Below are 43,919 nucleotides of genomic sequence, written 5' to 3' on the forward strand. Positions count from 1 at the left end.
GCGAACATCGCCGCGCAATTGTTCGACGGCGAGTATTTCGTCAACAAACCGGACCCAAATCACAGCGAGGCGATCAACAGCGGCTCCGGCTGCGAAATCGATCAGGTGCTCGGCCAGAGTTGGGCCTGGCAGGTGGGCCTGGGCCGCGTGCTGCCAGAGCAGGAGACCTTGTCCGCCCTCCGGTCCCTGTGGCGCTACAACTTCACACCCGATGTCGGACCGTACCGCGAGGCCAACAAGCCGGGCCGCTGGTACGCGATGCCCGGCGAAGCGGGGTTGCTGATGTGCACGTTCCCGCGCGCGGACTGGGACTACGACAAGGCCAAGGGCACGGGGCCGGGCTGGGCCGCGGGCTATTTTAACGAGTGCATGAACGGGTTCGAATACCAGGTAGCCGGGCACATGATCTGGGAGGGGCTGCTGCTCGAGGGGTTGGCCGTCGCGCGCGCCGTGCACGACCGCTACCACGCCTCTCGGCGCAATCCGTGGAATGAGATCGAGTGCGGCGATCATTACGCGCGGTCGATGGCCAGTTACGGCGTGTTTCTGGCCGCGTGCGGCTTCGAATACCATGGCCCCAAGGGACACATCGGCTTCGCGCCGCGCCTGACGCCTGAAAACTTCAAGGCCGCCTTCACCAGCGCCGAGGGCTGGGGCACTTTCTGGCAACGTATCGAAAACGGACGCCAGAAAGATGAGATCGCGTTGAAACGGGGCGCGCTCCGCCTGCGCACGCTCGCGCTGGCCCCGGCGGGACCGGTCTCGACCGTCACGGTGACCATCGCTGGACGCGAAGCCGCGTGCGAACATCGCGTGGAGGACGGCCGGCTGCTGATTACCTTGTCGGAGCCCGCGGAAATCCATGAGGAGGAAAGACTCAGCGTTTTCATCGCGTAGGAGGCAAATGTTGCGCTTTCATTGTCGTTGAGAACGGGAGTTGTCCTCTGTGGCGCACATCCTGCGATAAGCTTGGAGAATGAGGCGTATCGACGGGGCTCAATTGCCTTCCGCGAGTTACTGCATGGCATAGAAGACGCAGATCATCGGGAAACTGTCCGAGCCTTCAAGCAAGTCCGCTATGGGGCCGGTCACCGGACGGGCAGTCATGTCATCCTTCGTCAGCGCCAAGCCCCACATCGCCGCACAACCGTTCCGAATCACAGAGAGCTGGCGAGAAGCGCGCTTCGACCTCTTGTTCGCAGGGCCGGGCTCACGGTTGAGGACTCTAACGAACTCCGCTGAACATGCGGCCAGGAACGTCTTCCTCTCCCGATGTGATACAGATCCCGGTTTGTTGCTCCGGTTACTCCTGTCCCGGCGCCCGGAGTTCCGAGACGAGCTGCTCCGCGTTCAGCCCCGCGAGTGCAATCTCCGGATCATGGATCAGCGTCGCGAACCGGTAACTCACAGTCTGCGGGGGACCCGCGTGCAGCTGCACCGCAATGTTGCCGGCGCGTTCACCCGAGGGGTCCACGCAGGCAACGCCGAGCGTGCCGTTGATGGCGGTCCAGATAGCCGGGCCGACGGCGAGTATCTCGTAGCGGTTCCACTCGCCCGGCTTGACGGCCTTCTCCGCGCGGTCGAGCCAGAACAATTTGCCGCGGCCATGTTCATGGTAGAGCCGGCCCCAGACATCCTGTCCGATGTCGGCCTGGTAACCGAGGGCCTGTCCGTGTTCGTCGATTTTCTGCGAGCGGAACTGCACGCCGGAATTGGCCGTGTTCGGTTCCAGCCTGACGTCGAAGGCCAAGTAAAAGTCGCGGACTTCGCCGTTGAACCAGATGAATTCACTGCGCGGTATCTGCGCGTCGCTGTGACCTGTGAGCGCGCCGTCCTCGAAACGCCAGAAATCCTTGTGCCCCGTCCAGCCGGGCAACCCCTCCGTGGCCACGATGCTCGCGTCCTCGCGCGGCGCAGCGCCCAGTTTCCGCGCAATGGCGATGGCGGCCTGGACGCTCTCCGCGCGCACGGCTTCGTTCCCATACTGCTGCAGCGCGAGGTCGAACGCGTCCGCCAGCGGCACGTCGGACAGTCCGCTGAGCACGAGTTTGCGGTCGTCGTCGGATTCGGACTGTTCCATGAGCAGCGCGTAATGCCGCAGCCGCTCGCCGTTTCCGATCGGGCCTTCCCGCAGCAGGCGCACCGCGCCGCGGCGCGCCAGAAGTTTCACGCGCGCGTCCGTGGACGTCGCGGCCAGTTCCATGACCGTGGGGAACGCGTCGAAAACCGGCCATTCGCAAATCTCGCGCAGGGCCGCGTCCTGGAGCGCGCCTTCGCCCCGCGCGGTATTCATGACGACCTCGAACGCCTTCGGGCTGCCGGTCGCGCCCAGCAGCCGCAGCATGGCGAGTTTGGCCTCGCCCTGAGCCACGTCGAACGCCGAAACGAAGGCGTCTACCAGGGCAGCGGGCGCTGCCGGCGTCGCGAACACGAGCGTTTCGCCTTCCGCGGCGGTTTTAGTCGTGGCCACGCCGTCCAGCGTGTAGGTTACGCGCAGCCGCTTCACAACGCCCGGGGCCGTGTCGCCCGCGAGGCCGTTCGAGGCTACGACCGACGTCGCGCCGGACGCCACCAGTTGCGCGATCTTCTCAGTCACATTGGCCGAGGGGCCGTCGGGCAGGTCGCCGTAGGCTGCTTCCTGAATGACAATGTCGCCCGTGGGCGCGCGCTTCTGCCGTGTGCATAACGCCTGCAGGGCGCTTTCGGCCGCTTCGCGCTCCGGCTGTGCCGCGGCGGCAAGCACCTGTTCCAGCAGGGCGGCCACCTGGTCCATGCCGGCGTGGGTGCGCAACGCCTGCAATGCGGCCACGCGCACGCCTTCGTCCGCATCGGATTTGGCGGTGCTCATTAACAGGTCAACGGGTTCATGCAGACCACCGCGCCCGATCAGATCGATGGCCAGCTTGCGCGCCTCGACCTTATCGCTCCGCAGCAGCGCAGTGAGCCGCGCGTCGCCCGCCTCGCCGGGGAAATAGCTCAGTGTGTCCTGCGCGACCGTGGCCAAGGCCGCGTCTTCAGACCAGATCAGTTGTTCGGCCAAGTCCAGCGCGGGCGCATAGCCCACGCGCGCGAGCGCCCGCAGCGCCGCCACGCGCACCTCGACGGGCCCCTCTTTCGCCTCATTCATCAGCGCAGAACCCGCGGCGTCGCCGCCGCGACAGGCCAGCGCCTCGATCAAACGCGCCTTGCGCTCGACGGGCAGCGACGGAAGCACATCCGCAAGCCCCTTCGTGACCGCGTCGCCGCCCTCCATCTCCCGCGCGATGCGCAACGCGACGGCAAACAGGTCTTCGTTGTCACCGCGCAAGGCTTCCGTCAACAGCGCCAGCCCTTCCTCCATGCCGCGCGTGAGAATAGCCCCGCGCAGGGCCCCGGCGGGCACCTCCGGCGGCGGGTTGTCCAACGCGCGCAGCCGGTCATAGACCGCCGCGGCCTGCTCGCGCTGGCCTTGTGCGGTCATCTTCTCGGCGCATTCGAGCAAAGCCGCGCAATAGATGCGCAGCTTGCCCACGGGCATCCCGCCCTGGCCTATCGCAGCATCCAAGGCCTGCGCGGCCTCCAGCGTGCCGATATTGCCCAGCGCCTCGGCGGCGGCCTGCGACACAACGATGTCCGTCGCGGGCAGCAGCGCGATCAGCGCGGGTGCCGCCTGCTCGTCGCGGCGTTCTCCCAGCGAACTGATAATGCCCGCCTGAAGCGTGCCCCTCGTTTCCTGCAGCGCGGCGCGCAGCGCCGCGCCCGCCTCGGGATACGGCATCGTCTCCAGCGCGAGCCGCGCCATGTGAGAGAGTCTCTCGTCGCGCAGCAACGGAGCAAGCGCGGGGATGGCGTCCGCGCCGCCCTTTATGACGAGCGCGCGGCATGCTTCCGCCTTCTCCTCGAAGGGCGCATCGGACTTCAAGACGGCAATCGGGCCGGATTCCTGCGCCGGGACCGGCGCCGCCGCATACAGCAGAATGCCCGCGAGGGCCAGCAGGATTATGGTGTTCCGCATGGTATTCCCTTCCATGTCGTGGCCGTGCTTCAGATGGTCCACGGTTCGCGCTGTGCCCGTGCAAGCAGGCGGTTCGCTTCCTCATCGTTCACGAATCTCTCGGCAACCGGGTCGAATTCGAGGTCGCGCTCGAGCCACATGCAGATGTTCGCGGCGTGCACGGTGCTCATCGACCGGTGCATCACCGTCGGATTGGCGACGGTCTCCTCACGTGATTTCACGCAGTCGAGGAAGTTGCGCATGTGGTCAAGCGCGCGCCCCGTGCGTGCCGTGTATTCACCGACCACCTCGTCGTACTCGGCGAGCAATTCCGGCGAAGACACGTCCGGCGCGGCGTAACCGTCCGCCGCCGCGGCCCAGCCGCGCTCGCCGTCGAAACGTTCGCCGCACGAACCGTACCAGTACTGGTCGCCCCGGGAAAGAACCAGTCTCTGGCCCGTGGCGAAGGTGCAGACCATGCCGTCGCCCGAATCGTTGTTCACGTATGCGTATTTGACGGGGCAAGTATCGCCGAGGCCGAGGCCTGCCTGCGCCTGCGCAAAGGTATGCGCGCCCCACTCGCCGATGCAGCTCGTGTGGAAATCGTAGTCGCCGCGCCAGCCGCCCTTCACATACTCGATATTGAACGGACGCCACGGGCACGGCCCCAGCCAGATGTCCCAGTCGATCTCATCGACGGGCGGCTGCTCCTGCGCAGGCATCCAGGCGTGGGGCATCTTCGCCGCGTCCCACGGCGCGATGTGCGCGTAGGCCGTGTGCACCTTGCCCAGCCGGCCCGTGCGCGCCATTTCAATCGCGAACACGTGGTTCGCCTCGCTCAGCCGCTGCGTGTCCGTCTGGTAGACGCGCCCGAACCGCCGCGCCGCCTCGACCACCGCCTGCCCTTCCGCAATCGTCATCGTGGACGGCTTTTCCGTAAACACGTCTTTGCCCGCCCGCATCGCGCGGATGGACGCCTGCGCATGCCAGTGGTCGCCCGTGGCGATCAGCACCGCATCGATATCGGGCCGTTCGACGAGGAACTCGCGGATATCGCGGTACATGACGCAGTCTTTGTTGCCATACGTCTCGTCGACAAACGCTTTCACCGCCTCGCGCTGCTGCTTCCAGATGTCACAGATGGCAAGCACCTGCACGTCGTCGTTCCCGATCATCCAGCGCAGGTCGTGGAAGCCGCGGCCATGTATGCCAATGCCGGCCGCCGTGATCCTCTCGGAGGGCGGCGTGGCCCCGTTTCTGCCCAGCACCGCCGCCGTCACGATGTTCGGCGCCGCAACGGCCGCCCCGGCCGAGCACAAAAAAGTCCTGCGGGATATCTTGTTCTTCATCCGGACTTCCTCCGAGTGTTGCGATGCGCGCCAATGCGCGTTTCCTGGCGCCGCATCCCCGAAAGGCGCATTGTGCGTTCAAACCGGTGCCCGAGTCAAAGCACTTGCGAGGAAAGGGTCATGCAGAAACAGCTTCGCGCTCGTGATCCACAAACCGATGCGCAACCTGCCCCGCGTCCATGGCGGCCTTTGGCGGGGCGTTTCCCCGGGCAGACCTGCGGGAGATGGCGGTGGCCTGCCGCTATCATCCCGTCCAGAATCATCCCCTTCCCTGCGGCAATACGCGGACACGCGCCGGAACGGCGCTCCTGTTCCTCGTTCTCGACAGTTACGAAGCGCGCGTCCCCGGACCAACTCGCTGTCTGCTCGCCCCGCGCGGCAAGCATGTCAGCTCCAATGCCGCCGCGTTCTTGCGCACGCTCACGGCCCCCGTAGACTGCCCATTCCGCCTCAAAAGGCGTTCAGGCCGGCTGCATTACCTGAAGCGTCACGTTCGCGACGAGGTTCTTCACCTGCTCGCGGTACGCGGCCATGTGCGGGGCCTTCAGGTGTGTGCGCAACGACTCGATACTCGCCCATTTTTCGACGACGGTCACCACGTCTTCGCGGAGGGGCGCCTGAGACCCGATGCCCGAATTGAAATCGACAACGGGCTCGTACAATATGCAGCCGCTCTCCGCTACGACGTTCGGCACATTACCCTTGAATATCTCGATGAATTCGGCGCGCTTGCCGTGCTTGACCTCGATCACCGCAACAACAAAGACAGGCCTGCCGCCGTCGTCCGCCGCGGCCCCGCCGCCGGTCGTGTCCGCCGCGAACGCCGCGCCCGCGCCCGAAAACAACAATGCCGCAACAAAATCTCTCCGTGAGAAATTCATTCGAAAACCTCCGTTGACACAGTGGTTCCGTGCCGGTTGACCCAACGGACGCGATTGTAGCATCCGTTCCGCGCCGGCCCAAAGGCACACCCAGCATTTGAGGTGCGCACCGGCACGAAAGAGGGGTATGCTGGGGGAATGTGGGAGAACCAATAGCGGAGGGGTTTGACATGCGTCGCGTCGTTCACATGCGTCTTGCACTCATCTTCATCGTGGGACTGCCATGGGCGCTGCTTTTCGCCGGTTGCGGCGGTTCGGACGGCAAGGAGGAGGCGCCCGCGGCGGCAGAGCCCGTCGCAGGAGCCGCGGCGCGGCCCCAAGCCGCCGCACTCGCTCCGCCGGCCGGGCCACCGGACCTATCGGAGCCGGATTTGACGGTGCTGGCATGGTTCGACCGCTTGCCCGCGGGAGACGTCGACCGGCTGCTCGAGCTGGTGGACCCCACCAGCGCGTTGGCCAGCGGCACGGAAGACATGCGTGAGGAACTTGCGCAGACGCCGGAAAGCGAGTCTGTGCAGGACTTGAAGCTGACGCAGGCCGCTATCCCGCTTGTGTATGCGAAACTGGTATGCACACCGAAGATCAAGGATGTCTCCATTACGGACCGTGACGCCGTCGTCAGCGTCGTGATTGCGAAGGACGCCGACGGAGACGACATCGTGCACGAGTTTGCGCTAAAGAAGCGGATCGACGAAACAACGCGTGAATTCGGCTGGTACATCGTCGAAGCGCGGCATTCAAGCTCGATTCAGGTCTACTTTGAGAGATTCTTGAGCGACGCGGACGGCCTCATAGAGACAGCCATGGCGGAGGATGCCGCTTTCCGCGAGGCGGTGTTTGACCTGGGCGAGCGCATGGGACCCGGCAGCCGCCGCGAAATGATTGCGGAGGAGCGAGCCAAGTTGCGCACGAGCGAGCAACGCATCGGGCGTTTGGCGGATGCGCTGAAGGCATACGCAGCGGACCACGAAGGGGAAGCCGGTCCGAAAGACCTGGTGGCGGGCCTGTTCCCGGCCTATATCGACTCACAGGAGGCCTTCAAGGCGCCGGGAGACACTGATGCCGCCTGCGGCTATTACTATGCGCCCCCCGAGCGCCCGGTCGGCGCAACTGACGCCGACCCCAGGCGTCTGGTTCTTTGCGAGAAGCGGCCCAACAGCCGGGTTGGAGTCTTCGCCCTTTTCGAGGACGGCCAGATTCGCATCATGGAGGAGGAGGATTTGGAGGACCTGATAGATACCTACGTCCCGTCCGTGGCCGCCGCGGAAGACAGCCAGAACAATCTGAAGCAGTTTGGCCTGGTGCTCAAGATGTTCGCCAACGAGAGCCGGGGCGAGAAGTTCCCGCCTCTGGCGCCGCGCGCCGGCGTGCTGATGTTTGACGGCGCCGTGGTCTACCCGGAATATCTGACGGACCTCACGATTCTCGTCAACCCGGCGCACCCGGACCGCGAGGCGCAGGCACAACGCCTCAGCGGGGGCATTCCCGGCCAGGAGCAAGTGTACGATTTCGTAAACGATGTGGGTTACGTGTATCTCGGATACCTGCTGGAAAATGAACAACAGGGGCTCGTCTTCTGCAGGGCTTATCCGTCGCTTGTGGCCGAAGGCAAACTGGACGATGACCTGCTTGTCGGCATGGGCGAAGGCAACGTCGGCGGCAGCAGCATCTACCGCTTGCGCGAAGGCATAGAGCGGTTTCTGATTACCGACATCAATAACCCCGCGGCGACGGCGCAGGCCCAGTCGGCCATTCCGGTGATGTGGGAATGGCCATTGCCCCATTCGGACGGCAGCATCAGCGTGTTGTACATGGACGGCCACGTCGACCGCGTCCCAAAAGGCCTGTTCCCGAACACGGATGCGTTTCTCGACGCACTACGCGGGGTGCAGGCTCTGCGCGCCCCCTGAACGGGGCCGCGGGCAACCGTTGCCTGGAGGTCAGGCGACGGGTTTCACGGCAAAAATGCCCGCGCCGCCGGCAAGGCATGCGATGCGGGCCGCAGGAGGGACTATCATGCGGATCAGTTGCGCGTTTCTTCTCCCGGTTTGCCTGACCCTGACCGCAGCCACATTCGCGCAGCAGGTTGGTGTGCCGAATCCGTCTTTCGAGAGTGCCGCCACAGATGGCACGAGCGCTCCAGATGCCTGGACCCTCTCGGGAGGGGAAGGCGCGTGGGATGCCGGCGCGGCCGACGGAGCGCGCTGCGTCAGCGTGACGGGAAACGGCGCGCCCGGCAGCAGCAACTACTGGCGCACGGCAGCCCTGCCGTTCGCGCCGTTCACGGTCTGCCGCCTGCGCTTCGAGGCGCGGCGCGTTCATGGAGGAGGCGGCTGCGCGATCACCGGGCCGGCATTCTGCAACCGGGATCTCGGCGAGCTGACGGACTCGTGGCAGGAATGCACATCGGTGTTCGTGACGCCCAGCGAACCGGGAACGGACCAGCGGTGGCTGCGGTTCGGCCAGTGGGAAATGAACGGGACGGTCGCCTATGACACGGTGGAATTGGCGCCCGCGCAGGCCGTTTATCGCAGCATGAATGGCATCGCGCTCGGCGAAGGGGAAAGCATTGCCGGGGACGAGTACGTTTTTCGCGCACCGTACGAGAGCCTTTGCACGAACCACGCGCGACCGCTCGCCGTGAACCGCTGCACGTTTAACACCTGGCGCTGGGCATTCGGGACGGACAGCGAGGTCGTCTACCGCCACGAAATCGGGGGCATCGCGCAGACCCGGGCGCGTGTCGAACTGAACATCGGCCATTATGTTTCGGGCGCGCTCGCCGTCGAGGCTTCGCGCGACGGCGCCGTGTGGCAAACCATCGGCACGCTCGCGGCCCCGGGCACAGGCGCGTTCGACATTCCCGCGGACCTGCTGCCCGCGCCGGAATTGCGGGTCCGCCTCTCGGCGCGCGCGGACGCCGCCGCACCCGCTGACCTCCAGGTCAACGCGTACACCTACACGGCCAGGCTCGAGCGCGCGCCGGGCGACCTGCGCGGCGCCACGCAATATGTCGCGATTGCGAAGAGCGACCCGCGCCTCGAAGTCGAGATTCTCTCCCTCGGCGACGCGATCCCCGGCGGAGACAATGTGTTTCGCGCGCGCGTGCGCAATCTCACCGATCACGTGATCGCAGCGCGGCCACGGCTTGTGGTCACAGGCGGCGGCGTGGAAACGCGCGAACGCACCGCGATCGATCTGGCGCCGGGCAACAACGAAATCGCGCCCGCGTACACGCTCCGCGCGACCGGCCGCAACGATGCGGTCTTCTCGCTCGGGGGCGGCATCGCATTTCGCGCGGAGACCACCTTCCACGTGGCGGACCTCTATTGCGCGGATTTCGGCGCGGTGCTGCCGGATTCGAGCGACGCCGTGGGTCTGTGGTGGGCGGCGTCCGGCTGGAAAATCAGCGACACCCGGCCTGTCCCCGGGAGCAAAGACAAGGCGTTGCGCATCCAGGCCGCGCGCAACGAAACGGAAGCAGCGCAACTGGTGGTCCGCCCGAGCATGGGCTTGCAGGGACTGACCGCAACGGCCGGCCCGCTGGATGGGCCCGGCGGCGCGCGCATTGGCACCGAAAACATCGACGTGTTGCGCGTGCGCTATGTGCCGGTGACGCGGCCCACGGACCGCACGGGCGCGGTGGCCCCGTGGCCCGACCCGTTGCCGCCGTTCTCAGGGCCAATTACCGTGGCCGCGAACAAGAATCAGCCGCTCTGGGTGCGCGTGCACGTGCCGGAAGACGCCGCAGCGGGCGTGTATCGCGGCGCGATCATGCTGCGCGCCGAAGGATTTCAGGCGCTTGCTCCAGTCGAGGTCGAGGTGTTTGATTTCACAATGCCCGACCGCATGACCTGCGTGACCGCGTTCGGTTTCGGCCTCGGGCGCGCTTTCGAGTACCAGGACATCAGCGACCCGTCGCATCAGCGCCAAGTCTGCGACCAATATCTTGCCGCGTTGAGCGCGCACCACATCACGCCCTACAACCCCGCGCCAATGGATTCGCTCCTGTACACATGGCCCGAAATACCGAAGGACCGTGCCTTGACACCGGAAGAAATCGCGGCGCTGAAGCCAACGTTCCAGTGGGACGCCTGGGACCGCGCCATGACGAAGGCCTTCGACGAATACCACTTCAACAGCTTCTCCGTAGGCGTGCCCGGCATGGGCGGCGGCACGTTTCATTCGCGCCACGAACCGGAATTGCAGGGATTCAAGGAGGATTCGCCGGAGTATCAGGCGCTCTTCAACTCCTGGTGCGGTCAGGTGGAGGCGCACCTGCGCGGGAAGGGCTGGCTCGACATGTCCTATGTCTACTGGTTCGACGAGCCCGACCCGAAGGACTACGCATTTGTCATGAACGGCTTCCGCAAATTGAAGGAGGCCGCACCGGGCATCGGACGCATGCTGACCGAGCAGGTAGAGCCGGAGTTGACCGGCGGGCCGAACATCTGGTGCCCGGTCACGCCGGAATACGACCATGATGCGGCGGAAGCGCGCCGCGCGGAGGGCGACCATTTCTGGTGGTACGTCTGCACGGGGCCGAAAGCGCCCTACGTCACGCTGTTTATCGACCACCCCGGCACGGAGATGCGCGTGTGGCTGTGGCAGACGTGGCAGCGCAAGATCGAGGGCATTCTCGTCTGGGAGACGACCTACTGGCACAGCCCCGAGGCATACCCGGACCGTCTGCAGAACCCCTACGAAGACCCCATGGGCTGGACCACCGGGTACAGCACGCCGTCGGGCACGCGCCTGGCCTGGGGCAACGGCGACGGGCGGTTCCTGTATCCGCCCGAAGCCGCCGCGGACGGCAATCCCGGCAGGCCGGTGCTCGACCCGCCCGTCGACACGGTCCGCATCGAGATGTTGCGCGACGGCATCGAGGATTATGAATACCTTGCGATGCTGCGACGGCTACTCGCGGCCGAAGGCGGCGACCTCTCCGCGCGGCAACGGGCGGATTACGAGGCGTTGCTCACGGTGCCGGCCGAGATCACAGCCAGCATGACCGAGTTCACGAAAGACCCCGCGCCCATTGCGCGCCACCGCGAAGCCGTCGCCCGCGCCATCGAACACCTTTCCCGGTGAGACAAGCCCGCAAACCGGCGACGCCGGCGTAACGCAAGGAACCCGGCGGCAAGCAGGCGACGGTCATGCCGCGGACGGTCCGCCGTTCATGTCTCCGGCGCATCCGGCGAAGCCGCGGCCTCCGGAACCGGTTGTGCCGGGGAATTGAGACTGGGCCCGGCTTCGGGCGGAGACGGCGCCGCGCCTTCCGCAGGTTCGGGAAGCGCCGGAACGGGCGGCGTCAACCCGGTGTCGGCCAGGCGGCCGTCGCGCCAGAGAAAGAGGAACAGGCTGATGCCGCGCCCATAGTTCTTCACGCCTTCCTTGATGCCTTGCGCCTGGAGGTACTTGTCGTAGGCGCGCCAACTGGCCTTCTGCAGCCATTCGATACGGTAGCGGGCGGCTGCCTCGCGGGCCTTCTTGAGGTCTTCCCGCGCGATTTCCGGCAGCCGCTCCATGGCGGATTTCATCGCATCGCCCGGCAACTGGCGCACAAGGTCCATGTACATGTCGAGCGCCACGGCGTAGCGCGCATACGGGTCCGCGGCGCGCACCCCGGAGACAAACCCGATCAGCGTGGCCTCGGCTTCGGTGCACATGCCCGCGATGTGGCCCAGTTCGTGCGCGCCCGTCGAGACGAACGCGGTATCGGGCAGCCCCCCATCGACGTGCGGCTCAAGCGTAAAGGGCGTGCAGATGCCGGAGGTGCCGTTCGCCAGGAGCAGCCCTTCCGGCGTCGCCTTCACGCCATCGGGCAGCCAGAGCGAGTGGCCGTCCCATTCCTTGATAGTGGTTTTCATTGCGGCGGCGACAGCGGCAAGCGCGCGGTTCGCATCGCGGTCTTCCGGCGCCTGGGGTTGATCGTTGAGGATGGTCTCGAGCAGTTGCCCGCGCAACAGCGCCGATTCTTCGTCCGAGATCGCGCTAGTATCGAGTTTCAGCCGCTCCTCCGGCGCCAGCCGCTGGTAGCCCGCGCCCCAGAAGACCAGGAACCATATGGCGATGATGGGCGTGAGGAAGAAGGCCCACTGGAAGCCCCAGAAAAGACCCCGCCAGTGCGAGCGCCCCTTCACGAAACGCAGATACAACCAGTTCAAGGTCCACAGAAGCGGAAACCCCGCGACCAAAGCGATGGTCAGGGCAAGCGCAACGGAGAAATCCGCGCTGTTGGTCAGCGGCGCGACGCCAGCCACGATGACCCGGTAAACAAACCGCGTGTAGAACCCTTCGACGAAGGCCTGGGGCGGCGGAAATGCAAACCAAAGCCCTAGACCGGCCCAGCAGAACAAGCCGAGCACCATCCAGAACTTGCTCCAGCGCGAAACGCGCCGCGCCGGCTTCACGGCATGCGAGGAACTTGGCATGTCCCCTCCCTTGTGCGTTGTGGCCGCGGGCTCACGGCGGGCATTTCGCGCAGACCGACCGGAACAGCGCGGTGCTCAGGTACCGGTCGCCCCGGTCCGGCAACAACGTGACCACGGTCCCGTGGTCCATGCGCTCGGCGATGCGAATCGCCCCGGCGACCGCGGCGCCGCTGGAAATGCCCACGAAAAGCCCTTCCTGCATGGCCAGGCGCCGCGCGGCCTCGAACGCCGCGTCGTCCTGCATCATGATCTTGTCGTCGAGTTGGGCCGGGTCGTAAATCTCCGGCGCGAGCGACTCTTCGAGGTTCTTGAGGCCCTGAATCGCGTGGCCGGGCGTGGGCTCGACCCCAACGATCTGGATACGCGGCGACCGTTCTTTCAGATACCGGGACACCCCCATCAGCGTGCCCGTGGTGCCCATGCCCGCCACAAAGGCGTCAAGACGGCCGCCCGTCTGGGCGTAGATTTCCGGCCCGGTCGTCTCGTAATGGGCCAGCGTATTGTTCTCGTTCACGAACTGGTTCGGCATGTAGTAGAGGTCCGGCTGCTCCGCCAGCACGGCGTGCGCGCGCCGTCGCGCGCCATCGGTGCCTTCGCATCCGGGTGTGATTTCGACGTGCACACCGAACGCCTCGAGCACGTGGCGCCGCTCTTCGCTCACGCATCCGGGCAGCATGAGCTTGACCTTGTATCCCTTCAGCGCGCCGATCATGGCCAGCGCGATGCCTGTGTTGCCGGATGTCGGCTCGAGGATCGTCTTGCCCGGATGGAGTTCGCCCGATTCCTCGGCCTTCTTGATCATGTAGTAGGCGGTGCGATCTTTTACCGACCCGCCGGGGTTCGCCCCTTCGAACTTCGCGAGAATGCGCACCCGCGGGTTCGGGCTCATCCGCTGCAATTCGACCAGGGGCGTGCAGCCAATCGCGCCGAGCACGCCCACCGCATGTCCCGCCGCCGCTTCCACGCCTGAAGCCGCCACACCGCTTTCTTGCATGACCGCCGTCCTCCGCGCGCTACTCACCCACGCCTTGGAACCGGTCTTCCTCGTCCCGGAACAGGACATTGAAGGTCGTCAGGCTGCCGTATGCGCGCGAAATCAGTTTCTGTAACTCCAGCTTGTCCTCGTGGCCAAGCGAAGCGTGATTGTTGATCTTCTGCTCCATCACACGCAATTTTTCGCGCACCGATGTGATCTTCTTGAAAAAAGCCTCGATCGGGACTTCTTTCGTCTTGAGGCCCGGGTCGGCGGGTTTCAGCACCAGCGTGCCGCCGGACCACTTCGGCGCAATCTCGCAGCGCCCCATGCCCAGTTCCTCTTCGAGCACCTCGCGCAACAGCGCCTTGACCGTCTGCCAGCTCAGTTCCATAGCGCGTCTCCTCTGCTACGATTCCGGCCATGCCAGTTCCAGCACATACACCTGGCGCGTGCCCTCGTGCGTCGAGTCGATGCACACCCGCTTGCCGTCGCGGCTCCAGCGCGGATGCAGGTCACAGCGCCAGTCGCGTTTGAACGTGTCCGGTTCGTGAAACCGGGCCGCCTCGTATACCTGTTCCGTTTCCATGTCGCCGAGGAAGAACCGCCGCATCCGCCGCGGCCCCTCGGGGTAACTGTCGCTCACAAGCCACCGCCCGTCCGGCGAGAAATGACAATGGCCGTCGCGGTTGAGCACATCCGGCGCAACAGGCCGGTGGTCCTGCAATCCGTCCGTCAGCATCACGTGCAGCCATTTCGGCCCCGCCTCGAACCGCGACGAGACCATCAGCTGTCTCCCATTGCGCCAGTCGAAATGCGAGTTGTTCCACGCGTATGGCACGACACAGCGCAGCCCGCTCCCGTCTGGGGCAACGGTGTAGGCCGCGGAGATCAGGCTGCCCACGGGATTCTTGAAGCGGGCCAGGAAGAAAATGCGCGAGTCGTCGCGGCTGAAGAGCACGTGGTTGAACCACATGACGTCGTCCGCGCGGTCTTCCGGCGGCGGCTGATCATGAAAGACCTGATCGATGGTCACGATGAGATGGGTCTCGCCGGACGCGAGATCCATCACGTAGAGACCGTCATCGTCCGGGTGCGGGTCGTCCGTGGTGGATTCGCTGACGGCGGGATAGCCGTAGCCGGGGCGCGTCTTGTTGAGCCGCGCATAGCTGATGCAGGCCGCGCGTGCGCCGTCGTGGGACACGGCGGAGACGGCGCGCGGCAATTCGCGCCGGTCTCCCGAAAATACGTCTAGGATGACGGATTTCGCCGCGCCATTCGCGCAATCGTTGTAAATGATGCGGCGGTCCGGCGCCGTGCCGAGCCAGTGCGTCAGCGAGCCTTGCTGGAAGTTCCATGCGCGCGTCGTGGCAAGGGCGCGAAGTTCGCCCGAGACCGTATCCAAGAGACAGATGCGCGCCGCGTCGCCCGCGCGCACCTCGCGCCCGTCGAAGTCCGATTCCATGCAAACGAGGTAGCGGCCGGACGCGTTCCACGGGCAGACACCGTAATAGCTGCAGAAATGCGCCCTGGGTCCCTGGGTCAATGCGCGCACTTCCGTCACGCGCGGAAGGCCTTCCGGAACACCTGCGGCAATTTCAAAGCGCGCGGACTCTTCTTGTGCCGAGCCGCACCAGGCGAAGGCGGCAACCGCAAATACCACCAGACAGCAGGCTGCTCGTGCACTCATGGCCTCACATCCTTTCCCGATGGTGTTGAAGTCTCACTTCCCGGCACGCGCATTCGAGCCTCACGCGTCGCCTGTTTCCACCACCGTTTGTGTTTCGGCAATCACTTGGTCAAAGCTTAGGTCGCGCGCACGTTCGAGCCGCTGAAACCGTTTCTGATACTGCGCCGCCGCGTACCCGAGGAATTCGTCCTGGCTCACCCCGAACGGCGGCGGGTCATAGTGCGAGAAAATGTGCGTCACCACGGCCAGCCCCACCGGGAACAGGTCGTTCAACGTGGATTCGACAATGGACCACAGCGAAGGGTCCGCGGAAATCAGGCGGCTGAGCAGGTAGACGCCATACGCGATATGACGCGACTCGTCCTGCTTCAACTTGCCGATGCCTTCCCGCACGCCCGGCAGGATGCCGCAGCGGTCGATAATCGTGAAATAGGCGTGATACCCCGTTTCCGCGAGCATGCCTTCGACAATCATATTGTAGACGGTCGACGCGCGCGCCTGGGCCGCGGGCGAATGGTCCACTTCAAGGACGCGCAACGCCATAGGCAGCGCCTCGCACACGATCTTCCTGTAATTCGGCTCCTGGTAGGCGGTCAGGTCGGCCGGCGCCCCGCACACCTCCGCCAGCACGCGGCTGAAGAAGTCCACGTGCTTCGCCTCCTCCCACAGGAAGGTCGCCAGATACAACTCCTCCTCCGTCCGGCCCTCGTTCGCAACGACCCGGATAAGCGGCAGCAGGTCCAGCGTAACGGCCTCTTCGCCCGCGACGAACATCGACGACAGCCGCAGCACGATATCCTTTTCCTGGTGGTTGAGGCGGGCCCAGTCCGCCTTATCCTTCGAGAAATCGATCTCGCTCGGGTTCCAGACGCCCAGCTTCTTTGCGCGCTCGAACAGCAGCATGGGCGGCGTATCCCGGCGCAACCCCCGCGTGGTCGTCGTGAATCTGGAATGCGGCATGGCGGTCGGCTCCCTTCTGCTGCATGACGGCCATTCATTTTAACAGCCGGAGGCAAATCCGCCCAACCTGGCCCGGCACTGCGGAGGAACGCGGCCGAACAGGCAGGATAGCGCCTGACAGGAGCCCCCTAATTTGGACCCCGAAGCTTGACTTGCGCGGAGGGGGATCATTATGGTAGGCTGGTGAGCGTGGTACTGTGTCTCTTTGATGGCTCGATGCGTGGCGTCCTGCTATCGAATGGACGGTCCAGGCACCGAGGAACGATACCTGCCGGGAAAGAGGTATCATCGAAGAATGTTCCGCGCCATGAACACATGATTCGATTGAACTGAAACCAGATGGCGCGCCAGGAAGAGAAGCGATGAAACTGTATGTAGGCAATCTCCCGTACCAGACGAACGACCACTCCCTTGAAGCCCTGTTCCAGGCTTACGGCGAGGTCGAATCCGCCAAGGTCATCACGGACCGCGACAGCGGCCGCTCGAAGGGCTTTGGTTTCGTCGAAATGCCAAACCGCGAAGAAGCGTTGGCTGCGATCGACGGGCTCAACGGCAAAGAAGTCGATGGGCGCACGATCACGGTTAACGAAGCGCGTCCGAAGCCGGCAGGCGGCGGCGGCGGCGGCGGTGGCCGCGGCGGCCGTGGCGGCTACGGCGGCGGCGGCGGCGGCGGCTACGGCGGCGGACGCGGGCGCTACTAGCTCCCACTCCCCCATCCGATAATTCCGACCTCAGGCAGGGAAGGTGTGTCTGCGCCTTCCCGCCTGAGTTATTTTCCCCATATCTGGCAGATAGGGGACGGCACAAGCGCCTCCGTGCTTCGCGGGGGAAGCGCGCCTGACCCCGGTGCTGTCAAGGGAATGGGCGCGCCCCGGCGCGGGCCGTCACGCCCGAAGTGCTTCCTCGACCCGGCGGCACGTGTCGTCTATTTCTTCCGGCTTGATAAAACCGACCGTGACCGCGTGAATGCAGCCAAGCCCGAGCACGTACCGCAGCGACTCGGTCAGCCGGTCGGCGCACTTGCCCTCCCCCGCGACCTTCATGCCGATCATGCCCTTGCCGTTGTCCCAGGCGCGCTGCAACACGCCCACGACCTCTTCCTGCGTGCCGTCCATGTGCAGGCCGTACGGGTTGATGCGCGAGAGCATTACGTCGACCCAGGGGTGTTCCGAGGCCACCTTCATCGCATCGAGGTTGTGGCACGAGACGCCGTGCGCGCGGACCAGGCCCTTTTCCTTCGCCTCCGCCAGCACGTCCATGCACGGCTTCAGTTTTTCGGCCCAATCGCCCGACTGCATGCAATGCAGCAGCACGATATCGAGATAGTCGGTCTGCAATTCCTGCCGGAAGCGCTCGATGTCCGCGCGGCACACCTCCGGATGCTTCGCGCCCGTTTTCGTCAGCAACATCACTTGGCTCCGGTCCATCGACGCCTCGCGCATCGCATCGCGCAGATACTCGTGGGCCCCGTACGAGTCGGACATGTCGAAATAACGCAGACCGCGCTCGTAAGCGTGCGCGATCGTCCGCATGAACGCGTCGCGGCCTTGCCGGTTCTGCGCGGACGATTTCCGGCTCGCCTGCGTGCCCGTGCCCATGCCCAGCAACGTCGAGACGATCCCGGTTTTCCCAAGCGTCACCGGCGAGGTCGCGCACGACGGTTTGGCGGCCTCGGCCAATGACACGCGCGGCGCGCCCGCACTCAACGCCGCCGCGGCGGCGGCCTGCATGAAACTCCGGCGATTGATCCGATTCACGGCGGCTTCTCCTGTTGCTCCCGGCCCTTTGCAAGAGGATTATACAGAATCCACAAGTGGCTTGGCGTTCCTCTACCAGCATTCCGACTGCAACGGTCTTCACCATCCGTGCATTGAACAGCCAAGCGAGTAACGCACTCGTATTCCCTTGACTTCTCTGCATACATAAAGTAATGTTTCTGCTGGAAAAATGAGCAAGTAAGCCAAGGCAATTGATTGCGGCGGAAGAGAGGGGATATTCTCGATGCATCGGGTTATTATCACAGAGAATCAACTCGATGAATTCGTGCGCGCAAATGCTGAATATGCTAAAGGACTGATAGTTGAGTTGGTTTGTCGTCTCGTCTGCGCATCGGCTCCAAATCCGCGAAAAAGACGGTTCCCCCTTGGCGATAGTATTGGCCAATCAGGCCCCGATGGAATCCTTGATACATAGACTGATTACCAGCCATTTGTGCCCGCAGGCACTAGTTATTGGGAGGTCGGAACAGCGCTAAGAGCACGAGAGAAAGCGAGCAAAGATTACGATGATTGCACCCAGGCAGTGCTAGCTCCTGCGCGTATCGAATCAACCTTTATCTTTGTGACGCCTCTTTCGGGAAGAAGGGGTTTTCCACATACTTGGACGCGCAACGGCCAAGCCTCCTGGATTGACGAGAAGCGCCAGCGATGCGAGTGGAAAGATGTTCGAATCTTGGACGGGACCAATCTGGTTGACTGGATGAGTCACTTTCCTTCCGTTCAGCGACGGCTCGCCAGACAAATGAATCTGCTTGCCGAAGGCTTTACGACGCCAGAACTACATTGGGCAGAGCTGCGAAGAACGGGCGAGCCTCCTCCGCTGTTTTCTGAAGTATTCCTCGCGAGTAGGGACGAGGCCTGCAAGGCCATGCCTGGCGTTGGCGAGATGCGAATTGCTGTGCGTTATGAGGTCACATCGGTGTCCGGTGACACGCGGACGGCACTACTGAAACCGATCTGTGCCATGACCTTCACCAAAGGTGCTGGTGCCACGACGACGGTTGAATTGCAGACATCCTCCGTGGACGGCTGGATTTTGTTCGATGTCGAGAAGGGATGACCTGTGCGCCGAACAGCGGGGGATAAAGATTGATTGACGGGTTGGGCCGCCAATATTGACCACCGGAAGGAGCCAAGCGCGCACAGATTCCGTGCGGTCTAGCATTTGCGAGGCACAACTCAATGATGCTAAACTGAACTCTATTGTCCGGCTTGACACGCAGTGCGTCGGCGGTAAGGCACGCCCTCTATGCCATGCGAACTGGGAATACTTCGAGACGGAACAGCCGAAAAGGGGCATTGAGGTCTCCTCGGAAGATGGCGTGGGTTCGACGGCAGCAGTGCGGAGGGGGCAAGTGTGAAGGTTAATGCAACGGGTAGATTCGTGTTGCGCATTCTCTCGTTCAGAAGGACCTGTCGCGTATGATGTCTCATAAGGTCTCATCGGATAGTCCGGAAAGCAGGGAAGGCATGCATGGAATGATGACATTCCTGATGGAATTGTATCCCGGTGCCACGTACGCCGACTCATTTCCGGCTGCCCTCGCGTATTCATATCCGGACATCGCAGAAGCCTGGAAAAATGCAGAGTTCTGGCCAAGGAAATGGTGGGAACGATCTGTCGCTGACCTTAGAGAGGCCGCCGGAAGAGAACGCCGCGAGCACGAAGAGCGTTTGGAGAAATGGCTCGCAGGCGAGAGATTTGAAAGATGTAGTGATTGCCTTGGAAGGGGGACGGTGTGCGTCGGTACACACTCCGTTACAGTCCGTGGTTACCTCGTCCATGGCCAAAGCTCCTCGGGGAGAGACTCCATTGCCGCTGGTGGAAACCGTCTCCCTAGGCCAACGGGACCCCGCGTGGTGCCGGGCGAATGCCCCACTTGTGGAGGTACAGGCCGAGTAATCAAGGTAACAACGGCAACTCGGTATGCCCGGCCGATCTGTGGACCCAGCGATCCCTCGCAATGGACGCCGGTCGGCTCGCGATACGAAGAAGAGGTGGCGTGTCCGACATGTGACGGAGGAAGGACCGTCACAACGACAGAGCAAGCGGTCTGGGAAGAATGTGGCCGTTGCAAAGGCGAAGGCCGAGTTCCGGTCTCTCACCCGGAACAGCCGGAAGACCTGGAACGCATTGTCCGAAGAATGGACAAAATGCCTGACCTGATCCGACGGAACTTTGATTTCGTATCACTGAGATCTGTTCTTGCAGCCCCTGCACTTGGGGAGCGGCTCCTATCAATGTTCTCACGTTCTCAAGATGCGCGGCAGGAGGCGAGCCGTTTCATATCGGACCTGTTTCAGAAAGGCGGATACTCACTCGCACGAGCGACACTTGCGTACATTGAACTCTCTGGAAGACGCGACCACCCGGGGACATTGGCCGAACATAGCCTTGCGCTTGATTTCATGCTGGAGCTGAGGACGACTTTCCGGGGGACGGTATTCATTGAGCATTTCGATGAGATCAGTCGTACGGCAAAGGGGATAGCTGAGTCTCTCCATTCCACCGCCATTTCTGATGCGGCGTTGAACCTGTTTCGAGAGCTTACCAGAGGAGAGGTTAACAAGGCTGTACAGGCCTTAAGCCGAGCGTGGAGATCAATCAAACAACCACAACCTGTCGGTTCGCCGGAACGAAGAGCTGCAGCAGGGAAACTTCGAAACCTGCTTTCGATGGTCTCGCGTTTTCCTGAAGAGGAACAGAATCAAATGGGCGTCGAAGAGGCCGTCGCAGAACTGAAGGCCTATGAAGATTCTGGCATTGATCCAGAAGAGTCGACTTCGGCGCAACTTGCGGGCAATAACGGAGAGAGGATAGAGGAGAGGCCCCAGGAACTCACGGGGCTTCAGTCGATGTTCTTTTTTGGAGGCATGCTTTTTGCGGTTACCGTTGCGGTTGTCTGCTGGTGGAAACTGGGACTTGGACTCATCACGAGTTGCTGGATTCTACTCTTGACATTCGTTCTCTTCGGAATATCAATCCCAATGTTTTTGGAATCACCTTCGATGTCGCAGGCGGATGAGGCGAAGGGACTACTATGGGGATCGATCGCAGGGTTGGCGGTCACCGGATTGACGTGCTCCATTGGACTTGGCATGTTCTGGTGTTTGGGCTTAAGCATCTGCGCGGCATTGGCCGTTCTCGGATTCTTATTCTCCGGATCTGCGGAAAGGTGAAATCCCGGGGTGGTATTGACACGCTCGTGTCCAGAGTCGCCACTCCATCCGTGCAAACATTGGCAACTACTGTCGTTCGCATTTATTCGTCCTCGTTGGTGCCATTCAACTTACATCATCTGCCACCAGCACGAAAGCTGCTTTTCGCGATACAAACGCCCACCAAGAAACTCTCCATCAACACAAACACTATGCCCCTGCTTGCGCGCGGATGAGGTTGAGCGCGCCGCCGGCCTTGTACCACGCGACCTGGGCGTCGTTGTACGAGTGGTTGACGTTGAACTCGTCCGTTGTGCCGTCGGCGTGTCGCAGCACGAACTTCAGGGGCTTGCCCGGCGCGAACGTGTCGAGCCCGAGGATATCGATCTCGTCGTCTTCGCGAATTCTGTCGTAGTCGGCGGGATTCGCGAAAGTGAGCGCGAGCATGCCCTGCTTTTTCAGGTTGGTTTCGTGGATGCGCGCGAAACTCTTCACCAGCACGGCGCGCACGCCGAGATGCCGCGGCTGCATGGCCGCGTGTTCGCGCGACGAGCCCTCGCCGTAGTTGTCATCGCCCACGACGATGCTGCCGATGCCCTGCGCCTTGTACGCGCGCTGCACCTTGGGCACTTCGCCGTATTCGCCCGTGAGCACGTTCTTCACCTTGTTCGCCTCGTCGTTGAACGCGTTGATGGCGCCGGTGAGCGTGTTGTCTGAGATATTGTCCAGATGCCCCCGGAAGCGCAGCCACGGCCCGGCCATCGAGATGTGGTCGGTTGTGCACTTGCCCTTCGCCTTGATCAGCAGGCGCAGCCTTTTCAGTGCGCCTTCCGTGTTCGGCTTGAACGGTTCGAGCAGTTGCAGACGCTTCGAGTCCGGCTGCACCCGCACCACAACGCCGCTGCCGTCGGCGGCGGGCGCGGCATAGCCCGGGTCGTCGCAGCCGAAGCCGTTCGGCGGCAACTCGACGGGCGTGGGCGGGTCGAGCCGCACGGGGTGTCCCTCCTCGTTCATCAGGGTATCCGTCGCGGGGTTGAACGCGAGGTCGCCCGCGAGCGCGAGCGCCGTCACCAGCGCGGGCGACGCGACGAACGCGTGCGTTTTCGGGTTGCCGTCATTGCGTTTGGCGAAATTGCGGTTGAACGAAGTGACAATCGTGTTCGGCTGGTCGCTGCCGCCGTGGCGGTGGCGCGCCCATTGGCCGATGCACGGCCCGCACGCGTTCGCCATCACCACGCCGCCGATGGCCTCGAAATCCTGGAGCAGGCCGTCGCGCTCGATAGTCGCACGCACCTGCTCGGAGCCCGGCGTGACCGTGAACTCGGCCTTCGCCTTCAGTTTCTTTTCGCGCGCCTGCCGCGCAATCGAGGCCGCCGCGGTCATGTCCTCGTAAGACGAATTCGTGCACGAACCGATGAGCCCCACTTCGACCGCGTGCGGCCAGCCGTTCTTTTCGCATTCGACGCGCATCTGCGACACAGGTGTCGCCCGGTCCGGCGTAAAGGGACCATTCAAATGTGGTTCGAGCGCGCTCAGGTCAATCTCGATCACGTGGTCAAAATACCTTGCGGGGTCTTGATAGACCTCGGGGTCAGGCCGCAGGTGCTCGGCGACTTGCCTCGCCGCGGCGGCCACATCGGGCCGCGCGGTCGACTCCAGATAGCGCACCATCGATTCGTCGAACGCGAAGGTTGATGTCGTCGCGCCGATTTCGGCGCCCATATTGCATATTGTGCCCTTGCCCGTGCAGGAGAGATTCTCCGCGCCTTCGCCGAAGTACTCGACGACCGCGCCCGTGCCGCCTTTAACGGTGAGGATGCCCGCCACCTTGAGAATCACGTCCTTGGGCGAGGCCCAGCCGCTGAGTTTGCCCGTGAGATGCACGCCGATCAGCTTCGGAAACTTCAGTTCCCACGCCATGCCGGACATGACGTCCACGGCGTCCGCGCCTCCCACGCCGATGGCGAGCATGCCGAGCCCGCCCGCGTTCGGCGTGTGCGAGTCGGTGCCGATCATCATGCCGCCCGGAAACGCGTAGTTCTCGAGCACGACCTGATGGATGATGCCCGCGCCCGGCTTCCAGAAGCCAATGCCGTACTTGTTCGAGACCGACGCGAGGAAATCGAACACCTCACGGTTGAGGTCGAGCGACTTCTTAAGGTCCGCGGCCGCGCCCGCGTCCGCCTGTATCAGGTGATCGCAATGGACCGTCGAGGGCACGGCCGTCTTCGCCTTGCCCGCCTGCATGAACTGGAGCAGGGCCATCTGCGCCGTGGCGTCCTGCATGGCGACGCGGTCCGGCGCGAAATCGACGTAAGACTCGCCCCGCGAATACGCCTGCGCGGGCGTGCCGGCCCGCAGGTGCGAATAGAGGATTTTTTCCGCCAGCGTCATGGGGCGGCCCAACAACTCCCGCGCCGCCGCCACCCGTTCCGGCAGCCGCGCATACACGCCTTTAATCGTGTCAAAATCGAAAGCCATGTTCTTTATACTCTCCTCTTCCCTGTTGCCGGCGCGCTTGTCGAGAGTAAGACGGGCCCGTGACCGCGCATCAGGCAAATATGATAGAAAACAGGCGCGATCCCCCGCAAACCCCGGCCAACTCGCGGAACACGCCCGCGCGCCGCACTTATTCCGCGCCTATTCCACCGTCACCGGGAACGAGGCCGCGGCCTCGTTCTTGTGCGTGTCGGTTACCGTCAGCGTGACGGCATATTCGCCGGGCGCGTCATAGGCGAAGCTGACGCTCGTCCCCTTCGCCCGGTCACCGTTGCCGAAGTCCCACACCGCCCTCTTCACAAGCGCCGCGGTATTGAAGGACACCCCCGCCCCCACCGGAAACGCGTCTGAAACCGTCACGGGCAGCCGCGCCGCCGGGCAGCGCAGCCACGCGCCGGCGTCAAACGGATACGGTTCGCCGGCGCGCAGGCGCAGCGGCGCCCCCGGCACTTGAACAGCCACGGGCAATTCGCCAAGCAGCAGATTCGCCACGGCGCGCATGCTCAGCGCCAGATTGCCCGGCGCGCAATAGGCGAGGACTATGGCGTCGGCCTTCGCGAACCGCGCCAGCGCGTGCGGGTAGCCGAGCAGCACAACGGCCACGCGCGCGCCCGTCGCGCGCAGCGCGTCCACCAGTTGCCCCTGCCCCTCCGTGCGCACCGTGTCGGTCACGACGCACACAATCGTGCGAACGCCTTCGTTGCGGTCCGTAATCCGCTTGATCTCGAAGTCCTCGACATTGCCCAGCCGCAGCGCCGTCGTGATGCGTTGCTGGCTCATGGGCTTCACCCGTTTCTCGAGCAGCGCGAACAACTCGTCGACGCCCGCGACGCCCGTGACCAACAGCGGCCCCGAAGCTTCCTTCTGCAGCGGCAGCACGCCGCCTTCGTTCTTGATCAGCGTGATGCTCCGCTGTTCGACGGCGTAGCACAGATCGGTGAAATCGCGGCGAGAGAGAAGCTTTTCAATGTCCCGTTCAGCGGCCGGGGCGGGCGGGGCCAGCCGGTGCGCCAGCTTGACATCGAGCACCCGCCGCAGCGACCCGTCCAGCGCCTCCAATGACAAGCGCCCCGCCTGGACCGCGTCGCTGATGCGCATTACCGCCTTCAGCAAGATCGCGCCGGACTGCGCAAAGTACACCATGTCCGCCCCTGCCGCGAGCGCCTGGACGGCCGCCTCCGCGGGGTCGGCGATGGAAGTCACTTCGCGGCTGTCCATGGGCCCGGCGAGGATCACGCCCTGAAACCCGAGCTGGTCGCGCAGCAGGCCGCACATCACCTTCGCCGAAAGACATGCGGGCAGGCCGAGCGGGTCCACGGTGGGAACAAGCGTATCGCCCACGTGGATAATCGATGCGCCACCCTCAATGGCGCGGCGATAGGGCAGCAGGTCCTGGCCGTCCAGCAGGGCGGCGGGTGTCAAGAGCACCGCCGCCGAACCGCCCTTGCGGTTCGTGCCGCCGCCGGGAAAGCCCATCGGCGCCGCGAGCACGCCATGCTCGCGAAGGACGGAAACCATGGTGGCGCCCGCCTCGCCCGTGAAAGCGGGGTCCGAGCCAAGGCAGCGCAGGCTGCCCGTTGCGCCGGGAAGCGTCGGCGCCAGGACCAGCGCGGGCCCCAAGTGCAGGTCGAAGCCCATGCCGCGCATGTAGGAACCGACTATGCGCGCGGCATCGCGCGCGGCGGCCGCGTCATGCGATGCACCCACGGCCAGCAAAGACGGCGGCTGGAGGAACGCGCTGGACCGGCCCGGTTCCTGGTAAGCGAGCCCGTACAGGTCCGCGGCAAGCCAGATCGGCAGGCCCGTGCGCAGTTCAAGCGGGCGCAGCCGCGCGGTATAGGCCGCTGCCGCCGCCGGATTGCTGCTTCGCTGAACAATCACCCCGCCCGGCGGGCACTGCTCCAAATAGGCAAAATCGGCCGTGGACGGCGCGGTCCGCCCCTCCGCCGTCACAAGGATGAGTTGTCCGATGCGCTGCGGCGCCGTCAATTTCCCGATCGCGGCGGCTATCGCGTCCGGCGCCAGTTCAATCGGCTTGGCGGGCTCGTCCTCCGCGAGCGCCGCCGCACCGAACAATAACAGGACAGACAGCGCGCGGGAAAATGCGCCCGTGCGCCGTCTATCTTCGCCAGGCATGGCTTTCGCCTCAGATCTGCGCGAGGCAGGCGAGCGTCGCGCGCAGCGTGTCCTCGTAATTGTCTGTTGAATGGCCGCATTCGAGAGCCACAAAACCCTCGTAGCGCGTCCGCGCGATCGTCTTGAAGATATTCACGTAATTGAGTTCGCCCGTGCCCGGTTCCTTGCGGCCGGGGTTGTCGGCGACGTGAAAATGGCCGATATTGCGGATATTCGACCGGAGATTGCGGATCACGTTGCCCTCGGTGATCTGCTGGTGATAGATGTCAAACAGCATCTTGACGCTGGGGCTGCCCACCGCCTCAATGATCTCCATGGCGTGGTCCGTGCGGCACACGAAATAGCCCTTGTGGTCGACCAGCGGGTTCAGCGCCTCGAGCACGAGCGTGACGCCGTTCGCCTCCGCGATGGGCGCGAGCCGCTTCAGGCACGTAATCACGTGCTGCGTCTGCTCCTCGCGCGGGATGTCGTCGCGCTCATTGCCGCTGAGCCCGACGAGCCGCTTGCAGTTCAGGCGCTTCGCCAATACAACCCGCTCCTCGAACTGCGCGACCACCTTGTCGTGGTCCGCCGGATTCACCATGCCGCCCGGCGCGATTGCGCCCGCGCCCACGATGCAACTGAGTTCGAGACCGAGCGCGTCCGCTTTCGCGCGGATCGCGTCGAAATCGCCTTCGGGACCCAGCCACTCGTAGGCGGGCAGGCCCCACGCCGCGACATGGTCCAGCTTGTCCTCCGGCTTGTCGCCCGGGAACCAGTCCAGCGGCGCGGACATGCGCAGCTTCGCGCCCGCGAAGGGTTTGTCCCCCGGCGGCGCGGCAAGCACCGGAGCGCTCTTGCAGAAGGCGCTCCCAACGGTAGCCGCGGCACACATGCTCACAAAAGTCCGGCGATTCATGGCGGTAGACTCCTTCGTTTGGCCGCCGAAGCGGGTATTCCTGGCGTTCACGACATGCGCGGGACTCGTCCCGCCTGTCTCGTTGCGATTCCTGTTCGATGCACATCGAAATGCTCGCCGCGAGCGCTTGATTGCGGTATTCGCGGGGTCCGTTCCCACGAACCGGCTCGACACGTCCCGATGCGCAAAGCCGGCGAATCCTCAAGCATCGCATAATGGTACTTGCGCCACGTCCGTCTCGCAAGCTGCCTCCCTGCGGCGGGTCCACCGGCCGTCTATGCCTGCTCCTCCGGAAACGTCATGGCCATGGCGAATTCCAGGTCGAAATCCGGGTCGCGTGAAAGGTCCACGTGCCGCGTGCGCCGGGCAAGCTCCTCGGCGCGTTCGCGCGCGTCCGTCGAGAGCAACGCCCACCGCGCGCCGCTGAGCGACGCGTTGCCCACGTTGTGGATGCGGCTGCGGTCCACTTCGCCCGGGAGCAGGCCAATGCGTTGCGCGTTGCTGCGGCGAATAAAACTGCCGAACGCGCCCGCGACCCGAATGCGTTCCAGGTCCCGCGCGCCGATGCCCGCTTCCTTGAGCAGAATGCTGATTCCCGCGCGGATCGCCCCGCTCGCCAGCTGCAATTCCCGGATGTCCCGCTGTGTCAGCGCCACCGGGGCGGTGCCCTCCGCGAGGAGGAACGCCGGCTCGCCGCGCCGGTCGCGACGAATCCGCAGGCGCAGCGGCTCGGGCGTTCCGGGAGGCAATTCGTCCGCGTCGCGCAGCTTGCCCTGTGGCGCAACGATACCGCAACGCAGCATCTCCGCGACAGCGTCGATCAGCGCGCTGCCGCACAACCCGACCGGCGGCGCGTCGGCGATGACGCTGCACCGCACGTCCTCGTCCATGACGATTTTTTCGATCGCGCCAGCCGTGGCGCGCATGCCGCACGAGATACGCGCCCCCTCGAAAGCGGGCCCCGCCGCGGTCGAGGCGGCCCAGAGCCGGCCGTCATGCGCCAGGACGATTTCGCCGTTCGTGCCGATGTCGACCATCAAGGTAGGGCCGTCCTGTTCGTCAATGCGCGCGGCGAGCATGCCCGCTACGGTATCGCCGCCCACGAACCCGCCGATAACCGGAAACACATAAACCAGGCCGCGCGGGTGAATAGGCAGCCCCAGGTCCGCGGCGGAGAGGAGCAGGCCGCGCGCGAACACGGGCGTGAAGGGCACCTGCCCCAGCGCGGAAGGGTCCAGCCCGCAGAGCAGGTGCTCCATGGTCGTGTTGCCTGAGAACGTGACCTCGTAGATATGTTCCGCGCGCACCCCGGCGCGCCCGGACAGCTCCGCAATCATCCCCGCGATTTCCGCGGCCATCGCGTCGCGCAGGGCGTCCAGCCCCCCCGGCTTCTCCGTTGCGTACAGGATGCGTGAAAGCACGTCGTCCCCGTAACGGACCTGCGGATTCATGCGCGAAGCCACGGCCAGCTCCCGGCCCGTGGTCAGGTCGACAAGCACGCCAACCAGCGTAGTCGTGCCCACGTCAAACGCTACGCCGTGGCGCGAACCGGTCGTGTCGCCCGGCTCAAAATCGATGATGTGATGGCCGGTCAGCACGGCCGTGCCCCGGAAGCCGGCGCGGCGCAACTTGCAGGGCAGTTCGCGCAACAGGGACGCATCGGCCCGAATACGTCCCAAGTGCTGTTCGAGCCGCAGCAAATCCGGTTCGGCGGACGCGATCGTCGGCGCTTCGAGCACCACGTAGGCCTTGCGCACGGCGGGGTGCAGTTCAGCTCCTGCCGCCGTCTCGGTCGCGGTAAGAATCTGGTGCCGGCTGCCGAAGAGCGAAGTCTCGGGCACATACACGGTAGCGGGCGCATCCAGGTGCGTCTGACAGGCGAGCCGCCAGCCCTCCCGCAATTCCGCGGGTGAAAACACCCGCGCGTCCGCGGCGCCCGGCCGCGGCGCGCCCGCCACAAACTGCACGCGGCACTTGCCGCAGTTTCCGGTGCCGCCGCACGGCGTCTCAATGCTCAAACCGGCGCAAGCCGCTCCCTCGATCAGGCTGCTGCGCACGAGCACGGCGGTTTCGCGACCGTGCGGCTGAAACACCACGCGGACATGGCCGCCGGGCTCCTCTGCTGCCGGCTGTTCCCGCCTCACGTGAGTCCTCCCCTGCCCCGTGGAATCAAAAGACCGCACGCGGCGGCGCCGCAGCGGCCTTTTCGGGTCTGTACACGCAGTTTCCGTGCTCAGGACGGAATGCTGATCGCCTCGCTCGGGCAGGCTTCCACGCATGCCGCACATTCATTGCACGTTTCCGGGTCCACGACGGCTTGCCCGTCGTCATTCAGTGTGATCGATTCGGTGGGGCACTCTTCCACGCACGCGGCGCAACCCGCGCAGAGGTCCGCATCTACTACCGCTGCCACAATACTATCCTTTCTCTTCTGCCCGCGCGTTCAACAACGCTCGCGGGTCTACTCCTGATATTCACATGGCGGGGACAAGAAGCGTCCCCGCCACCTCCTCATCATAGCATCTTTTTCCGGCGGAATTCCTCTTTTTCTTGTTCCCCGGACGCGGGCCGGGGGCCGAAACCCCGGCACACTTTATTTCCGCCCCGGTTTTTCGGTAGAATAACACCACCCATCCGGTCAGTCCCCCATGCGCATAGCCGGGTGCAACGGCCAAGGGACTGTAAGAAAACGTATCAAACGACGGGAGTGCTCTATCATGACACCGAAGACGGTCGCAGTCGCCGGGGCCACAGGCCTCGTAGGCCGGCAGATGCTCGAAATGCTCGAAGCGCGGGATTATCCGGTCAAGAGCCTCAAGCTCCTGGCTTCGGAACGCTCCAAAGGCCGCACGCTCACGTTCAAGGGCCAAGAACTCCCCGTCGAGGTACTGACCGAGGACTCCTTCAAGGACGTCGAGGTGGCGCTCTTCAGCGCGGGCGGCGGCACCAGCAAGAAATTCGCGCCGTGCGCCGCGAAGGCCGGCTGCGTCGTGGTGGACAATTCGAGCGCGTGGCGCATGGACGCCGAGGTGCCGCTGGTCGTTCCGGAAGTGAACCCAGGCGACGTGAAGTGGCACAAGGGCATCATTGCGAACCCGAACTGCTCGACGATCCAGATGGTCGTGGCGTTGAAACCGCTGCACGACGCCGCCCGCATCGAGCGCGTTGTCGTCTCGACGTACCAGGCGGTTTCCGGCGCGGGCAAGAGCGCGGTCGAGGAACTTAAAGCCCAGACGCGCGACATCCTGGACGGAAAGCCGGCGCGGCCCGCCGTGTTTCCGTATCAAATCGCGTTCAACTGCATCCCGCAGATCCCGCAGAGCGCGGCGTTCATCGAGAACGGCTACAGCACCGAAGAGATGAAGATGATCAACGAGACCAAGAAGATCATGGGGGATGACAGCATCCGCGTGACGGCGACCACGGTGCGCGTGCCGGTGTTCAACGGGCACAGCGAGTCCGTCAACATTGAAACGGAAAAGAAACTGACCGCGGCCGAAGCGCGGGCACTGCTTGCCAAGGCGCCCGGCATCATCGTGCAGGACGACCTGGCGAGCCAGCTGTACCCGCTCGCGACGGCATCTTTGGGGCGCGGCGAGACCTTCGTCGGCCGCATCCGCGAGGACCTGTCGCACCCGCGCGGCCTCTGTTTCTGGGTGGTTTCGGACAATCTGCTCAAAGGCGCCGCCCTGAATGCGGTGCAGATCGCGGAATTGTTATAATTAACGGCGGCGTGACGGTGCGGCACGCCCGGGCGGGGCGCCCGCACCTTGGTTTCGCGTCCATTTTCAAGCGAATGGCTTGAATTTATGGCCTTGTTGTGTTATCTGGAGTGGCATTGCCCGCAGTTGTGCGGGCCCAACTCAGGTTCACGCCTCCTCGCCGTACCGATTGGGGGCCGGGGCGTCCTGCCTGTGGGAACACGAGATGAACATCCATCCGACCGCCATTGTGCATCCCAAGGCGGAACTGGCCGAAGACATAGAGGTCCAGGCCTTCAGCATCATCCATGAACACGTGCGCATCGGGCGCGGCACCGTGGTGGGGCCGCACTGCGTCATTACGGGCCGCACCGTCATCGGGGAAGACAACCGTTTCTTCAGCGGCGCCCAGATCGGCATCCTGTCGCAGGACCTCAAGCATAAGCCGGGCCTCGTCGGGCGCACGCAGATCGGCGACGGCAACATGTTCCGGGAATTCGTGACCGTCAGCGCCAGCACGCTCGAACATGACGACGATGAGCAGCGCGTCACGGTCATCGGCGACCACTGCCTGTTCATGGCCTGCACGCACATCGGCCACGACTGCAAGCTGGGCAGCGGCGTCATCATGGCGAACAATTCGGCGCTGTCCGGGCACGTGCAGGTCCTGGACTACGTGACGCTGGGCGGCCTCGCGGGCGTGCATCAGTTCTGCCGCGTCGGCACGCAGGCGTTCATCGGCGGCATGTCGCGCATCAACATGGACGTGCCTCCCTACATGATCGCCGAGGGCCACCCGGCGCGCTGCTACGGCCCGAACGCGGTGGGCCTGAAGCGTCACGGCATCGACAAGGACGCGAGGGCGACGATCAAGACCATGTATCGTATCTTGTATCGCTCCGGGCTGAACACGTCTCAGGCGCTGGAAGAGATCAAGAAATCCGTTCCCGACTGCGTCGAACGGCGCACCTTGCTCACGTTTATCCAGGAATCCACGCGCGGCATTCTCAAGTAATCGCGTGCGTCGCGACACGACGCCCGCGGCGGATTCGTAAAACACCATTGCGAGACATGCACATGGCCGCTATACGCACAGGGGTCGTCGGGGTGGGGCACCTCGGCTATCACCACGCGCGGCTCTACGCCGCCCTGCCCGGAGCGGAACTTGCCGGCGTCGTCGACACGGACGAGGCCCGCCGCGTCCGCGCGGCGGAGGAATTCACCGTGCCCGGATTCAGCGACGTGCGGGGTCTGCTCGAACTGGGCGTCGACGCCGTGTCCGTGGCTACACCCACTACCGCGCACCATGACGTCGCAATCGACCTGCTGTGCAACGGCGTTCACGTGCTCGTCGAGAAACCGATAGCCGCGACCGTCTTCGAAGCGGAGACCATGGCCGCCGTAGCACGGGCGCACCACCGTGTATTGCAGGTGGGCCACGTCGAACGGTTCAATGGGGCGGTGCTTGCTCTGTTCAACGCCATCAAGCGGCCGCGGTTCATCGAGTGCCACCGGCTGAGCCCCTATCCGAAACGGAGCACCGACATTAGCGTCGTGCTCGACCTCATGATCCACGACCTGGATATCGTGCTGGCTCTTGCGGGAACGGAAGCCACCCTGCTGGACGCGGTGGGCGTGCCCGTGTTTTCGGAGGAAGAGGACATCGCGAACGTGCGGCTGCGCTTCGCCTCGGGCTGCGTCGCAAACCTGACCAGCAGCCGCGTCTCCGTCGAGCCCATGCGCAAGATCCGCATTTTCGAAGAGAATGCGTACGTTTCCACGAGTTACAGCGACCAAGAAGTGCTCGTGTACCGGCGAACACCGGAGCCTCTTCCGCCCGGCGCCAATCCGATGGAGCACATCAGCATCGAGCCGCTGCCGGTCCAGCGCGAAGAACCCCTGCGGCTTGAACTCGCGTCGTTCCTGGAATGCGTGCGCGGGAACAACCGGCCTGTCGTGTCAGCGGAAGACGGCATCCGGGCGCTCAAACTCGCGCACGAAATCCTGGAGTGCATCCGAAAACAGCGAACCTGACGGATGAGTCCCCCAAGCATGAAGACAACGCCGACAACCGACATATATCGCGTTGCGAGCCTTTCCGCATCTGTGCCCCGCCGGCCGCGTCGAACGTATATGAAGACTCTGGAACAGAGGCCCCATGCCGGTCTTGCGCAGGAAAGTCGCGAACCGTCAAATGGCGCCGGTTCTGTCCCACTCGTCCGACTCCGCGCGGGTCCGGCCCACCGAACAGGCGGTCTCTCCCCGTGACCCGGCTCTTCTTCTCAGCCGGTGAAAGCTCCGGAGACGCCCACGGCGCGGTACTGATCCGCGCGTTGCGCGCGCAAGCGCCAAATATCGCGTGCGAGGGACTGGGCGGCGCCGGCATGGCGGCCGCGGGCATGCAGTTGCGCCACGACCTGGCGCGTGAAGCGTTCATGGGCTTCTTCGAAGTGGCGCGCCATCTCCCGAAAATCCGGCGCATTTTCCTCGATACGGCGGCCTATTTGGAGCAATCGCGCCCCGACGCGCTGGTGCTCATCGACTATCCAGGGTTCAACATTCGCCTCGCGCAGCGCGCGCACGCGGCGGGCATCCCCGTCGTCTATTACGTCAGCCCGCAGGTCTGGGCCTGGAAAAAGAAGCGCATCCAGACCATCGCCAAGTGCGTGCGCCGCATGCTCGTCATTTTCCCCTTCGAGCAGCCGCTCTACCAGAGCGCGCGCGTAGACTGTGTCTACGTGGGCCACCCCCTGCTCGACCATATCGCCGCACACCGGCCGAAACAGCCCGCCGCCGGGCCGCCCTTGATCGGGCTGTTGCCGGGCAGCCGCGCACAGGAGATCGCGCGCCTGCTGCCCGTAATGATCGGCGTGGCGCGCGGCGTTCGCGAACGGCGCCCGGAAATGCGCTTCGCCGCGGCGGCCGTGAACGAGGAACGCGCCCGGCAGGTGCGCGAAATCGCAGCCGGCTTTCCGCTGGAGGTGAGCGTCGGCGGCATGTACGACCTGCTCGCCGAAGCCCGTTTCTGCATGGTCGCGTCGGGCACGGCCACGCTCGAGACGGCGCTGTTCGGCGTGCCGCTGGTGATTCTGTACCGGGTCAGTCCGCCCACGTATTGGCTTGCACGGCTGCTGGTGGACGTGGAGCACATCGGTATGGTAAACATTCTCGCGGGGAAGAGCCTTGTGCCGGAGTTTATCCAGCATGAAGCTTCCGCGGAGAAGATCCTGCCGCAGGCGCTCGAACTCATCGATGAGACACCCGCGCGGGCGCGGATGATCGACGCATTGCGCGACGTGCGCGAGCGCCTCGGCGCGGGCGGCGCATCAGAGCGCGCCGCGTCGGCGATACTTGAAGTGGCAAGAGCATCTCGCCCGTAGCAAACGCGCGGCGCCCACGCTGCCCGGGAAAGGTCCGTGATGACGGATAAGATATATCTCATCGATGGAATGGCCTTCGCGTTCCGCAGCTTCTATGCCATACGCGCGGACCTGACGGACGCGAAGGGCCGCCCCACCAATGCCGTGTACGGGTTCGCGCGAGTGCTGCTCAAGCTGCTGCGCGAGCACGACCCGGCGTACGTCGCCGTTGTCCTCGACGCGCCCGGCGAGACCTTCCGCGACCAGATGTACGCCGCGTACAAGTCAACACGCCGCGAGACGCCGCCGGCGCTGCTGAGCCAGTTTCCCATGATCCGGGAACTGGCCGAGGCCATGAATATCACGACCTTGTGCGTGCCCGGCGTCGAAGCCGACGACGTGATCGGAACGCTGGCGCGCCAAGCGGAGGCGCAAGGCCTCGACGCCGTCATCGTCTCCGGCGACAAGGACCTGCTTCAACTCGTGAGCGACCGCGTTGTGGTGTACGATCCCGGCAAAGGCGATGCGGGCGCATGGCTGAAACGCGAGCAGGTGGTGGAACGCTTCGGCGTGGGGCCGGAGCACGTGCCGGATGCGCTCGCGCTGATCGGCGACACGGCGGACAATGTCCCCGGCGTGCGCGGCATCGGCGAGAAGACCGCGAAGACGCTGCTGGCGAAATACGGGTCGCTCGACAATTTGTACGCCCATCTCGAGGAACTGAAGGGCAAACAGAAAGAGCGCCTCGCCGAAGACCGCGACCAAGCCTACTTCAGCCGCGAACTCGTTACGGTACGCATCGACGTGCCGCTCGATGCCTGTATCGCGGATTGCCGCCGCCGCCCGCCGCAGCCAGACCGCATCATCGAGGTCTTTGGCGCACTCGAGTTTCATTCCCTCGTGAACGAAATACTGCCGGACACGAGCAAGGAATCCAAGAACGAACAGGATTACCGGCTCGTGCTCACGGAGGCGGAGCTGGATCGCGCGCTGGCGGAGATGCGCGCCGCCGGCGAATTCGCCATCGACACGGAGACCACGTCCACCGATCCCATGCGCGCTGAACTGGTCGGCGTCTCGCTCAGCGCAAAGGAAGGCACGGCCTACTACATCCCCGTAGGGCACACGCCGGAGGCGCTGTGCAGGCAGCGTGACCCGGACGACCTCACGTCGATTGAGCAGCTCACGCCCGCGCCAAGGAAGACCGTGCTTGAGCGGTTGCGCCCTCTGCTGGCCGATTCCGCGTTCGGCAAGATCGGCCACAATATCAAGTACGACCTCGTGGTGCTCGCGCGCGCGGGCGCGCCCATGAACGGAATCGCCATGGATACCATGGTTGCGTCCTACTTGACAGACCCCTCGCGGTTAAGGCACAATTTAAATGAAGTCAGCCTCCAGTATCTCCAGCGTAAGCTGATCCCGATAACCGATCTGATCGGCAAGGGTTCTAAGACTATCACCTTTGATCACGTTTCCGTTGACCGTGCGTGCGAGTATGCGTGCGAGGACGCGGATATGGCGCTGCGGCTGGCGGCCGTATTCCGGCCGCTGTTGCGGGAACGCCAGCTGGGGTCTCTGTTCGACAACGTGGAACTTCCCCTGATCCGGGTGCTGGCGCGCATGGAACAGCGGGGCGTGGCCCTGGACCTGAACCTCTTCGCCGCGTTGCGCGAAGAAATGGAAATGCGCCTGGGGGCGCTGGAACGCGAAATAGTTGAATTAGCCGGAGAGCCGTTCAACATCAACTCTCCCAAGCAGCTTCAGGAAATCCTGTTCGGCAAGCTCGGGCTCCGGCCGGGCCGGAAGACAAAGACGGGCTTCTCCACGGATGTGGAGGTGCTGGAAGAACTGGCCCGGGAACATCCGCTGCCGGAAAAAGTGCTCGAATACCGAACGTTGGAGAAGCTGCGCGGAACGTACGTGGACGCGCTGCCCAAACTGGTGCATCCGGAAACAGGGCGCGTGCATACGTCGTTCAACCAGGCCGTGGCAGCCACGGGCCGGCTCTCGAGCAGCGAACCGAACTTGCAGAACATACCGGTTCGCACGGAGATCGGGCGCCGGATCCGGGAGGGATTTGTCCCCGGCGGCAAGGACATGTGTTTGATATCAGCGGACTATTCACAAATCGAGTTGCGCATACTGGCGCATCTGTCGGCTGACAAGAATCTGCGGGATGCCTTCTTTGCGGACGCCGACATCCACCGGGATACCGCTGCCCGCGTCTTTGGCGTAGCGCCGGAGCGCGTCACGCCCGAGATGCGGCGTCAGGCAAAGGCAGTAAACTTTGGCGTTGTGTACGGCATCAGTCCTTTTGGGCTGGCTCGTAACTTGGGCATTGCGCAGACCGATGCGGCGCGTTTCATCGACGCGTACTTCGCGCAGTACCCGCAAGTGCGCGCTTGGCTTGAGGCCACGATCGAGCAGGCCCGCGCCGATGGCTATGTGACGACGCTGCTGCAGCGGCGGCGGTATCTGCCGGAATTGCAGAGCGGAGACATGAACACGCGCCGGGCCGCGGAGCGGGCCGCAATCAACACGCCCGTGCAAGGCAGCGCGGCGGACATCATCAAGCTGGCCATGCTGCGCACGGATGCCACCCTCGAGAAGACGGATGCGCACCTGCTCCTGCAGGTGCATGACGAATTACTGGTGGAGGCGCCGGCGCAGGCCGCGGACCGCGTGGCCGCCACGATGAAACAGCTTATGGAAGAGGCAATAACCCTCGATGTGCCGCTGAAAGTCGATGTGGGCATCGGGAAAAATTGGGCCGAGGCGCATTAGCCGCGTCTTCGGGCCGCGCCGGAACGATGCGGCCCGGCCGCGGCGATGCCCGTCACACAATTGGAAAGGTGGAACATGCCTGAGAAGCCAATGAGCGATAAACAGCAGCGCCAGCGCCGGCCTATGCCGCGACGCCAGAACCAGGGCGGCGGTCATGGGAACAACCGGCAGATGCAGAACCGCGGGCGTCACAACGCGCCGTACTACAGCCGGCCCGCGCGCGTCATGGACGTCGAAAACGAAGAGGTGCATCTGCCCCAGCCCGGCGGTCCCGAGATCGCCATGCGCGATCTCAAGACCATGACGATGCAACAACTGCACGACACGGCCCGCGACCTCGGCGTCGACGACTACGCCAACCTGAAGAAGCAGGACCTGATCTTCGTCATCCTGCAGCGCAGCATCGAGAAGGCGGGATCGGTTTACGGCGAAGGCACGCTCGAAATCCTGCCCGACGGCTTCGGCTTCCTGCGTTCGCCCGACTACTCGTATCTCCCCGGGCCGGACGATATCTACGTGTCTCCGTCGCAGATACGCAAGTTCGCGCTGCGCACCGGAGACAGCATCCAGGGTCACGTGCGCCCGCCCAAGGAAGGCGAGCGCTACTTTGCCTTGCTCAAGGTCGAATCCGTGAACGGCGAGTCGCCGGAAGTCGCCCGCGAGCGGCTGCTCTTCGACAGCCTCACCCCGCTGTTCCCCGATGAACGTTTCCGCCTCGAAACGGTGACCGAAGAGATCGCGCCGCGCATCGTGGACCTGATCGCGCCCATCGGCAAGGGCCAGCGCGGGCTCATCGTCGCCGCGCCGTTCACCGGCAAGACCGTGCTGCTGCAGAAGATCGCCAACAGCATCGTGGCCAACCATCCGGACACGTATCTGATCGTGCTGCTCATCGACGAACGGCCCGAGGAAGTCACGGACATGCAGCGTTCCGTGAAAGGCGAGGTCGTCGCGTCCACCTTCGACGAGCCGCCGGAACGGCACATCCAGGTCGCGGAGATGGTCCTCGAGAAAGCGCGGCGCCTCGTCGAGCACAAGCGCGACGTGGTCATCCTGCTCGACTCGATAACGCGCCTCGCGCGCGCCTACAACACGATCGTGCCCGCGAGCGGCAAGGTGCTGTCGGGCGGCGTCGACTCAAACGCGCTGCAGCGGCCCAAGCGGTTCTTCGGCGCGGCGCGAAAAGTCGAGGAGGGCGGCAGCCTCACGATCCTGGCCACGGCCCTCGTCGAAACCGGCAGCCGCATGGACGAAGTGATCTTTGAAGAGTTCAAGGGCACCGGCAACATGGAAATCCACCTGGACCGGCGCCTGATGGAAAAGCGCATCTTCCCGGCAATTGACGTGCAGAAATCGCGCACCCGCCGCGAAGAACTCCTCCTCGAACCCGAGGAACGCGACCGCATCTACCTGCTGCTGCGCGTCCTGAGCCCGCTCGAAACCGCCGAAGCTACGGAGCTCCTCATCGAAAAGCTCAAGAAGACCAAGAGCAACAAGGAATTCCTCGCGATGATGCAGAAGATGTAAGCGCGGAAACCGTAACCGATCATTCAGCGGCCACACGGCGCAGTGTGGCCGTTTCCATTATTTCTTGCAGGAAGACTCTCCCCTTCACGGGCTGTAGTAATTCCACGTAGTCTTGCTGCGGCGGTACTCGGGACGTGCCCACAGGCGCGGATGGCCGGGCGCAGGGTTCGGTTCGGGATTGTGATAGACACGGAGCCGGCTGCCGGAAAGCACGATCACCTCTTCGCGCCAGTCGCCGCTGACGTCCGCGACGTAGAGGCGGTCGGCCTGCTCAGGGATGCGGTGCACAAAGGCGCCGGTGACCGGGTCGAACACGGCCACGTCGCCGGATTCGTGGCGTTCCTTCGCGGCAGCAAGCTGCTTCGGGGCGCCGGTCCAGTCGATGGCCCAGATGACTTCGACGCCGGAATCGGTCCAACCCTCGGGCGCAACATTGTCCATTTCATATCGCGCGATCAACTTGCCGCGCGCGTCGAATACGAACGGCTTCTGGTGCGTGTCGAATCGGCTGCGGCACCAGACTTCCAGGCCCGCGCGGCCCGGGTCGAACTCGCCCACGGCGGCATTCTGCGGCTCCCAGCCCTCGTAGTCCGCGGTCCAGAGCACCTGGTCCTTGCCGCAGAGAAACACGCGATTGCCTCCCCCCTCTTCGAGCACAACGACCTCGAGTCCGGGCAGGTCCGGCCGCACGTCGTACACAAAGACCGAATCGATGTGACCCCGGAGCGGAATGGCGCAGCAGAACCCGCCATCCGGTCCAATGATTGTGCCGCCAAGGACCTCGTCGCGGCCGTCGCCGTCGAGGTCGGCGACGCGCGCCCCGTTGTGCGCGCAAGCCGTGAAATCATCGCGTGACCAGAGTGGCGCGGCCTTGCCCGCTGCCAGGTCCGCGATCACAAAAGCCGCGACATAACGCCCGGTGCGGTACCCGTCCGCGTTCGTCGCCTGAAGCAGCAGGTCTCGGCCGCCCGCGCCGCGGAAATTCGCGATGACCAGGTGCTCCCAACGCTCGGCGCCTCCGGGCACAGGCGGTTTTGCGGTCCAGCGTTCCCGGCCCGTTGCGCCATCGACCGCGTGCAAGACACCGTCATTGGTCAGGTACAACGCCTCCGTCTGCTGGTCGCCGTCGATGTCACCCGCCGCCACGCCCGGGCCGTGGTGCCCGGGCAGTCCCTCGCGTTCCGAGGAGCCGCCGACACGGACGTCGACGTCGTGCGCCCATAGCCGGCGGCCATCATGTGCATAACAAGCCACGTGACCACGCACCGTGACGAGATAGTCCGGCAGCCCGTCGTTGTCCGCGTCCGCCGCTACGATGCCGCCCGCGCTGTCTTCGCCCGGGCCGGGGATGCTCAGGCTGATCTCGAAGGGGTTCACCGCGTATTGCGGCCATTCCGCGGCCAAGGCGGATGCGCAGGCGAAGAGGCATGCGGCAGACATCCAGCGCGCGGCGGGCATCCGCGTAACCATGGCGTTTCTCCTCCTCTGCGCAAGCGGGTCGCGCACTACATCAGGCGCTCGAGCTTCTCCCGCAAGTCCGGCGAAATCTCGATCGGCTTGCCGGCGGCGCGATCGATCCACACGACGATCGACCGCGCATCCGCGGCCAGTGTGTCCGTGCCTTCGAAAAAAACGCCATGCTCGAAATGGAACGAAGTGCGGCCGATCTTGCCCACGCGCGTGCCGACTTCAAGCGTCGCGGGATACCGCACCGGAACCCGGTAATTGCAGGTAATTGACCCGAGCACCGGCCCTTGCGCGGCATGCTGCCAGTCGCCGTCCCACGCCAGCGACCGGAATATCTGGATGCGTCCCATTTCGAGATACGTCATGTATTTCGCGTTGTTTACGTGGTTATAGGCGTCCATGTCGCTCCAACGCACGGCGACGCGCACCCAGTCCCGAAATACCGATCGGTCCATCGTTGCCTCCGGTCGTTCCGCCGGCGTCCAAGACACGCGGTACGGCGGCGGACCCGGACTCGCGGACCTTTTTGCGCCTGTGCAACACTTGCGTATACTGGGCGTCCCACGGCAGGATTTGCAAGTGAAAGGCACGGTGCAACATGTCTGAGAAATACGAACGTCCCTCGTGGGATGACTACTTCATGGAAGTGGCGCACACCATCGCGAAACGGGCGACATGCGACCGCGGGCGCAGCGGTTGCGTCATCGCGCGGGACCGCCAACTGCTCGTTACGGGGTACGTCGGCTCGCCGATGGGATTCGCCCATTGCGACGAGGCAGGTCATCAACTCAAGCAGGTGGTGCATGAGGATGGAACGACGACGACGCACTGCGTGCGCACCGTGCACGCGGAGCAAAACGCGATCTGCCAGGCGGCCAAGCTTGGCGTGAGCATCCGCGGCGCAACGCTGTACTGCCGCATGACGCCCTGCCGCGTCTGCGCCATGCTCATCATCAACTGCGGCATCGAACGCGTCGTCTGCGAGCGCCGGTACCACGCGGGCGCCGAATCGGAGGCGATGTTCCGCCAGGCCGGAGTGAAGATCGAATACAAGTATGACGAGGTCCAGGAATACGACAAGCAATAGCCGCCCGCGCTACCGCAGCGTGATGTTCGTCGCAAGGTCATCCTGAATGCGCGCATAGAGGCTCGTGGCGGCGCGCACGGCCATCTTGCGCTCCGTCTCCTCGAACTTCCGTTGCGACAACGCCGCGAGGTGGTACACGACGCCGCCGGGATTCACCATCGGCATGGTCGTCATGCCGAGCACGATGCCGTCGGCCGGCGAAAGCAACGATGTCTGTTCGCGCCCGAAAATGTTGTAGATCGTGGCGAGCCCCTGGTTCTTGCGCACCAGTTGGCCCGGCCGCACATGAAAACCCAGCAACCCGCCGAGTTCCGAGCGCACCCAGAGCGTCTTTGTAATCGTCAATTGGAACGAAGGCGGCTCGGGCTTGCCCTCGATCATGCCCAGGTCTTTCAACGCGTTCAGACAGCCGCGCACGCCGATCTCGACCACGCGCGGCTCGATTTTCCAGACCTCGCCCGCCTCGAGGATGATCGTCGGCACGCCCGCCTCGACCGCGGCGTACCGCAGCGAACCGCGCGGCCCCTTCGAACTCACGATAAGTTCGCAGCCAAACGCTTTGGCCAGCCGCTTCGTGCCCGCATCGCGCATGCTGGCGCGCACGTTCGGGTAGTTCGTGCGGCGCAGCGCCGCGCTGTGGAAATCGATGCCGTAGTCGCACTGGGCCACAATCTCCGTAAATATCGCGTGGGCCAGGCGTCTGGTCAGGCTTCCGTTCGGCGAGCCGGGGAATGACCGGTTCAAGTCGCGCCGGTCCGGCATATAGCGCGAGTGACGTTCCAGCCCCTGGATATTCGCCACGGGAATGATCACCAGCGTGCCCTTCAGCAATTTCGGCGGCTGGTCGTAGAGCAGTTCGCGCACGATGCCGATCCCGTTCAATTCGTCACCGTGGATCACGCCCATGATGAAGACGCGCGGCCCGTCGGCGCGCGCCCGCATCACGTACACGGGAATCGACACCGGCGTACCCAGGTACGTGGCGCCAAAACGCAGCTGCAGTTCGCGCGTCTGGCCGGGCCGGATGCGTTCCCCCGCAATGACCAGCGTGCGGCCGCGCCGGCGCGGCGCTGGCGGCTGTTGCGATGCTGGCGGTTCACCAGGCGTCATGGCAGACCCTACGTTTCCCTGCGGCGGCGGCGCTTGCGCTCGGGCATCATCATGCGCAGCTCATGAAGGTCGCCGAAACAGAGCAGTTCGTCGCCCGGATGGATCACGGTGTCCGCCTTCGGGTTTGTAATGACCTGGTCATGCCTCGTGATAAGCATCACATGGATGTTATGCGCGGAAAGCGCGGTGTCGCGCAGCGCCTTGTTCTCGAGTTGCGGCATCCCGCGCACGGTGAATTCGGCGATGCCGTAGCCGCCGGTAAGCGCAAGCCGCTGCCGCAAGTCGACCTCGGGGAACAGGACCTGCTGTTCGAGGTGCCGGATGATCGTGCCCGCAACGTCGATCCCCGTCGCCTTCTCGATACCCTCAAAGCCGGGGGACGAATTCACCTCCAGCACCTGCGGGCCACTCTCCGAAATCAGCATGTCCACGCCCGCCACGCGCAGGCCCATGATTTGCGCCGCACGCACCGCCGTCCTCTCGTATTCGGCGTCCAGCTTGATCGCCTCCGTCGAGCCACCCCGGTGCACGTTGCTGCGGAATTCGCCCGGCTGCGCCTTGCGCTTCATCGCCGCCACCACGTGATCGCCCACGACCAGCGCGCGGATGTCCTGCCCCTGGCTTTCCCGCACAAACTTCTGGATGAGCACGTTCTGCCGCGCGCTGTGCAGCGTCTGAATAATCGCTTCCGCCACCTTTTCCGTCTCGGCGAGAATCACGCCTACGCCCTGCGTGCCTTCGAGCAGCTTGATAATCACCGGCACCTCGCCGACGCGCCGGATCGCGTGGAGCACGTCGTCGCGGTCGCGCACGAACGCCGTCGGCGGCAGCCCGATGTCGTAGCGGCTCAACATCTGCACGGCGCGCAGCTTATCGCGCGACCGCGCGATGGCCATCGAGTCGTTCAGCACGTACATGCCCATCTGCTCGAATTGACGGAGCACCGCGAGCCCGAAAAACGTGATCGACGCGCCAATGCGCGGAATCACGGCATCGAAATCGTGCACGCGCCGGTGGCGGTAGAACAGCAAGGGGTTCTCGCGCTCGATAAGGATCGAGAACTTCAGCGTGTCCATCACCTGGACTTCGAAACCGCGCGCAATCGCCGCTTCGCGCAGGCGCCGCGTGCTGTAGCTGCGCCCGGCGCGGCTCAATATGGCAATTCTCATGGGGAGTTGGTCTTCTTTCGCTGCTTCTTGGCCCTGCGCCGCCCGCCAAGCATCCGGCGCCGGCTGACATCCACCAGGAAATCCCGCGTAAGCGCGCGCCGGCCCAGCAACATCCGGTACAGCATCTTTTCCCGCGAAACCAGAGACAGTTCGACCTCTTTCTCAACGGGACCCACGCGGATACGGGTCTTAACAAAACAGCGAACCGTATAATGCCCGCTGCTCGAACGCACGCGCCCCCATTTCACCACCTTCGCGCACACCGCCGTGCGGCGGAACGGCCGCTTCCGCCCCGTCACCACGTGAAACCGCACCTGACCGTCGCCCAACGCTTCGATGTCCTCGACATGCAGCGCGCTCGTCCGCGCGCCCGTGTCCACCTTCGCACGCACCCCGAGAATGCCCCACTCCGGAAAATCGACATACTCCGACCACCCGATGACCGTCCGGGAGTCGGGATGCTTGCTTTCCGGTCTGACGCTCACGCCGGATGGACCTTCTTTCCGTCACGCCGCGCCCGCCGCGGCCGTCCGCGCCGATTATACACGGAACCCGCCCATCACCGCGGATATGCGCGAAGCCGCGACGCGGCTGTCGGTCTTGGGGCATTTTCCGGCGAGACTTGGAGCCGCGCGCTGTTTTCAGACAGTGCAGGGGATGTCCCTCTCTGGGCGCACGTAATGGGGCAGCAGGGCCTGTGTGGACTGCGACATGTGGCGCCTACCTCTACAAGGCCTCTGCGTCGATGCCCAACCGTTTTGCCACGTCCGACGCGGGGACTTCACCTCCTTCTTGAGACCTCCTTTGGAGGAAGGAGAGGAACTTGTCGCTGTTCCCAAGCGCAGCCACTTCCCGCTCGAATTCGTCCGCTTCCTCCAATATGAATTCCGCTCCATCAACCGCGTAAACGAGAACGGGCCCCGGCTTCGCAATTTCGATGATCTCGGACATGCTCCGATCGCCGTCAGCCCAATTCACTGTCTTC

At 64.3% G+C, this 43,919-nt stretch carries 34 protein-coding genes; 14 read left to right on the forward strand and 20 right to left on the reverse strand.

Annotated features, from left to right (window positions below):
- On the forward strand, nucleotides 1-897 hold an 897-nt coding region (locus KA184_00100; GenBank protein ID MBP8127950.1), incomplete at its 5' end, for a hypothetical protein.
- Between the two features lie 129 nt (nucleotides 898-1,026).
- Nucleotides 1,027-1,242: a type II toxin-antitoxin system HicA family toxin gene (locus tag KA184_00105; protein ID MBP8127951.1), complete on the forward strand. Its 216-nt coding sequence runs from the start codon at nucleotides 1,027-1,029 to the stop codon at nucleotides 1,240-1,242.
- Between the two features lie 61 nt (nucleotides 1,243-1,303).
- On the opposite strand, the gene KA184_00110 is transcribed toward KA184_00105, so the two are convergent.
- The 3 genes from KA184_00110 to KA184_00120 form a co-directional block, all read right to left on the reverse strand.
- Complete coding sequence (locus tag KA184_00110) at nucleotides 1,304-3,994, reverse strand: DUF1080 domain-containing protein (GenBank protein ID MBP8127952.1); 2,691 nt, start codon at nucleotides 3,992-3,994, stop codon at nucleotides 1,304-1,306.
- 29 nt (nucleotides 3,995-4,023) lie between these two features.
- Nucleotides 4,024-5,322, reverse strand: coding sequence for a Gfo/Idh/MocA family oxidoreductase (locus tag KA184_00115; GenBank protein MBP8127953.1), 1,299 nt, complete (start codon nucleotides 5,320-5,322; stop codon nucleotides 4,024-4,026).
- A gap of 461 nt (nucleotides 5,323-5,783) precedes the next feature.
- Nucleotides 5,784-6,203, reverse strand: a complete 420-nt coding sequence (locus KA184_00120) for an antibiotic biosynthesis monooxygenase (GenBank protein MBP8127954.1) — start codon at nucleotides 6,201-6,203, stop codon at nucleotides 5,784-5,786.
- 170 nt (nucleotides 6,204-6,373) lie between these two features.
- On the opposite strand from KA184_00120, the gene KA184_00125 reads away from it, so the two are divergent.
- Both KA184_00125 and KA184_00130 read left to right on the forward strand, forming a co-directional pair.
- The gene (locus tag KA184_00125; protein MBP8127955.1) at nucleotides 6,374-8,113 is read left to right on the forward strand and encodes a hypothetical protein; all 1,740 of its coding nucleotides are present in this window, start codon (nucleotides 6,374-6,376) and stop codon (nucleotides 8,111-8,113) included.
- Between the two features lie 106 nt (nucleotides 8,114-8,219).
- Nucleotides 8,220-11,294: a DUF4091 domain-containing protein gene (locus KA184_00130; protein ID MBP8127956.1), complete on the forward strand. Its 3,075-nt coding sequence runs from the start codon at nucleotides 8,220-8,222 to the stop codon at nucleotides 11,292-11,294.
- 86 nt (nucleotides 11,295-11,380) lie between these two features.
- Here KA184_00130 and KA184_00135 read toward each other — a convergent pair whose 3' ends face one another.
- From KA184_00135 to KA184_00155, 5 genes are read right to left on the reverse strand one after another with little or no spacing between them, the layout of a single operon-like run.
- A complete protein-coding gene (locus tag KA184_00135; protein MBP8127957.1) occupies nucleotides 11,381-12,637 on the reverse strand; it encodes a DUF3810 family protein in 1,257 nt (418 codons plus the stop codon).
- Nucleotides 12,638-12,668: 31 nt separating this feature from the next.
- Entirely contained in the window at nucleotides 12,669-13,631 is a 963-nt protein-coding gene (locus tag KA184_00140; protein ID MBP8127958.1) for a cysteine synthase family protein, read from the reverse strand.
- 19 nt (nucleotides 13,632-13,650) lie between these two features.
- Nucleotides 13,651-14,004 (reverse strand): hypothetical protein, encoded by a 354-nt coding sequence (locus KA184_00145; protein MBP8127959.1) that lies wholly within the window; start codon nucleotides 14,002-14,004, stop codon nucleotides 13,651-13,653.
- A 15-nt stretch (nucleotides 14,005-14,019) separates the two neighbouring features.
- Nucleotides 14,020-15,300 (reverse strand): hypothetical protein, encoded by a 1,281-nt coding sequence (locus KA184_00150; GenBank protein ID MBP8127960.1) that lies wholly within the window; start codon nucleotides 15,298-15,300, stop codon nucleotides 14,020-14,022.
- Between the two features lie 60 nt (nucleotides 15,301-15,360).
- On the reverse strand, nucleotides 15,361-16,260 hold the full coding sequence (locus KA184_00155) for a R2-like ligand-binding oxidase (protein MBP8127961.1): 900 nt from the start codon (nucleotides 16,258-16,260) through the stop codon (nucleotides 15,361-15,363).
- Nucleotides 16,261-16,622: 362 nt separating this feature from the next.
- On the opposite strand from KA184_00155, the gene KA184_00160 reads away from it, so the two are divergent.
- Complete coding sequence (locus KA184_00160; GenBank protein MBP8127962.1) at nucleotides 16,623-16,961, forward strand: RNA-binding protein; 339 nt, start codon at nucleotides 16,623-16,625, stop codon at nucleotides 16,959-16,961.
- A 183-nt stretch (nucleotides 16,962-17,144) separates the two neighbouring features.
- On the opposite strand, the gene KA184_00165 is transcribed toward KA184_00160, so the two are convergent.
- A complete protein-coding gene (locus tag KA184_00165) occupies nucleotides 17,145-18,017 on the reverse strand; it encodes an aldo/keto reductase (protein ID MBP8127963.1) in 873 nt (290 codons plus the stop codon).
- A 694-nt stretch (nucleotides 18,018-18,711) separates the two neighbouring features.
- On the opposite strand from KA184_00165, the gene KA184_00170 reads away from it, so the two are divergent.
- Both KA184_00170 and KA184_00175 read left to right on the forward strand, forming a co-directional pair.
- The gene (locus tag KA184_00170; GenBank protein MBP8127964.1) at nucleotides 18,712-19,098 is read left to right on the forward strand and encodes a hypothetical protein; all 387 of its coding nucleotides are present in this window, start codon (nucleotides 18,712-18,714) and stop codon (nucleotides 19,096-19,098) included.
- A gap of 1,094 nt (nucleotides 19,099-20,192) precedes the next feature.
- The gene (locus tag KA184_00175) at nucleotides 20,193-21,218 is read left to right on the forward strand and encodes a hypothetical protein (GenBank protein MBP8127965.1); all 1,026 of its coding nucleotides are present in this window, start codon (nucleotides 20,193-20,195) and stop codon (nucleotides 21,216-21,218) included.
- 189 nt (nucleotides 21,219-21,407) lie between these two features.
- On the opposite strand, the gene KA184_00180 is transcribed toward KA184_00175, so the two are convergent.
- The 5 genes from KA184_00180 to KA184_00200 form a co-directional block, all read right to left on the reverse strand.
- Entirely contained in the window at nucleotides 21,408-23,678 is a 2,271-nt protein-coding gene (locus KA184_00180; protein ID MBP8127966.1) for an aconitate hydratase, read from the reverse strand.
- Between the two features lie 159 nt (nucleotides 23,679-23,837).
- A complete protein-coding gene (locus KA184_00185; protein MBP8127967.1) occupies nucleotides 23,838-25,832 on the reverse strand; it encodes a PKD domain-containing protein in 1,995 nt (664 codons plus the stop codon).
- A gap of 10 nt (nucleotides 25,833-25,842) precedes the next feature.
- Nucleotides 25,843-26,730: a TIM barrel protein gene (locus KA184_00190; protein ID MBP8127968.1), complete on the reverse strand. Its 888-nt coding sequence runs from the start codon at nucleotides 26,728-26,730 to the stop codon at nucleotides 25,843-25,845.
- 275 nt (nucleotides 26,731-27,005) lie between these two features.
- Nucleotides 27,006-28,874 carry a DUF4445 domain-containing protein gene (locus KA184_00195; GenBank protein MBP8127969.1) on the reverse strand — a complete coding sequence of 623 codons (1,869 nt, stop codon included), beginning with the start codon at nucleotides 28,872-28,874 and terminating at the stop codon, nucleotides 27,006-27,008.
- 89 nt (nucleotides 28,875-28,963) lie between these two features.
- Nucleotides 28,964-29,143, reverse strand: a complete 180-nt coding sequence (locus KA184_00200; GenBank protein MBP8127970.1) for a 4Fe-4S binding protein — start codon at nucleotides 29,141-29,143, stop codon at nucleotides 28,964-28,966.
- A 304-nt stretch (nucleotides 29,144-29,447) separates the two neighbouring features.
- Here KA184_00200 and KA184_00205 point away from each other — a divergent pair, with 304 nt between their 5' ends.
- The 6 genes from KA184_00205 to rho all read left to right on the forward strand — a co-directional run bounded on the left by KA184_00205 (nucleotide 29,448) and on the right by rho (nucleotide 38,101).
- Nucleotides 29,448-30,452, forward strand: a complete 1,005-nt coding sequence (locus KA184_00205; protein ID MBP8127971.1) for an aspartate-semialdehyde dehydrogenase — start codon at nucleotides 29,448-29,450, stop codon at nucleotides 30,450-30,452.
- A gap of 205 nt (nucleotides 30,453-30,657) precedes the next feature.
- Nucleotides 30,658-31,446, forward strand: coding sequence for an acyl-ACP--UDP-N-acetylglucosamine O-acyltransferase (gene lpxA, locus KA184_00210; protein ID MBP8127972.1), 789 nt, complete (start codon nucleotides 30,658-30,660; stop codon nucleotides 31,444-31,446).
- Between the two features lie 62 nt (nucleotides 31,447-31,508).
- Entirely contained in the window at nucleotides 31,509-32,465 is a 957-nt protein-coding gene (locus tag KA184_00215; protein ID MBP8127973.1) for a Gfo/Idh/MocA family oxidoreductase, read from the forward strand.
- A gap of 230 nt (nucleotides 32,466-32,695) precedes the next feature.
- Nucleotides 32,696-33,811, forward strand: a complete 1,116-nt coding sequence (gene lpxB, locus KA184_00220) for a lipid-A-disaccharide synthase (protein ID MBP8127974.1) — start codon at nucleotides 32,696-32,698, stop codon at nucleotides 33,809-33,811.
- A gap of 39 nt (nucleotides 33,812-33,850) precedes the next feature.
- Entirely contained in the window at nucleotides 33,851-36,574 is a 2,724-nt protein-coding gene (gene polA, locus KA184_00225) for a DNA polymerase I (protein MBP8127975.1), read from the forward strand.
- A 171-nt stretch (nucleotides 36,575-36,745) separates the two neighbouring features.
- Complete coding sequence (gene rho, locus KA184_00230) at nucleotides 36,746-38,101, forward strand: transcription termination factor Rho (protein ID MBP8127976.1); 1,356 nt, start codon at nucleotides 36,746-36,748, stop codon at nucleotides 38,099-38,101.
- Nucleotides 38,102-38,185: 84 nt separating this feature from the next.
- On the opposite strand, the gene KA184_00235 is transcribed toward rho, so the two are convergent.
- The gene (locus KA184_00235) at nucleotides 38,186-39,571 is read right to left on the reverse strand and encodes a hypothetical protein (GenBank protein ID MBP8127977.1); all 1,386 of its coding nucleotides are present in this window, start codon (nucleotides 39,569-39,571) and stop codon (nucleotides 38,186-38,188) included.
- A gap of 35 nt (nucleotides 39,572-39,606) precedes the next feature.
- Nucleotides 39,607-40,023 carry an acyl-CoA thioesterase gene (locus KA184_00240; GenBank protein ID MBP8127978.1) on the reverse strand — a complete coding sequence of 139 codons (417 nt, stop codon included), beginning with the start codon at nucleotides 40,021-40,023 and terminating at the stop codon, nucleotides 39,607-39,609.
- Between the two features lie 143 nt (nucleotides 40,024-40,166).
- On the opposite strand from KA184_00240, the gene KA184_00245 reads away from it, so the two are divergent.
- Nucleotides 40,167-40,655 (forward strand): cytidine/deoxycytidylate deaminase family protein, encoded by a 489-nt coding sequence (locus KA184_00245; GenBank protein MBP8127979.1) that lies wholly within the window; start codon nucleotides 40,167-40,169, stop codon nucleotides 40,653-40,655.
- Between the two features lie 9 nt (nucleotides 40,656-40,664).
- On the opposite strand, the gene KA184_00250 is transcribed toward KA184_00245, so the two are convergent.
- From KA184_00250 to KA184_00265, 4 genes are all read right to left on the reverse strand, one after another.
- Nucleotides 40,665-41,765: a succinylglutamate desuccinylase/aspartoacylase family protein gene (locus KA184_00250; protein ID MBP8127980.1), complete on the reverse strand. Its 1,101-nt coding sequence runs from the start codon at nucleotides 41,763-41,765 to the stop codon at nucleotides 40,665-40,667.
- Between the two features lie 8 nt (nucleotides 41,766-41,773).
- Nucleotides 41,774-42,934 carry a 30S ribosomal protein S6--L-glutamate ligase gene (gene rimK, locus KA184_00255; GenBank protein ID MBP8127981.1) on the reverse strand — a complete coding sequence of 387 codons (1,161 nt, stop codon included), beginning with the start codon at nucleotides 42,932-42,934 and terminating at the stop codon, nucleotides 41,774-41,776.
- Complete coding sequence (locus KA184_00260) at nucleotides 42,931-43,419, reverse strand: ATP-dependent zinc protease (GenBank protein ID MBP8127982.1); 489 nt, start codon at nucleotides 43,417-43,419, stop codon at nucleotides 42,931-42,933. The genes rimK and KA184_00260 overlap by 4 nt, the downstream gene beginning before the upstream one ends.
- Nucleotides 43,420-43,660: 241 nt before the next feature.
- Nucleotides 43,661-43,919: hypothetical protein (locus tag KA184_00265; protein ID MBP8127983.1), on the reverse strand; the 259-nt coding region annotated here is incomplete at its 5' end.

It is taken from the genome of Candidatus Hydrogenedentota bacterium (assembly GCA_018005585.1).
Taxonomy (GTDB): Bacteria; Hydrogenedentota; Hydrogenedentia; order Hydrogenedentales; family JAGMZX01; genus JAGMZX01.

What these genes read in the sequence shown, in the direction of transcription:
- KA184_00250 (MBP8127980.1), bottom strand. Translation starts at nt 41,765, where the DNA reads ATGACGCCTGGTGAACCGCCAGCATCGCAACAGCCGCCAGCGCCGCGC.
- KA184_00155 (MBP8127961.1), bottom strand. Translation starts at nt 16,260, where the DNA reads ATGCCGCATTCCAGATTCACGACGACCACGCGGGGGTTGCGCCGGGAT.
- KA184_00120 (MBP8127954.1), bottom strand. Translation starts at nt 6,203, where the DNA reads ATGAATTTCTCACGGAGAGATTTTGTTGCGGCATTGTTGTTTTCGGGC.
- KA184_00140 (MBP8127958.1), bottom strand. Translation starts at nt 13,631, where the DNA reads ATGCAAGAAAGCGGTGTGGCGGCTTCAGGCGTGGAAGCGGCGGCGGGA.
- KA184_00215 (MBP8127973.1), top strand. Translation starts at nt 31,509, where the DNA reads ATGGCCGCTATACGCACAGGGGTCGTCGGGGTGGGGCACCTCGGCTAT.
- lpxA (MBP8127972.1), top strand. Translation starts at nt 30,658, where the DNA reads ATGAACATCCATCCGACCGCCATTGTGCATCCCAAGGCGGAACTGGCC.
- KA184_00115 (MBP8127953.1), bottom strand. Translation starts at nt 5,322, where the DNA reads ATGAAGAACAAGATATCCCGCAGGACTTTTTTGTGCTCGGCCGGGGCG.
- KA184_00130 (MBP8127956.1), top strand. Translation starts at nt 8,220, where the DNA reads ATGCGGATCAGTTGCGCGTTTCTTCTCCCGGTTTGCCTGACCCTGACC.
- KA184_00110 (MBP8127952.1), bottom strand. Translation starts at nt 3,994, where the DNA reads ATGCGGAACACCATAATCCTGCTGGCCCTCGCGGGCATTCTGCTGTAT.
- KA184_00205 (MBP8127971.1), top strand. Translation starts at nt 29,448, where the DNA reads ATGACACCGAAGACGGTCGCAGTCGCCGGGGCCACAGGCCTCGTAGGC.
- rho (MBP8127976.1), top strand. Translation starts at nt 36,746, where the DNA reads ATGCAGAACCGCGGGCGTCACAACGCGCCGTACTACAGCCGGCCCGCG.
- KA184_00180 (MBP8127966.1), bottom strand. Translation starts at nt 23,678, where the DNA reads ATGGCTTTCGATTTTGACACGATTAAAGGCGTGTATGCGCGGCTGCCG.
- KA184_00160 (MBP8127962.1), top strand. Translation starts at nt 16,623, where the DNA reads ATGAAACTGTATGTAGGCAATCTCCCGTACCAGACGAACGACCACTCC.
- KA184_00190 (MBP8127968.1), bottom strand. Translation starts at nt 26,730, where the DNA reads ATGAATCGCCGGACTTTTGTGAGCATGTGTGCCGCGGCTACCGTTGGG.
- KA184_00145 (MBP8127959.1), bottom strand. Translation starts at nt 14,004, where the DNA reads ATGGAACTGAGCTGGCAGACGGTCAAGGCGCTGTTGCGCGAGGTGCTC.
- KA184_00240 (MBP8127978.1), bottom strand. Translation starts at nt 40,023, where the DNA reads ATGGACCGATCGGTATTTCGGGACTGGGTGCGCGTCGCCGTGCGTTGG.
- KA184_00175 (MBP8127965.1), top strand. Translation starts at nt 20,193, where the DNA reads ATGCCTGACCTGATCCGACGGAACTTTGATTTCGTATCACTGAGATCT.
- KA184_00135 (MBP8127957.1), bottom strand. Translation starts at nt 12,637, where the DNA reads ATGCCAAGTTCCTCGCATGCCGTGAAGCCGGCGCGGCGCGTTTCGCGC.
- KA184_00150 (MBP8127960.1), bottom strand. Translation starts at nt 15,300, where the DNA reads ATGAGTGCACGAGCAGCCTGCTGTCTGGTGGTATTTGCGGTTGCCGCC.
- KA184_00185 (MBP8127967.1), bottom strand. Translation starts at nt 25,832, where the DNA reads ATGCCTGGCGAAGATAGACGGCGCACGGGCGCATTTTCCCGCGCGCTG.
- polA (MBP8127975.1), top strand. Translation starts at nt 33,851, where the DNA reads ATGACGGATAAGATATATCTCATCGATGGAATGGCCTTCGCGTTCCGC.
- rimK (MBP8127981.1), bottom strand. Translation starts at nt 42,934, where the DNA reads ATGAGAATTGCCATATTGAGCCGCGCCGGGCGCAGCTACAGCACGCGG.
- KA184_00245 (MBP8127979.1), top strand. Translation starts at nt 40,167, where the DNA reads ATGTCTGAGAAATACGAACGTCCCTCGTGGGATGACTACTTCATGGAA.
- KA184_00235 (MBP8127977.1), bottom strand. Translation starts at nt 39,571, where the DNA reads ATGGTTACGCGGATGCCCGCCGCGCGCTGGATGTCTGCCGCATGCCTC.
- KA184_00125 (MBP8127955.1), top strand. Translation starts at nt 6,374, where the DNA reads ATGCGTCGCGTCGTTCACATGCGTCTTGCACTCATCTTCATCGTGGGA.